Below are 57,671 nucleotides of genomic sequence, written 5' to 3'. Positions count from 1 at the left end.
GACATATCTCCTATAAATCCTGTAACTGCTGTATATAAAGCTCCGGAGAATAATCCTCCAATAATTCGGGAAATATATAGCATAGTCAATGATTTCATAAACAATGAGATCAATAAGAAGCTAGCACAGAATCCAAGTAACCCAATTAAGATCAATTTTTTTCTACCCATTTTATCACTTAACATACCCCAGAAAGGAGCAGTGAAAAAACTTGCCAAAGAGTAGATGGTCAATAAACCACCAACGTGCATTTTCGCAAAATCTTGTTGTACAATTACCTCAGGTAAAATAGGGATGATTAAGCCGAATCCTAAGTATACAAAAAATTGCACTGACATTAGCAAGATAATAGATTTTTTCATAATAACCCTGCTTTCTATATACAAATGTAATCTAATTCATTCTACCCTAATTCAAGACGGATTTTGCAAAAATATTCTTGAAAAGGTAAGCTTGCCAATACACTGTAAGTAAGTGCAAGCAGTATAGAACGTAAGATAGTTTAATGCTAAAACTTTATTTTTGGCAAATATTAAGTTTAAAGAAAGTATGTATACTGAAAAGTTTTATAGCTCATAATAGTTAAAATCATACTAGGTTAGAGTCTATGATTGGAATGCTTATTCAATTGGTATAGTAAAAAAGAGGCTCGATAATGCTATTGTTTTGCTATTTTGATATCACAATTTACTCAATATTGAGGCTTTTTAAAGTTTGTTTTTTGTAGTGCTATAATTAAGTTGATTCAAATAAAGGAGGATTTCATAACGATGGAAATCACAGCAATTGCTACTATTACAAATAGTGAAGGCACAAAATCCATTCTAGATTTAGACATTCCTATACTTATTGATTTATTGCCTGCGCGTAAATTCAAAGTAAAAACTGTATTACAATCACTTGGACATACAAATGTTGAAGTTGAATCTGTTAATATGGAAGTATTTAAAGCAAAAAGTACATTAAACGGTACAAAACAAGAAACAACTATTGAATTTAGCTACGCTTTACGCGGTGGAGATCGTTTATTTGAACTAAAAGAATTACACGGCATTATTAAATAGGTTAAGATTTTAACTATTAACCAAAACATATATGTAATTGATTAACAAAAAGGAACGCATTAAGCGTTCCTTTTTGTTATATTTTTATTTTCTGTAAGCGAAGAGCATTTAATACAACAGATACGGAGCTAAATGCCATTGCGGCACCAGCAAGCCATGGGGCAAGCAGGCCGGATGCAGCTATTGGAATCCCGACAGAGTTGTATGCAAGTGCCCAAAATAAGTTTTGTTTAATATTACGAACAGTTAGGTGACTAATCTTCACCGCATCAACTACTTTCAATAAATCGCCTTTCATAATCGTAATATCGGCTGCTTCAATGGCTACGTCTGTACCTGTACCCATAGCTATTCCAATATCAGCCTTTGCAAGTGCAGGAGCATCATTTAATCCATCTCCAACCATTGCAACATGGCGATTTTCTTTTAAAAGCCTTTCAATTTCTGCAGCTTTTTCTGTAGGTAAAACACCTGCTATAACTTGATTAATACCGACATCATTTGCGATGGTAGTAGCTGTCTTTACTTGGTCACCTGTAAGCATAATTGTCTCAATTCCCATTTCTTGCAATTTAGAAATTGCCTCTTTTGAAGTTTCCTTTACTGCATCTGCTACAGCAATTGTCGCGACATGTTGTTGGTCAATCGCTACATACATAACCGTTTTGCCCTCATCTTCAAAATGACTGTTACAGTTAATCTGAAAATCATGATGATTGAATAATTTACGAGTCCCTATTACAATTTGCTTATCTTCGACAGTTGCTTCAATACCTTGACCGGGAATTGCTTTAAATGATTGAACTATTGGTAATTCACTAAAAGCTTCAGCATATGTTGTTATGGCTGTTGCAATAGGATGCTCAGAATTTTTTTCAGCTGCTGCTATAAGAGGAATTATAGATTCCTTTTTAAACTGATTGAGTACTAAAAAATTTGTCACAACAGGTGTCCCTTTTGTGATGGTTCCGGTTTTATCAAAAACAATCGTGTCTATCGTATTTGTATGTTCAAGAGCTTCGGCAGTTTTAAAGAGTACTCCATTTTCAGCAGCACGACCAGAACCAGCCATAATGGATGTTGGTGTTGCAAGACCGAGAGCGCATGGACATGCTATTACTAGTACAGCTATCATTCGTTCAAGAGACTGTGTAAAATCGCCCTCTGTGAAAAAGAAATAGCTAGCGAAAAATGTGATTACAGCTATCGTAACAACAACTGGTACGAAGATTGCTGAAATTTGATCCGCTAATCGTTGAATAGGCGCTTTTGAACCTTGAGCTTCTTCCACTACTCGTATAATGTTTGAAAGAACTGTATCATGACCCACTTTAGTTGCTTGCACTCTTAATGTTCCGTTTTCATTTATAGTAGCTGCATACACTGTGTCACCGCTAGATTTATCAACAGGTAAACTTTCACCAGTCAACATTGATTCATTCACTGCAGAATCCCCAGAAACTACAATTGCATCAACTGGAATAGATGATCCTGGTTTGATGACTAGTATATCTCCTAATTTAACTTCTCGAATAGGTACTTCTAATGGTTTACCATTGCGTTCTACAAATGCAGTCTTCGGTTGTAATTGAATGAGTTTCTTTATTGCATCAGATGAATGGCCTTTTGCACGTGCCTCAAATAATTTACCCAGTAAGATTAATGTAATTAAAATTGCACTTGTTTCAAAATATAAATCTAAATTATGCATACCAATATGCTCTCGATTTTGAAGTACAATATAAACACTGTAGAAGTATGCAGCAGATGTACCTAATGCTACAAGTACATCCATATTGGCACTTTTATTTCGAAGTGCATAATAAGCACCTTTGTAAAATTGCCATCCGATTCCAAATTGAACGACTGAAGCAAGAGCCCATTGAACATAAGGGTTCATCAGAAATTCAGGAACATAAATGCCTTTTGTAAATGAAAAATGTGCGAACATGGTCCACAGAAGAGGAAGTGAAAATATTGCCGAGATGATAAAAACACGTGTTTTTCGTACAATCTCCACTTCACGATGGTCCTGTTCTTGATCGTCTTTATGAATAACAGCATCATAGCCGAGTTTTTGTATTTTGGCGATTAATGCTTCTTCATTTAATTGTTTACTGTCATAGGATATATGACCAGTTTCAAGTGCTAAGTTAACGGTTGCTAGTTCTACACCTTCTAACTTATTGAGTCCACGTTCAATACGAGCAGAACAAGCTGCGCAGGTCATCCCTTGTATATCAAGTGTCACTTCTTTGTTTGTAGTATTTGATGTTGCCATCGAAAACGCTCCTTTTATATACCTATATAGGGTATAGAAACATGTTAAAAATAACTGCAAAAAATGCAGTTATTCGAATCTTATTTAACAATATATCCTTCTTCTTCAATTGCTTCTTTAATATTTTCAGTTGTGACTTTTGAATTGTCATAATCTACATCTACTAGGCCTTTTTCTAAGTTTACGCTTACATTTTGTACGCCATTTAAACTTCCAACGCCATTCTCTACAGCTTTTACGCAATGTCCACAAGACATGCCTTCTACATTTAGTTGGATTTTTTCTGTCATGATAAAAACACTCCTTATTTTCTCATTAGTTTTTGGAAGGTTGTAACTAGTTCATCTAATACGGTTTCATCACCATCAGCTAAACGCTCTTTAACGCAACCTTTTAGATGTCCATCGAGTAATACTTTGGCAACACTATTTAAAGCAGATTGTGTAGCGGAAAGTTGAGTAATAATATCATCGCAATAGACGTCTTTTTCAACCATTCCTTTTATACCGCGAATCTGACCCTCAATTCGATTTAAACGAGTAGTTAAATCCTTTTTTACTGAATCTGGATGATGACTTTTACGACAAGAATGATTTGTGCATTCTTCTACCAAACGTATTCGCCTCCTATTTAGCTATACGATAGCATACCTAATAGGGGTATGTAAATGAATAGAAACTGAACTATTTGTAAAGAAGTGACAATCAGTCAAAAGGATGATTGCATGGACGTATTGAATATATTATGATAAGTATCTATGTTAATTATGTAACAATATTGAAATTATTTATTGAGATAAAAAATGTTATGATAGAAATGTATAGAAGGTAATTTAATTGGTTATTATAAATTAGTAGTAGCAACTTTTGCATAGGAGCTACGTCATATAAAATATAAGAAATAGAAGAGGTGGAAGGCATGTCAAGAAATGTAGATGTAACAAAAATAATTGCGAATTTATCAAAACTTGGCGTTAAGGCAACGACTACAAAGTCACGCTTAGAATTACTAAAAGCATTAGCACCACCAAAATCATCTCCACAAACTCAAAACTAACTCTAAAAATTAATTGACTTCGGTATTGCATAGCCGAAGTTTTTTATTTATGCAAAGCAAATAAAAAAACAGCTTAAGAGAGGTAAAATACATTCTCTTAGGCTGTTTTTTATAAAAGCAATATATAGAGGGATTTTAAACTTTAAAAATCATCATCGTCATGATTTCCGAACATATAAGTTTGATGATGGAATTTCATACTAAATACTAATCCTAATGCCAGTGCATTCCCCATCATTGAACTACCGCCATAACTTATAAATGGTAAAGGAATACCTGTGATTGGTAGAACTTGAGTTGTCATACCGATGTTTTCAAAAACATGGAAAGTTACCATCGCAATAATCCCTGCGCAAACATATGTGCAGAAGGGGTCTTTCATTTGTAAAGTAAGTTTTGTTAAATGGAAAATTAAGAAGAAGAACAAACAAATAACAATACTTGCTCCGATAAACCCGTATTCTTCACCGACTACACTAAAGATAAAGTCTGTGTGATTTTCAGGAACATATACTTCACGGTGTTTAAAACCTTTCCCAAATATTTCACCAGATCCTATAGCGTTTAAAGAAGAAATTAGATGATATCCATCTCCTGATGAATAAGAGTAAGGATCTAACCAAGAATAGATACGGGCAAATTGATATGCTTTAAAACCAAGTTTCTCAGTTAAAAAATCTTGCATATATAATGCCATCCATAGTAAAGAGCCGCCTAATGTTACGGCACTTATCACAACTGGTAAAATAATCTTCCAAGATATACCAGCAACGATTATAACAGCTGCTGTAATAGCAAGGAAAACTAATGATGTACCAAGGTCAGGTTGCTTCATAATGAATGCCAATGGAACCATTAATACTAAAAGGATCTTTCCCAAAAGCTTAAAATCTGTTTTTAAAGATTTGATTGGGTTACTTTCATGGTGTTTACTTACAGTTCGTGCAAGCGCAAGTATAAAGAATGTCTTCATAAACTCAGATGGTTGAATATCGGCAAACCCTAAGTGGAACCAACTCTTGGCACCATTTCTTGGTTCAGCAATTTGTCCAACACCACCTGGAGAAACCATTAAAATAATCAGGATGAATATCCCTAATCCATATAAATACCACGCCATTTTTTTATATTGGTCTGGTTCAAAATACATCATAACAGCAACGATACATGCACCTACAAAATACCAAAAGAGTTGTTTTGGTACAAAATTAATACCGTACTGTCCTGAAGTTTGTGCAGATGCAATAGCAAGTACACTGACGATGCAAAATAGCATCATTATAAAAGCGAGCGTCCAGTCGAAACGATCGGAAAAAGTTCTCTTTGAATTCATAGTAGTCACCTAATCTAGTAGATTTAACATAAGGTTGTCTAAGCCTCTCGGCCCCTTCAATTCCTAGGTCGGAAATCTTGTGTTTTTGATCCGGAATAAGGAGCCTCAACCTCTCAATTATTATAGCCTATATTATTGTACCATGCTCTTGTACAAAGTTGTGACGAAATCGAATCACAAATGTTTCAAATTTTGCATTTACATCTTATAATAAGAATGGAAATGAGGTGATCGACTTGGCAAAAAAAATGCGAGATGCTGACGACTTTTTACATCACTTATATGTACATATGAACGAATTAAACCAATTTGTTATTTTTAGTGGTTTAACTTTCCGTGAATTTGTCTCTGCAGTCGGTCCGCTTCAAAATATTTTGCTTCTAAAGAATGAATACGAAGACGGTTCATTTAACATGCATACACGGTTAGAGTTCGTAGAGGATAAGGGGATTGCAAAGTTCGCCAAAAAGGCTATGGATTCAAAGAAAGACTTATGTTGGATTGATTTTTCAGATGAACTGAAGTTAAATTTGTTAACACCACAAGAACAAGCTGAATTGCTCTATATTGGACATAAAAAAGAGCCGCTTCGCTCACCGTTCTATCATCAATTACAAAATAAGTATGTCTATTTATCGAGCGAAGAAGAAAAAGTTTCAAAAATATATTTTCGCGATTTAAAAGATGTCCTAAAATTAATAACACAAGTATTTAATGGGGTTATACAAGAGAAAGAACGCCCTACAACTTTTTGGAGAAGAAAGGTAAGCAATCTAGTTCCTTTCTTTACAGAAGAAATGATTCGGAATTTTCACGAGGATGTAAAAGATGGTGTATTATTTTCTATATATAAAATAGAAAAACCGAAGATTGCGTATGTTATGGAATTACGTAATATCTCAGATGATTATTTTCCAGATGAAATATGGGACGATTTGAATAGTATATTGAAGCAAAAACCTGATAAGATCTTAGAAATCCATAAATAACAGCTCTTATTTATATCTTCCTAATAATGGTTTTTATTTATAACATATTAAAGATTCCTACATATGATAAGTAGGAATCTTTTTATTTTTGATGCAATATTTTTTCAGAGTGCTATTATAGAAATGTTATTTTTTTAAGTATCTATTTATAACTCAGAGTTCTGTCAACAAGTAAGGATATTTAGAACGTGACTATGTTAATTGTCCTATCTATTATTAGAATATGGATTCTGCAAAAAAGGCGGTCTGTTGCAATATGCAGAGCGCTACTTTTTAAAAAAGAAAATTAAGTGCATTTACTCGATAATCATGTAAATAAGTGATCTATGTTTAGACAGTAATCACTTCATGAATCATTACGGTTCATGCTAAACTATGAATAGAAAAAATCTGGAGGAATTTAAACCCATGAAGAAAAAATTAGGCTTATTATACGGCGGTAAATCAGCAGAACACGATGTCTCTTTATCAACTGCAAAGGCCGTTATACAAGCATTACACTTTGATAAATATGATGTTTTCCCAATTTTCATCACACGTGAAGGTGAATGGAGAAGAGGAGAGCAACTTTCAGTACCCGTAGAAAGCATTGAAGAATTACAATTTGGCAAAGATGTTAAAGTATCAAAGCCAAATGATATATCAAGTTTCTTACTAGAAGAAAATGAAAAACCATTCGATGTCATTTTCCCTTTGTTACACGGTACTAACGGTGAAGATGGAACAGTTCAAGGATTACTTGAAGCATTGAACTTACCTTATGTAGGAAATGGCGTTTTAGCATCAGCTGCTGGTATGGATAAAGTTGTGATGAAACAATTATTTGAAATTGCAGGGTTAAACCAAGTTCCTTACGTATATTTCATCCGTAGTGAGTGGAAAAAAAATCAAGATGCTTTGATCGCTAAAATGGAAGAAAACTTAACTTGGCCAATGTTTGTTAAACCAGCAAACTTAGGATCAAGTGTTGGTATTAGTAAAGCAACAAATCATGAAGAACTTATAAAAGCAGTTGAACTTGCTTTAAAATATGACCGTAAAATTGTCGTTGAAACAGGTATTATTGCACGTGAAGTTGAAATGGGCGTTCTTGGTAATGATGAACCTAAAGTTTCTGTACCAGGGGAGATTAAACCTGTAACAGATTTCTACGATTATGATTCAAAATATAATGATGATAAAACAGATTTGTTGATTCCTGCGCCTGTAACAGAAAAAGTAATCGAAAAAATGTCTGATATGGCTATCCATGCGTTTAAAATTTTAGATTGTTCAGGTCTTGTACGTTCAGACTTCTTTGTAACAGCAGAAGATGAAGTATATATCAATGAAGTAAATACAATGCCAGGTTTTACTCCTGTAAGTATGTATCCAATCTTATGGCAAAATACAGGTTTAGCTTATGGTGATTTAATCGAAGAACTTATTACATTAGCGATTGAACGCCATGCAGAAAAACAACAACTTCAATACCAATAAGAGAGATTGAGTGTGATCTATTGTGAAAAAGACATTACAACAAATTGCCAAATGGTTAAAAAGTGATCAAGATATCCGAGAAGATATTATCGTGACAGGTGTTTCTATTAACACACGTACATTACAAAAGGGTGATTTATTTATCCCATTCCATGGTGAAAAAACAAATGGCCATAAGTATGTTAAACAGGCATTTGAAAATGGAGCAGCAGCTTCGCTTTGGCAAAAAGATGAGCCTAATCCACCTAAGGACGTACCGTTAATTTTTGTGGATGATTCTGAGAAGGCATTACAAGAAATGGCACATGCATATCGAGCAGAACATCAAGCGACATTTATCGGTGTTACTGGGTCAAATGGTAAAACATCAACCAAAGACTTAATCGCTGGAACACTTTCTCCATACTTTAAAGTTCAGAAAACAGAAGGTAATTATAATAACCAACTAGGCCTACCACTGACTATTTTATCTTTGGATGAAGATACTGAATTTGCCATTTTAGAAATGGGTATGGATGGTTTTGGTCAAATTGAATTTTTAACGAAAATGGCAAAACCAAAATATGCAGTTATTACTAATATTGGTGAGGCGCATATGTTAGCGCTTGGCTCACGTGAGGGAATTGCAAAAGCTAAATTTGAAATTATTCAAGGACTACAACCTGATGGCAAGTTTTTCTATGATGGGGATGAACCGTTATTAAGACCTCTAGTCAAAAATGCTTCAAATTTAAATGCGATATCATTTGGTTTAGAATCATCAGATGACTTAAAGGCATCGCATATTGAATCTACTGAAAGCGGTAGTTCTTTCAATGTTGAAGGTACCATTAATGGAGAGTTCTTTATCCCAGTACTTGGACGCCATCAAGTGAAAAATACATTAATCGCCATTTTAATCGCCCATGAAATTGGTTTAACAGATGAACAAATTCGTGAAGCTTTAAAAAATGTATCGCTTACTAATATGCGTATGCAATTAGTGAACGGTGATCAAGGCATTTTATTTGTAAATGATGCATATAATGCTGCGCCAACTTCTGTTAGAGCTGCTTTACAATTCATACAATCAACTAATTTGCGACCAGACAAATGGGTGGTTCTTGGTGATATGTTGGAATTGGGTGAATTAGAGCGACAATTCCATGAAGATTTAGCTGATGCGATTGATCCATCTAATATTCATCAAGTATGCTTATACGGTCCTCGTATGAAATGGTTATATGATCAACTACAAGGTAAAGTGGTGGATGAAAATTTACTTTGGACAGATGATAGTTATGATAGAATTATCGAAAAAATACGCCAAAATGCGGATGAAAATTCAATTATCTTATTAAAAGGTTCACGAGGTATGGAATTAGAACGTGTACTGCAAGCATTCACTCATTAATTTATAGATTAAAACAAGGGTACCTAGGGAAAACTACTTTTTCTAGGTACCCTATTTTTATAAATTGCAATGGATGATGGGAGGAAAATAAGTGAAAATAGGTGTATTGCTATTGCACGGATTTACAGGAGGATCCTATGAAATAAAGTCATTCTCAGATTATCTTGAACAAAATACTTCATGGACTATAGAGGTACCAATATTATCAGGCCATGGCGAAAAACTAAATTTAGATTTGTTCACGGCAGAGCATTGGTTAATGGATGCAGAGATTGCTTATAAACGTCTGTCTAAAAAGGTAGATGAAATTTTCATCGTTGGATTTTCTATGGGTGGAATTATCGCCATGTATTTAGCTTTAAGATATAAAGTAAAAGGACTCGTTCTGTTAAGTCCTGCTGCAAGGTATATTCGTACTAAACAATTAGTTGTTGATTTAAATGATTTATTTTTGGATTTTATGCATGGAGATTATAAAGAAAACGAATTCTTTAGGCTATATGAAAGAAAAGTAATAGATGTTCCCATATCAGCTGTTAAAGAGTTTACCCGTTTGGTACATAAAATGTCTCCGTATTACGAGAAAATAAAAGTGCCTGTATGCATTGTTCAAGGAGATAAAGATGAACTGGTACCCTACACAACAGCATCGTATCTATACCATAAAATAGCAAGTAGAAAAAAATTATTAATCATTTCACCAGAAGGGAAGCATTTAATTTGTTATTGTAAGGATGCGGAAAAATGGTTTAAAAAGGCATTAGCATTTCTTTATAGCTGCAAATAATAGTCTGAACATTTTGAATGATAGTAAATAATTGCGCGAATGAATTACCCGTGATAGAATATTGAAAGCAATGGATACATTTTGTGTAGACTCTCCGAGAAGATGGAGAGTACTTTTTTTTGAACATTACGGTTTATTCTAAATTTATGTGTGAATCACAAAGAATTGAACCGCTCGGCAAAGACCGGGCTTTCCCTTTTCATATAAAATTCCTCTGTCATAACAGAGATTTAATAAGTAACGGAAACGTTCCTAACATAAGGCTCGATTTGCCCTATTTTCATCTGAAAATGTAACCATTTGTCAAATGCATAAGCAAAGAAGGAGAATGAGAAGTTTGACAAATTTTTCAGAACTAAATATTAGTGCTTCTACTCAAAAATCCCTTAAACGTATGGGTTTTGAAGAAGCAACACCAATCCAAGAAGGTACTATTTCATATGCTCTAGAAGGCCGTGATATTATCGGTCAAGCACAAACTGGTACAGGTAAAACTGCCGCTTTCGGTATTCCACTAATCGAAAAAGTAGACCCAAAAAAGACTGTAGTACAAGCTCTTATTATTGCCCCTACTCGTGAACTAGCAATTCAAAGCTCAGAAGAACTTCATAAAATTGGTTATGATAAACGCGCACGTATTCTTTCAGTATATGGTGGTCAAGATATTAGCCGTCAAATCCGTGCACTTAAAAACAAACCACAAATAATTGTAGGTACTCCTGGTCGTATTCTTGACCATATTAAACGTCATACTTTAAAACTTGAAAATGTTGAAACACTTGTTCTTGATGAAGCAGATGAAATGCTAAATATGGGATTCATCGATGATATCAATGCAATTCTAGAAAATGTACCATCAGAACGCCAAACATTATTGTTCTCAGCAACAATGCCAGCTCCAATCCGCAAAATTGCTGAAACTTTCATGAAAGAACCAGAAATTGTAAAAATCAAATCAAAAGAAATGACAGTTGAAAATATCGATCAATATTTCGTAAAAGCTCAAGAACGCGAAAAATTCGATGTTCTATCACGACTTTTGAATGTTCACCAACCAGAACTAGCAATCATTTTTGGTCGTACTAAACGTCGTGTTGATGAATTATCACATGCACTTAATATTCGTGGCTATCTTGCAGAAGGTATCCATGGGGACTTAAGCCAAGCAAAACGTCTTTCTGTACTACGTCAATTTAAAGAAAATAAAATCGATATCTTAGTTGCGACAGATGTTGCAGCACGTGGATTAGATATTTCAGGCGTTACACATGTATATAACTTTGATATTCCACAAGATCCAGAGTCATATGTTCACCGTATTGGACGTACTGGCCGTGCCGGAAAATCAGGACTAGCAGTTACATTTGTAACACCACGTGAAATGGGTTATTTACGTATTGTAGAAGAAACTACTAAAAAACGTATGACTCCATTAAAACCACCTACTGCTGATGAAGCATTAGTTGGTCAACAAGCACTTGCAGTGGAACATTTGAAAGAACTTGTTGAAAAGAATCATTTAAGTGATTATCGCGCAATGGCTGAAGGATTATTAGCTAATCATGATGCAATTGATTTAGTAGCTGCAGCACTTAAATCACTAACTAAAGAACCAGATGATACACCAGTGAAAATTACAGAAGAACGTCCATTACCAATGCGTCGTTCAGGTGGAAATGGTCATGGTCGCAGTGGTAGTCGCGGTGGTTATCGTGGTAACCGCGGAGGTAATAGCCGTGGTGGAGATCGCGGAGGTCGTCGTGGTGAACGTAACAATCGTCGCGATGGCGGACGTCGTGACGGAGGACGTCGCGATGGTGGACGTCGTCAAACACGTCGTAGCGAAGACTAAAATACAAAACAAAATAAGTTTCACACAAAGACCTTCAAATCATGTAATTGATTTGAAGGCCTTTTTATTTTTTAAGGACGATGAAACTTATTTGAAAAGTTATTCGTAAATAAGATGATCATAAAATACTGATAATGAAACATTTAATTTATTGGACTATAATTATGTTTAATCTACTTACAGAGAGGATTTGAAAATGATTTCACAACCTAAATACAGAATCCCTAAAAAAGGTTTAACAGTATGGCGTATTCATGCTGCGCTTGAAGCAGTTATTTTACTCGTGTTTGTCATTGTAGCAATTGTTTTAGCTTATGTCTTTGATTGGCCGAAGTGGATTTATTTAATTAGTATAGTTGTAATGATTGCTGATTTGGTTTTTGGAATATATTTTTTTCCAAAGATTCGTTGGGAGCATTGGCGTTATGAAGTAAGGGAACAAGAAATTGAGATACAACAAGGGTTATTTATTGTGAAGCGTACGCTCGTTCCGATGGTACGTGTTCAGCATGTGGACACTTCACAAGGTCCTATTTTAAAACACTATCATTTAGCAAGCATGTCAATATCTACTGCTGCAACTACGCATACTATACCAGCATTAACAGAGCAAGAAGCTGATCAATTACGAGTACATATTTCAGAATTAGCAAGGGTGGCTGAAGATGATGTCTAGAAATGTGAATCGACTGCACCCTATCACCATTATGATTAGTTTTTTTGCTAGTTTAAAAAGCATTGTTATACCAGGGATTATTATTTTGCTAGGTAGGGGATTTCACTATTCACTTAATCCATCTAGTAAACAATTTATAGATACACTTATTGTTATCGTAATAATCCTGTTTGTTTTATGTATGATATTAATAATTTCTTATATCAATTGGAAACGATTTGTCTACTGGTTTGAGGATGAGGAGCTACGAATTGAATATGGCTTATTTGTAAAGAAAAAAAGATATATCCCATTTGAAAGAATTCAAAGCTTGAATTATAAAGAAGGTGTATTCCACCGCCCATTAAAACTAGTTAAAGTAAGTATTGAAACTGCAGCAGACAGTGGAGGAAAATCCGAAGCTGACTTAACTGCAATTACACGAGTTCAGGCTGATACAATTGAAAAAGAGATGAAAAAAGCAAAAAAAAAGCTTAGTGAAGTAGAGCAGAATGAGCGTGTGGATTTCTATAATTCGCCAAATCATCAAAGCGTTCGTACAATTATTCATCGAATGTCTAAGAAAGATTTAATATTATTAGCGACCACATCTAGTGGCATAGGGGTAGTCTTTTCAGGTTTAGCAGCTATTATGTCTCAATTTGATGATTGGATAAGATATGATGAGCTTTATGGTCAGCTTCAGTCTTTCGTAAAATTAGGGACCATAATAGTTATTATTGCAGTACTTATATTTTTACTTATTTCGTGGTTTGTATCTGTAGTTATAACTTTTTTAAGCTATTATGAGTTTGTTGTAGAAAAAGAAGAAGATAAGCTATTTATCTCGAAAGGGTTATTAGAAAAGAAAAGAATCACAATACCGATGAAACGAATTCAGGGGGTTCGTATTGTGGAAAACCCTTTCAGACAACTTTTTGGCTACTCAACTATTGTCATTGAAAGCGCTGGAAGTTCTGGTGAAAAAGGCGAAAGAAAAATTGTATTGTTACCACTTGTAAAGAAACAGTTAGCATTTAAAATATTAGAAAAGTTATTTCCGGAAACACAATGGGATTTACCGTTGGAGCATGCACCTAAAAGGGCAAAACGTAGATATTTATTAACGTATTTATATTGGCTAACACCTATAACTTTAAGCATTAGTTATTTCGCATTTCCGTATGGTTTATGGGTTCTTATTATTTTACCGCTAGCGCTAATATTAGGTGCTTGGCAATATAAAAGCGCAGGATATGCGGCCAACGAACAACAACTTACGGTTGTATATAGAGGTATTAGTAAAATAACATTTGTGACATTCAAACAACGTATACAAGCAATCTCACTTTCTCAAAGTTATTTAGCAAAAAGAAAAAGTTTGGGGTCTATGACTGTTCACATTATGTCAGGTTCTTCTGGTAGCGTAGCTTCTATTAAGCATTTTGACCAAGAGAATTTAGAAGGGATTTTTGAATGGTATCAACCAAACACTCATAGCCTTCAAAATAAAAAATAGCTGTTGAGATTATAAATCCTCAACAGCTATTCGCACTTTAATTTCTCTTAATCCATCTTAAAACTCTTTTGGGGTGAAAATCGAAAAGACCAATAATTAGTCCAGTAACGAGCCCTACAATATGTGCGGTACCATTCACGTCTGATTGCAGGAATGTCATAATAATCGAAATTACAATAATCGGCATAATGATTTGCTTCAATTGTGGCATTGTTTTTCGAGTATAGTAGACTAATGCAGCAAATGCACCAAAAATACCAAAGATAGCTCCGCTAGCACCTATGCTTGCATAATTTAATGGTTGTGTTAAATATGAAATAACATTTCCCATAAATCCAGATATAAAGTAAATAGTAAAGAATCGCAACTTACCTGCAATACGTTCTAACTCAGGACCAAATACATATAAAGAGAACATATTGAAAAGTAAGTGAAAGAAACCGCCATGGATGAACATAGATGTGATTAATCGCCAATATTCACCGTCAGCAATTAAATAATTTACCGATGCCCCCAGGTTTAGAATATTCAAGCCAAGTGAAGGAATCATCCCAAGAAGATACACAATAATATTGATCGCAATTAAAATTGAAATGACTGGATATAATTTTATGTATTGCGAAAGATTTTCTGTTCGATTAAACATGTATTCACCTCGATTTTAATAAGATTATTATACATTGTTTTATTAACTGAATAAAAGGAGAAGCAAAAATGATTAAAGGAATTGGACTAGATATCGTAGAAATAAATAGAATACAGAAAGCAAATGACCTAAGCCCAAGGTTTAAAGAAAAAATTTTAACAGCACGAGAACAAAAAATTTTTAATCAGTTAAAAACAAGACGTCAACTAGAATTTTTAGCAGGAAGGTTTTCAGCAAAAGAAGCATTTTCTAAAGCAAACGGGACAGGAATAGGGAAGGAGTGTGCATTACAAGATATAGAAATTTTGCCCAATGATCAGGGACAACCAATTTTGTATTTTAAGGAGAATTTAGTTCAGGGTTTTGTTAGTATTACACATTCAAAAGAATATGCGGCTGCACAAGTTATTCTGCTCGCATAAATGTTAAGGCTCGTTCATAGGATACGATAATGGAAAATGTAGAAAGGATGGGGATTTGCGAAAATTTCTCACAATAGGACTACTATGTCTTACAGCAGTATTATTACTAACAGCTTGTGGATCTAATTCAAAAGAGGATGTTGTAAAAAAGACAAGCAAGAAATGGACAGCCGCTAAAGGCTATGAAGTAAAAGCGGTAATGGAGATTAAGACAACAGGAGAGGCAAAAAAATACGACGTAGATGTATGGCATACGAAACCTGAATTTTATCGCGTTTCTGTATCAGAAGAAGGTCAAGATACTTCCCAAATGATTATACGAAACGAAGAAGGTGTTTTTGTAGTGACGCCTTCATTGAAAAAAACGTATAAATTCCAAAGTGATTGGCCAAAACAAAATAGTCAAGGGTATTTGTTGAATGCATTAGCTGACGATTTAGCTGCTGATAAAACAGCTGAAATGAAGGAAACGAAAAACGCTTATATTTTCAAAGCGAAAACGCGTAACAATCATTCGAAAATTCTTCCAACACAACAAGTCTATATTAATAAAAAGACATTATTACCATCAAAAGTTATTGTTTTAAATGAAGCAAATGAAGAACAAATTCGCATCACATTTAAAAAGATTTCTTTAGGTGTTGCTAAAAAAGCTTCTGACTATGCAGTAGAAGATTTTACAAAATCAAATGATAACAAGGCTGAAACAGAAGATGCTAAGACCGATGTGACGTCTACTGAAGAAACTGATAAAGAAGCGTCAAGTGGAGAAAATACAAACGGAAACACAACAGATGATAAAACAACAAGTGAAAATACTTCAGAAGAAAAGGCGACTGAAGAATCTTCTTCAGATGAACATTCACAATCTACAAATGGTACAACTTCTTCAGAAGAAAGTAATGCAAACACAAGTGAGGAGACAATTGCTACATCAGGAAATACAACTGAAGAAGCCGCTGACAGTTCTCAAAACTTAGAGGATACTGCTGATAATGGTGATTTTGAAACATATTATCCGGTATTAAAATGGGATAACGTCAAATTAAAAGATGAAGATTCTTTACAAATGGATAATGGTACACGTAAATTCTTATCTTTTGAAGGAGATAAGAGCTTCACAATTATTCAAGAAAAAGTAACTAAAGCAGAACAATTGTATATCCCTGTATTCTCGCCTGGAGATCCAGCAGATTTAGGATTTACAATTGGAGCCATTACAGATCATTCGATTACATGGGATACAAATGGCGTATCTTTCTTTATTGCCTCAAACGATTTAAGTAAAGAAGAATTAATAGAAGTAGCCTCTTCAATGGTAAATGGTGAAGTAAAATAGCATTATAATTGACCAAAATTCTTTCAGGGACGATAATAGAAAAAAACGAACAAGAAGGTTAGAACAATATGACTGAGCATCTACAATTCCGTCCCACAAAAGCGATTATTAATTTAACAGCAATACAAGATAATATAAAAAATTTACGTAAGCATTTGCATTCAAAGGTAGATATTATTGCAGTTGTAAAAGCAAATGCTTACGGTCATGGTGATATACAAGTTGCTAAAGCAGCTTTAGCGGCAGGAGCAACGATGTTAGCAGTTGCGACACCAGAGGAAGCATTACATGTTAGAGAGTCTATTAAAGACACACCAATATTAATATTAGGGGCTGTTCCTGTCAGCTTTGCATCTTACGCAGCGAACGCTAATATTACTCTTACTGTATTTTCACCACAATGGATTCATGAAGTATCATCATTTTCTAAAGAATTTAAAAAAACATTAAAAGTGCATATAAAAGTAGATAGTGGAATGGGACGTATAGGGGTCCGTTCAGAAAAAGAATTAAAAGCTGTATATGATGCAATTTTAATGGATAATAATATAGAAGTAGATGGTATTTTCACTCATTTTGCTACTGCAGATGAAGAAAATACATCACAATATGACCGCCAATTAGCGATTTTTAAAGAATTAGTAGCATCTTTACCTGCAAAACCTCGACTAGTACATGCAGCTAATACCGCAGCAACTTTGGTCAAACAAGATGTTCAATTTGATGCAGTGCGTTTTGGTATTTCAATGTATGGCTTATCACCATCACCATTTGTTGAAAAACATTTACCTTACCCACTAGAACCGGCATTAATGTTAGAGAGTGAATTAGTACATGTCAAAAAAGTAACTAAAGGAGATACTATTAGTTATGGTGGTACTTATGTAGCTCAACAAGATGAGTGGATTGGTACAGTGCCTGTAGGTTATGCTGATGGGGTTATTCGTGGTCTATCTGGTCAGGAAGTATTGATAGATGGTAAAAGAACGCCGATTATCGGAAGAATTTGCATGGATCAAATGATGATTAAATTACCTAGAGAAATGGCTGTTGGAGAGAAAGTAGTTTTAATCGGAAAACAACAACAAGAAGAGATTCGAATACAAGAATGGGCAGATCGCCTACATACAATCGTATATGAAATACCATGTATGCTTTCTTCTAGAATACCAAGAATTTATAAGTAAATTGTAACTTGTATGGTAATGTGCTATTAGCTTATGATACGACATTTTTACCATATAAATAGTGAATTGTTCTATAAGTCGACAAATTCAGAAAAAAATCAACGTATATGTCAAATGCTTACTCATTTTGTCTTTTCAATGTCTTTTATTAATGATAGGATAGATAGTAAGTTAGAGGTATTAATGTGATTGGTTTGTGGAGGTGTTGGCTTTGAGTCAAAGAAGAATAGAAGAGGTCTTGATTCGGTTACCTAAAATAAAGGTTTCTGAGAACATTGAACAAGCTTATAAAGAAATTACGAATACGAAAAATACAGATGAATTTGTTTATATTCCTACAAAACGGTTTATTCATACAACACAAAAAAATCATATGCGAGAAGCGATGGTTAAAGGATATGCAGAAATGTCACAGATTAACTTATCTATATGTAGTGAATGCTTACATGTTGAGTATGAAGCAGAACATATGGTGGAGCGACTCGTAAGCGGAGGATGAAAACTTGAACGTAAAACGTGGTGACGTTTTTTTTGCGGATTTATCACCAGTAGTCGGGTCTGAGCAAGGTGGTACTAGACCCGTACTGGTTATACAAAATGATATTGGGAATCGATTTAGTCCAACAGTAATTATTGCTGCAATAACTGCGCAAATTCAAAAAGCAAAACTACCTACACATGTTGAAATTGATGCAAAAAAATATGGCTTTGAAAGAGATTCTGTTATTTTATTGGAACAATTACGGACCATTGATAAATCGAGATTGACTGATAAAATTACACAACTAGACGGACCACTAATGGAAAAAGTAGAAGAAGCTTTGGAAATTAGTTTAGGGCTTTTGAAATTTTAAATAGCATACATATTGAAACACCAGAATTAGATGTTCTGGTGTTTTTGTTTTGATGTACATATAACTAAACATATTTATCTATATTTTTTCAAAAAAAATATTACTGAAATAGCAGTGTAAATTTAGTAAATATATTATACAATTAGAAAAAGAAGGTAGTTAAATAGATAATGTTTTATTTTTAGTATCTAAGTCATCATTTTTATACAGCCATTGTTTTAGTGATTTTTATGCTTGAAGATAACTTACTTGGTAAATGAAGTATAAGTGATTTGGGGGCGAGTTAGGAATGGAAGGGTCTTCTGTAGATATTTTGACAGAATGGGATATAGTTGCCGCACGCCAGCTTGGACGCAAGAAAGCTAAATCAATTGGTTTTGATTTAGTTGATCAAGCACGAATTACAACTGCTATCAGTGAATTGGCTAGGAATATATATTTGTATGCAGAGCAAGGAAAAATTGAAGTACATAGAATAGTAGAAAAGAATTGTATTGGGATCTCTATAATTGCATCAGACTCAGGACCAGGAATAGATAATGTAGAACAAGTTATGCAAACTGGTTATTCAACTTCACAAGGATTAGGCGCTGGATTGCCAGGTGTAAGACGCCTGATGGATGAGTTTGAGATTCGTACAAACTTAAATGAAGGAACAATAATTACGATTAAAAAGTGGCTAAGGTAGTGAGCGAATGACAAAAAAGATGCTTGCTGAGGGAGTTAAACAGAGTCCTATTTTTTTAAATAATTATTTTGAATCTGAAAAAGGGTCGTCGAAAGTACTTTAGACAATCCTTTTTTCTTTTGGATACAGTTCGTATTGATTATTATGTATGTTAGTGGAAAGAGAGCGAAAATGCTTTCTCTTTGAAGAAGTGTAAATTCACAATATGGTAAAATAGGAAACACTAAGGAGAGGTAGTGAACTTATGAACGATAAAAAAATGTTTCAATTAATCGCATCAGAATTAGGTATACGCACACATCAAGTAGAGCAAGTTATTCAATTGCTTGATGCTTCAAATACAGTTCCTTTTATTGCTCGTTATCGAAAAGAAGCAACCGGTTCTTTAGATGAAGTCCAAATTAAAGCAATCGAAGACAGATATCACTATATTCAACAATTAGAACAACGTAAACAAGAGGTTATTCGCCTAATTGATGAACAAGGAAAGTTAACTGAAGAATTAACGAAAAAAATTAATGAAGCAACAATATTAAAGCGTATTGAGGATTTATATCGCCCATATAAGCAAAAACGTCGTACTAAGGCAACAATTGCAAAAGACAAAGGTTTAGAACCATTAGCAGATTTATTAATGACTTTTGGAAAAACACCTTTACAAGAATTGTCTATTTCATTTATCAATGATAAGGTCGAAAATGCTGAGGAAGCTATTCAAGGTGCGAGTGATATTTTAGCGGAACGTTTTGCAGATGATGCAGCAATTCGTGAGAAAATCCGCAAAATTTCATGGCAAAAAGGTAAGATTCAAGCGACTGTTAAAAATGCAGAATTGGATGAAAAAGCAGTGTTTGAAATGTACTATGAATATGAAGAACCTATAAACAAAATCGTGCCTCATCGTGTCTTAGCTATTAATCGTGGTGAAAAAGAAGATGTGTTGAAAGTAAGTGTTCAAGTACCAGTAGAAAGTATTCATCAAGTTATGAGAAATGAGTGGATACCACAATCCTCTTCACCGGCTATTGTGCAAGTCGAATTAGCAATTGAAGATGCATATAAACGATTGATCCAACCATCCATAGAAAGAGAAATACGTAATGAATTGACTGAAAAAGCAGAGGCGCAAGCTATTCATATTTTCTCCGAAAACTTACGAAACTTATTGTTACAACCTCCTATGAAAGGACAATATGTACTTGGAGTAGATCCAGCATATCGGACGGGTTGTAAACTTGCTGTTGTAGATGACACTGGTAAAATGATAGAAATCTCAGTTATATATCCTCATACTGCAAAAGGTGATGTGGAAAAATCTAAAAAAACATTCAATGATCTATTAACACGTTATCCAATATCTATTATAGCGATAGGAAATGGCACAGCTTCACGTGAGACGGAGCAGTTTGTGTCTAATTGCTTAAAAGACTCTGATAGTAATGCAGCTTATGTAATTGTGAGTGAAGCAGGGGCAAGTGTTTACTCTGCGTCTGAAGTTGCGCGAGAGGAATTCCCTGATTTACATGTAGAACAACGGAGTGCGGTATCGATTGCAAGACGTTTACAAGATCCATTAGCTGAACTTGTGAAAATTGATCCGAAAGCAGTAGGGGTTGGACAATATCAACACGATGTATCTCAAAAAAAATTAGAAGAATCGTTAACTTTTATCGTAGAAACAGCTGTAAACCAAGTTGGAGTAGATGTTAATACGGCATCACCATCATTACTTCAATATGTTTCTGGTCTTTCTAAAACAGTTGCAGAAAATATTGTGAAAGTACGAAGCGAAAATGGAAAATTTACTGCTCGTACACAATTGAAGAAAATTCCACGCCTAGGGGCGAAAACATATGAACAAGCCATCGGTTTTTTGCGTATTCCTAGCGCAAAGAATCCACTAGATGCAACTGCCATTCATCCAGAAAGCTATGATTTAGCAAAGCGAATTTTAGAAGTAGCGCATATTGATAAGGCACAAATTGGTACTGCTGAAGCAGAACAAGCTATTGGTAACTTAGATATTGGACGATTGAGTCAAGAATGGGGAATTGGCGAAGTAACATTAAAGGACGTCATTAATTCATTAATGAAGCCATCAAGAGATCCAAGAGATGCTTTCCCTCAACCGCTCCTTAAAAAAGATGTTTTGAAAATGGAAGATTTACAACCAGGTATGGAGCTGCAAGGTACTGTTCGGAATGTAGTTGATTTTGGTGCATTTGTCGATATAGGCGTAAAACAAGATGGGCTTGTACACATATCAAAATTGAAAAAAGGATATGTTAAACATCCATTAGACGTAGTTTCGCTTGGTGATATTGTAACAGTCTGGGTAGAAAAAGTAGAGGTTGCAAAGGGTAGAATTTCGCTAACAATGCTTCCACCTGAGTTACAACAAATTAGTGAGGCGTAACTGTTTTAGAGTATCAAAATAAAATCATATTATTATTTATTCAATACTCCGCATTTGTGGAGTATTGATTTTTTGCTTGGAGGTATACTATGACAGATCAAGAGCTATATCAATTAGTTTGTAAGATTTCTGAAGATGTGTTTCATAAGCCTTTTTTACATCAGGCCTATTTTAATAAGAGACTACGTACGACCGGAGGAAGGTATTTGTTGAAGTCTCATAATATCGAAGTAAATCCTCAAGCTTATAAACAGTATGGTCTTAAAGAAATCGAGGGAATTATTCGTCATGAGCTATGTCATTATCATCTTCATATAGAAGGAAAGGGTTATCAACATAGAGATGCAGATTTTAGGATTCTTTTAAAACAAGCAAATGCTCCACGTTTTTGCTCTAATTTAAGAAAAGAAAATAATAGAAGTAGCAGTAAAAAATACACGTATATATGCTTAAAATGTGGTACTCAGTATGTAAGAAAGATTCGAATGAATACGGATAAATACTGTTGTAGCAAGTGTTTAGGAAGACTTAAGTTAAAAAAATAAAGTTTTTTTAAAAAAACTATTGACGAATAAGATAAAGCTTTATATAATATTAAATGTCGACAAGGTGATAACACATTGAAGCGACAAACAATAATGNTTGTGTCCCCACCCCAACTATTTACAAAGAGCCAGGTGTTCTAACACTATTGAAAATAAATAAAAAATATTTTTAAAAAAGTATTGCGCAATTTATAGATATATGATAATATAATTCTTGTCCTGTTAGAGACATTAAAAATATGGCCCCTTGGTCAAGCGGTTAAGACACCGCCCTTTCACGGCGGTAACACGAGTTCGAATCTCGTAGGGGTCACCATTTAAACTTTATACATATTGGAGGATTAGCTCAGCTGGGAGAGCATCTGCCTTACAAGCAGAGGGTCGGCGGTTCGATCCCGTCATCCTCCACCATTGTTTCGGAGGGGTAGCGAAGAGGCTAAACGCGGCGGACTGTAAATCCGCTCCTTCGGGTTCGGCAGTTCGAATCTGCCCCCCTCCACCATCTTTTGGGGTATAGCCAAGCGGTAAGGCAACGGATTTTGATTCCGTCATGCCCTGGTTNTTATTCCGAAGTAGCTCAGTTGGTAGTAGCATCTGACTGTTAATCAGAGGGTCGTAGGTTCGAGTCCTACCTTCGGAGCCATGGCCCCTTGGTCAAGTGGTTAAGACACCTCCCTTTCACGGAGGTAACATGGGTTCGAATCCCGTAGGGGTCATTATTTTTGGTTCGATAGTTCAGCTGGTTAGAATGCCTGCCTGTCACGCAGGAGGTCGCGGGTTCGAGTCCCGTTCGAACCGCCACTTATATTGGGGTATAGCCAAGCGGTAAGGCAACGGATTTTGATTCCGTCATGCCCTGGTTCGAATCCAGGTACCCCAGCCATTTTCTTTTTTGTTATTTCAGCTATGAGTCATTAGCTCAGTTGGTAGAGCATCTGACTTTTAATCAGAGGGTCGCTGGTTCGAATCCTGCATGACTCACCATTTTATTACTTGACAATTAGTAAAAAGTATATTATAATAGTTTTTACTTGATAAGTGATGAAGCGGTCGTGGCGGAATGGCAGACGCGCTAGGTTGAGGGCCTAGTCGGGGTAACTCGGTGGAGGTTCAAGTCCTCTCGATCGCACCAAGAAAATCACAAATATATAATATGCGCCCATAGCTCAACTGGATAGAGCGTCTGACTACGGATCAGAAGGTTGTGGATTCGACTTCTGCTGGGCGCACCATATTATTACTTATTTTAATATTACTACGCGGGTGTAGTTTAGTGGTAAAACCACAGCCTTCCAAGCTGTTGTCGGGAGTTCGATTCTCCTCACCCGCTCCAATATATGAACCTTGAAAACTGAACAAGCAAGATGTTAATCAATAAACTTTATTTTTTAACTTTTGTTAAAAATAAGGACAAACAATAGATATCATCATTNCAGAGGGTCGCTGGTTCGAATCCTGCATGACTCATTAAATATAAGATATAACCTTCTTCTTACTTAATAAGAGGAAGGTTTTTTTATGTCTTATTTTTAATTTTGAATTGTATAAAAATACAGGAAATTGTCTTGTTGAGCCATATGTGTTCCTACCCTTAAAATGAGGATAGAATATAAAGGGGGGGAATGATTTTATGGCACTATTAGATATTTCGATAATTGGAGTCCCTATGGATCTGGGACAGCTACGTAGAGGGGTAGATATGGGGCCGAGTGCAATTCGATATGCAGGTGCAATCGAGCGTTTACAATCAATTGGACATCGCGTAGTAGATGAGGGAGATATCTATATAGATCATTCAAAAAAGGGGAATTCTAATCATACAACTTTACGAAATCTAGATGCCGTTGCTAATGCGAATATCGAATTAGCACATAAAGTCCATAAAGTTGTAGCTGTTGGCCAATTTCCATTGGTTTTAGGGGGAGATCATAGTATTGCAATTGGTACATTAGCGGGAATATCAGATGCCTATAAAAATTTAGGTGTCATTTGGTATGATGCTCATGCAGATATGAATACGAGTGATACCTCACCAACAGGTAATATTCATGGAATGCCATTAGCAGTTAGTATGGGATTAGGGCATGAACGATTAGTGAACATAAGAGATTATTCACCTAAAGTTAAACCAGAGAATATTGTTATTATTGGAGCTCGTTCAATTGACGAAGGTGAGAAAAAGTTAATACATCAAAAGGGAATAAGAGTTTATACAATGCATGAAATTGATCGGTTAGGAATGACGGATGTAATACAAGATGCCATTATCTATTTACGAGGGCAGAATGTAGATGGGGTGCATCTATCATTAGACTTAGATGGGATTGATCCTATATATACTCCAGGGGTTGGAACTCCAGTGCCAGGAGGAATTACATATCGTGAAAGTCATTTAGCGATGGAAATGTTACAGGATTCAGGATTAATCACTTCTGCTGAGTTTGTTGAGGTAAATCCGATTCTTGATGAAAAAAATAAAACAGCTGATGTAGCTGTTGCCTTAATGGGTTCTCTATTTGGCGAAAAATTAGTCTAAGGTTAAAAATTTTTCACGTTTAAGTAAATCTAAAACTTTTTACAAAGATTAAAAAGAGTCGGTGACTTTCAATCGGCTCTTTTATTATATTTTTTAGAGTTATTTTTGTGTGGAGAAAATAATAAAAGTTGTAAGTAATTTACTGGAAGTATTGGTATAATAAAATATAAAGAATATTATTTAAAAATTTCAAACAAAAATGAAACCATAAAAGTAACTTGTTCGTATATAACGGGTAACCGCATAGCGGAGGGGAAATCACATGGATGCGTTAGTCAACAAAAGAATAAAGCAAGTGCTGAAAGGTGATCAACAAGCGTATTCAGATATTGTGAGCCTCTATCAGCAACAGGTATATCATGTATGTTATCGTATGTTGAACAATCGACACGAAGCAGAAGATATTGCGCAAGAAGCTTTTATTCGTGCATATACAAATTTGCACACTTTCGATTTAAAAAGAAAATTTTCAACATGGCTATTTCGTATAGCAACAAATCTATGTATTGATAGGATAAGGAAAAAGAAACCGGACTATTATTTAGATGCTGAAATTGCAGGTACTGATGGATTGGATATGTATTCTCAAATTGCTTCCACTAATCGACTCCCTGATGAAGAAGTTGAAAGAATGGAATTGCAAGAAAGAATCCAATATGAGATTAGTTGCTTGCCGGAAAAGTATCGTGTAGTTATTATCTTAAAGTATATGGAAGAATTGCCGTTGCAGGAAATTAGCGATATTTTAAATATGCCACTAGGAACAGTAAAAACACGTATTCATCGTGGTCGTGAAGCATTAAGAAAGCAATTAGGCAATTTGTAGGAGGGGTTTCACTATGAGTACATGCCCTGAACATATCGTGCAATACATGCATGAATATTTAGATGGGGACATTAGCCGCGAACATGAGCAAGAGCTAAAGGCATATATGCGAGATTGTAAGGATTGTCAACAGCATATGCAAGAGTTAACAAGTACCATAGCGTTCGTCAAAAGTGCAGCTGTTATAGAAGTGCCTCCAAATTTTGTAGAACAAGTTATGCAAAAACTTCCTAAAAGAAGAATGCGAACAGGTGTCCAAAGTTGGCTACGGCGACATCCCTTTTTTGTCGCCGCTGCATTGTTTTGTATTTTTATGAGTGCCTCTCTATTTTCAGGATATAAAAACGATCAAGAGTTTTCTTTCACCAAACAGCCAAACCTACAAGTGGAGGGGCAAACAGTTATAGTCCCTGAAGGTGAAACCGTAAAAGGTGATATTGTTGTGAAGAATGGTGATATTATTGTAAAAGGTGCTGTTGAAGGTGATATAACAGTTATTAACGGTAAATATATGGCCTCTACGGCAAATGTAACTGGTCAAATTGATGAAGTCGATGAAGTGTTTGAATGGCTATGGTATAAAATAAAAAGCAGTGCAAAAAACGCATGGTCTTTTATTGAGAAAAATGAATAAACTGGTATGGAAAGTCTACTTTTAAAATAGTGGGCTTTTCTGCTTCATACAGGTAGAAAGAAAGGTAAATGTGCTATACTTGATATATAGTACTCGCTAGAAAAGTGGGGGATCCACATGTCTTTTATTAATGAATTTACACAATTCACCAGCAACCAATGGGTGAAAATGGTATTAAATGTAATTGATATTTTATTAGTATGGTTAGTGATTTACAAGATATTAACATTGATTCGCGGTACTAAGGCGGTTCAGCTTTTAAAAGGTATTTTCGTTATTATAATTATTCGGATTATAACAGTTTATTTTGGACTAACGACGCTAGGATGGATGACAAAGCAGGTTATAAATTATGGTTTCTTAGCAATCATTATCATTTTCCAACCTGAATTGCGTAGGGCATTAGAGCAATTAGGTAGAGGGAAGTTGTTTGCTAGAAGCAATTTACAAGAGGAAGAAGAACAAGCAAGATTGGTATCTGCTATGTCTAAATCAGTAAGTTATATGGCTAAACGTCGTATTGGCGCGCTTATTTCAATTGAACGTGATACAGGGTTAAATGATTATATTGAAACTGGTATACCAATGTACTCCGAAATTTCTTCTGAGTTAATCATTAATATATTTATACCAAATACACCGCTTCATGATGGAGCAGTGGTTATACAAAAGAATAAGATAGCTGCAGCAGCATGTTATCTACCTTTGTCAGAAAGTCCATTCATCTCGAAAGAACTAGGTACTCGACATCGTGCAGCAATTGGAATAAGTGAAGTGACTGATGCAGTAACAGTTGTTGTCTCAGAGGAAACAGGTGCTATTAGTTTAACGATAAATGGAGATTTACATCGTGATTTATCGATTGAAGAATTTGAATCTCGTTTGCAACGCGCATGGTTCGGGGAGTCAACTTCAGCAATTAGTACCTCCAAATGGAACTGGAGGGGTGATAAAAAGTGATGGATAAACTAATTGATAGTCCATGGTTTGTACGTATTACAGCCCTTGCGTTAACATTACTAATTTTCTTTACCGTAAAGTCTGAAACAAGTACTGAAAATAATACAACGACAACATCTGACCGCCAATCTGAGATTATTCATGATGTCCCAGTAAAAGTACTATATGACAATGAAAACTTGATTGTCTCCGGTGTTCCTCAAACCGTAGATGTGTCTATTGAAGGTCCGTATGCACTGGTATTTCAAAAGAAGACGATTAAAGATTACCAAGTTTACTTAGATTTAAGCAAAGCAACTATAGGTAAACATAAAGTCAAATTTAAATATAAGGGCTTTTCAGATAAGTTAAAAGTTCGAGTTGAACCAGCCACTGTTAATGTTTCGATAGAAGAAAAGGTAACACGAACATTTAAGGTTGAACCCGATTTTAATGAAAGCCAACTAGCTTCTAATTATTTTGTTAAATCGATGTATGCAAATCCTAATGAAGTAACAGTAACTGGGGCAAAAAGTGTTGTTGACCGTATTGTTTATATTAAAGCGATGTTATCGGGTCAATTTTCAGCTACAGAGTCCTTTACAAAAGAAGCAGAGGTTAAAGTCCTGGACAGAGATATGAACAAACTCGACGTGATAGTCGAACCAGCAACTGTACCAGTGAAAGTTGACATTGGGGAGTATAATAAGGAAGTGCCAATTTCCTTAAATGTGAAAGGCAGTCCTAAAAGTGGTTCGAAAGTAAAATCATTAAATACTGACACAAACTACATTACATTGTTTGGTTCAAAGAAGGATTTAGAAAAAATAACCACATTTCCTGTTGATGTAGATGTTACGAAATTAAAAAAATCTGGTGATGTAATTGTTAATTTGCCAAAACCAACAGGTGTGACAAAACTTTCTGTAAACCAATTGAAAGTTCATGTATCATTAGATGAATCCATTACTACCGATCAACAAAAAGGTGAAAATACAATTGAACAAGATGAAACATCAAATACATCTATAAAAACATTAGAAAATGTTAAGGTGCAAATAAGAAATTTAGATACAAAACAATACACCATTGATGAAAATGCAGATCATTATGTATCAGTTGTAATTACTGGTGATCAACAAAAACTATCAAATGTCAAAAAATCAGACATACAGCTTTATGTTGATGCAGATAATGTGACTGAAGGAGTTAATACTTTAAAAATAGTAGGAAGCAGCCCATCAGGTACTACATGGAAAGCTACACCAAGTACTATAAAACTAAAGGTAAAACAACTGTCTTAAACAGATTTGTAAAAATGGATATAGTTTTGAAGGAGAGAATACAAAATGGGTAAATATTTCGGAACAGACGGCGTCCGCGGTGTCGCCAATAGTGAGCTAACACCTGAGTTAGCATTTAAATTGGGACGCTTTGGTGGATACGTTTTAACGAAAGAGACCACAGAACGTCCAAAAGTATTAATTGGACGAGATACACGTATTTCAGGCGAAATGTTAGAAGGAGCGCTTGTTGCTGGATTACTATCAGTAGGAGCAGAAGTTATGCGTTTAGGCGTGATTAGTACTCCAGGAGTTGCTTACTTAACACGTGTAATGAGCGCTCAAGCTGGTGTTATGATTTCAGCATCACATAATCCTGTTGCAGATAATGGTATTAAGTTTTTTGGCCCAGACGGTTTTAAATTATCAGATGCACAAGAGGAAGAAATTGAAGCTCTACTAGATCAAGAACAAGACCAACTACCTCGTCCAACAGGTGGTGACCTTGGTTCTGTAACTGATTACTTTGAAGGTGGACAAAAATACATTCAGTATTTGAAACAAACCGTATATGAAGACTTTACAGGTATTCATATTGCATTAGATTGTGCAAATGGTGCAACATCAGCTTTAGCAACACATCTATTCGCTGATTTGGAAGCTGATTTATCTACTATGGGTTCTTCTCCAAATGGTTTAAATATTAATGATGGTGTCGGCTCAACACATCCTGAAAAACTTGCGCAATTTGTTCAAGAAAAAGGTGCTGATGTAGGTTTAGCATTTGATGGTGATGGAGACCGTTTAATCGCTGTTGATGAAAATGGTCAAATTGTCGATGGAGACCAAATCATGTATATTTGTGCAAAACATTTACATGCAGAAGGAAAACTACAAAAAGATACAGTTGTTTCAACTGTTATGAGCAACATGGGCTTCTACAAAGCTTTAGAAGAAAATGGTATGCATAGTATCCAAACTAAAGTAGGAGATCGTTACGTAGTAGAAGCTATGCGTGAAGGTAACTATAATGTTGGTGGCGAACAATCAGGTCATATCGTATTCTTAGATCATAATACAACAGGTGATGGTTTACTTACTGGCTTACAATTAGTTAATACAATGAAAGTAACCGGCAAGAAATTATCAGAGCTTGCTTCTGAAATGACGATCTTCCCTCAAAAACTTATCAATGTTCGTGTAACAGATAAACACGCTGTGAAAGAAAATGAAAAAGTAGCAGCAATCATTGACCAAGTTGAACATGAGATGAACGGAGATGGACGTGTCTTAGTTAGACCTTCAGGGACAGAACCATTAGTTCGTGTCATGGTAGAAGCACCATCAAGTGAACTATGCGAATCTTATTGCAAACGAATTGCAGATGTCGTTCGTGAAGAAATGGGATTAAAAGATTAATCATTAAAAGAAATTTGATAAATTGACAAAGAAGAAATCTCTTAGACGGGATTTCTTCTTTTTTGTGCAAAAAATTTATGATGTTGTTAAATCATAATTCATATAGTGAATACTAAGTTTGTAAAATCTGTAATAGTAATGACAAACTTTTTTAATAAAAACATGCAACAAAATGGTAGCCAATTGCGTATAATAAGGTAATTGATTTTATTTTTGTATTGTAAACCTTTTCAATGCATGTTTGTAATTGACTATGAAAAGTGTTTTCAGTATGATGAGAATGCTAAGAATTTTTAAAGGTCTAACCTCTTAAAAAAGATTAGTATATTGCTAAGGAGGGTCGTATCGAAGCAAAAAATCGGAAAACAGTTATAGCGCCAGTACTGAAGAAATCGAGCGTAGAAGCTTCAGTAGACGAGGTGGAGGAGTATCGAAGTTTTCGGCGGATGCCTCCCGGTCGCAAGTGCCCGATCGTATGCTTACTTTTAAATGGCTCAAGTAATTGAGCAGACAGAGAGAGTAAGAAGGCAAAATAGCAGCTGTACTTTTGTGTACTTCACCTATTTAGGGGAAGGCTACTTTTATACGGCTAATTTTGCGAAAGTTCGGAGGAAAATTAAATGTGTGGTATTGTTGGATATAATGGCTTACTAGATGCCAAAGAAATATTATTAAAAGGTTTAGAAAAATTAGAGTACCGTGGGTATGATTCTGCGGGTATCGCTCTTATCAATAATGAAGGTGTAACAGTTTTTAAAGAAAAAGGTCGTATTGCAGATTTACGTGAAGAAGTGGATCCAACAGTTGAAGCTACTGTTGGAATTGGACATACACGTTGGGCAACTCACGGTGTGCCAAACCGTCGTAATGCACACCCTCATCAAAGTGCATCAGGTCGTTTCACATTAGTGCACAATGGTGTATTAGAAAACTATCATCTATTACAAGATGAATTTTTACAAGGTGTTGAAATGCAATCTGATACAGATACAGAAGTTATTGTTCAACTTGTTGAGAAATTCGTCAATGATGGGATGACAACTGAAGATGCTTTCCGTCATACATTAACACTTGTCAACGGATCTTATGCACTTGCCTTACTAGATGCAGAAGATACTGAAACAATTTTTGTAGCAAAAAACAAAAGTCCATTATTAGTTGGTGTAGGTGATGGCTTCAATGTTGTTGCATCTGATGCAATGGCGATGCTTCAAGTCACAAACCAATATATTGAATTGCATGATAAAGAAATCGTTATCGTGGGTAAAGATTCTATGACGATTAAAAAACTAGATGGAACTGTTGTAGAACGTGCTCCTTATACAGCTGAGTTAGATATGAGCGACATCGAAAAAGGCACATATCCTCACTACATGCTTAAGGAAATCGATGAACAACCAGGTGTTGTACGTAAAATTATTCAAGCTTATCAAAATGAAGAAGGAAACTTAACGATTCCATCTGAAATTGCAGAAGCACTTCATGAAGCAGATCGTTTATATATTATCGCTGCAGGCACAAGTTACCATGCTGGTCTTGTAGGAAAACAATATTTTGAAAAGATTGCAGGTATTCCTGTAGAAGTTCATATTTCAAGTGAATTTGGCTACAACATGCCATTGCTATCGAAAAAACCATTCTTTATCTTCATCTCTCAATCAGGTGAAACAGCTGACAGCCGTCAAGTATTAGTGAAGATTAAAGAACTTGGTCACCCTTCTTTAACTATCACAAACGTACCAGGATCAACATTATCTCGTGAAGCAGATTACACATTGCTATTACATGCTGGTCCCGAAATAGCAGTAGCATCAACGAAAGCATATGTCGCACAAGTAGCAGTACTTGCGATTGTTGCCTATGTAGAAGCACAATCACAAGGTAAACAATTAGATTTTGATCTTAAAGCTGAACTTGCTATTGCAGCTAACGGAATCCAATCAATTGTTGATGACAAAGATGGTCTAAAAGAAATTTCAGATTCATTCTTAGCGACAACACGAAATGCATTCTTCATAGGTCGTATTGTAGATTACTATGTAAGTCTTGAAGGCGCATTAAAACTAAAAGAAATCTCATATATTCAAGCAGAAGGATTTGCAGGTGGCGAACTAAAACACGGTACCATCGCTTTAATCGAGGACGGCACTCCGGTATTCGCATTAATCACTCAAAAAAATGTGAGCCTAAATCTTCGCGGAAATGTAAAAGAAGTTGTTGCACGTGGTGCCAACCCATGCATTATCTCAATGGAAGGCATGGAAGAAGCGGGAGACACAATTGTTCTACCACATGTGCACCAACTGCTAACACCACTTGTATCTGTAGTAGCCCTACAACTAATCAGTTACTATGCAGCACTATACCGTGGTTGTGATGTTGATAAACCACGCAACTTAGCTAAATCAGTGACTGTTGAGTAGTTGGTTCAACGGAGAAACAGTTATTGTTGAAAGACAACAAAGTCGGGAACTGACACATTCGACCAAAATTTAATAATTATGAGCACGATTCAATTTTTGTTGGATCGTGCTTTTTGTTTATCGAAATAAACAAGGAATCTGGCGTTTTATATTTACATAAAGGATTTTTTTAATAGACCGAGAACTAGAGTAATATTATCTATTTTAATCTTATGATCTAACAGGTAGTTTAGGTTATTAATCTGTTGATTTGGTGAATTAACGTTTGAATTTTAAATGAGTTGAAATGTATATCAAGTCTATTCATATGATTTATAGATGGAGGGATGTATTAAAAATATGAAAAGGAATGTCTTCATTTTAATAGCGATAGTGGCGTTAACTGTTGGGAGTTATTTTGTTATTGAGTTATTAAATTCAAACCCACCCAAACCGATCCTTACTGTTGAAGGGAAAAAAGTAGAAGTGGCACAAGGATCATATTGTTGGGAGGGACTTATTGATGCAAAGTGTGTTGATACCGTTTCACCACATGAAATTATCAATGTTAAAAATCTTAAACCTATAACGGTATCAGCACAATCTGAATTGAAAATAAAATATAAAAAAGAGCCAATAGAAAATACATTAGGGGTTAATAGATGGATTAATAATAAAGATTCAGAGAGTATTCCAATAAAAAGAAATGTAATACGATTGCCAAAAGAAAAAGGAAAACATGTATACAATGTTTTTGCAAATTGGGATAATGGCAGTTCAAATTATATCTTTGTTGTTGAAGTTAGGTAATCATAAAGCAATTAATGATAGGAGGAAATGACTTTGGAAGAAAAAGATAAACATCATATTTCAATAGGTACAGAAGGCATAACAAATCAAGAAGTAGAAGTCTTTAATCCTATAAAGTCGGATAACGAAGCAATGGGGCTTCAATCTAATGAGAAAAGGTGGGAATTGCATAATAAACCAAAAGGAATAAAGTATATTGGCTATGGAGTTGTTATATTTTTTATTATTATTTTCATATGTACGATTGTTTTTCAGTTTGTGTAACACTATTAGTACCGAATATATAGTTAGAAAAAAATACATGCAGTTTCGAAATATTTAAATGATTATCAGGAGGACTCATCTAATGCAAAATAGCAATAAAGAATGGATTGGTGCAGCTGCAATTATTATTTTACGGGGTAAATTGTTGATGGTTCGTGGCAAGGGCAGAAATAGTTGGAGTGTACCCTCAGGTGGCATTGAGCATAGTGAGTCTTCCGAGCAAGCTTGTATTCGTGAGGTGTGGGAAGAAACAGGATATAAAGTAAAAATAATTCGAGATTTGCATACAAAGGAAGCAGTGATTGATGCGTTCCATGTCACAACAGATTATTTCTTATGTGAAATCATCGCTGGAGTTATTACTTATCACGATCCAGATAAAATTATAGTAGAAATTGCTTGGAAATCGGTTGTTGAACTGGAAAAACTCCCTCTTGATTATCCTGAAGACAAAGATATTTTACTAACACTATTAAAAACTTCAATGCATAATTGAAATGGCTATGTAAAAAATGAAATTATAATCCTAAAAAGAAATAGATAAAAACGTCGCTGTAATTCAGTGGCGTTTTTATTAAGCTTCGAGAGAAAGAGAGGCAGGCAAAAGTTTTTCTTGTATTAATACGATTATTAAAGCAACTACATTTATATGAACCAATTCATAATGGGGCAACGCAAGTGGATGAAAGTTGCAATTTCAGTAGAAAAGAAGAAAAAAGTTTTACAGACATATTTTAAAAATGGGCTAGATAAAGGAATTGAAATAATTCCAAGAAAGGAAATGAAGAAAATTATTATTTTGCAACATATACTAAAGCGTTTTAACAAAGGAAGAAAATATCCTGAGAAAGAAGTGAACAATATACTAAAAACTGTTCATGTGGACTATGTATCACTTCGTCGCTATTTAATCGAATATGGTTTTATGGAGAGAACGGATGATTGTTCGATATATTGGGTGAAAGAATGAACTAAGGGGCTGATTTTTTGAAATCTAACTATTATTCAATTGGGCAAATGGCGAAGATGACTAATTTATCTGGTCAAACCCTACGTTATTATGATCGAATTGACTTATTTAAACCAATTTATACAGATGCTTTGACAAATTATCGCTATTATACAGAATCGCAGCTTTATACGTTGGACCTCATTAAAAGTTTGAAATACGTCGGAACTCCTCTTGATAAGATTAAAGAGGTACAACATTATGCTGTGGAGGATATGATTCCTTTTTTAGAAGAACAGGAAAAGAGAATAGAAAATCAGTTAGCCCAATTAAAAGAGGCTCAATATATATTACGTAAGACTAGAAAACAAATGCTTGAACAACTTTCAATCCCTAGCTTTGGCGAAGTATACGAAAAGCGAGAAGATGCTTCACGTATACTCTGTTTAGAGGTAACAAACGTTACAGCTGAATCTACTTCAGCAGAAGATACTATAAAACTAATGAAAGCAATTGAAAATGAGGGCAGCGTACAAACAACTCGATACGGAAGTATATATCCTTTGAAAAACTATCATTCTATAAGTGATATTATCTATCAATTTATTTTCATACCCATATTGACGGAAAAGTCTATTGAATTAGCCGAGGATAACATCACAGTAAGATTAATGCCTTCTGGTCGTTATGCTAGTATTGCTTTTGTTTATTCTCCAAAGGCATATATTGAACATTATAAAAAGTTATATGCATATATCGAGAAAAAGCAGATTCAAACAGAAATGGACGTCTTTGAAATTGTTATGCCAATGCACTATTCACCAAACAAGGAAGAACAGGTCATCGTTGAGTTAAAGTTGAAAATAGAAGATTAAACTCTTGACCTTATAGTTGCTATAAGGTTTATCTTTGAAGGAGCGGTTTACATTGCTATAAAAAATGATTGGAGCATCCTCATGGGTAACAACAAGAATAATATGGTTTTAACGATATTATTAGGGAACTTATTTATTGCTTTCTTAGGAATCGGACTTGTCATTCCTATATTGCCAACGATTATGAATGAATTTAAGATAAGCGGATCTGTAGTGGGGTATTTAACAGCTACTTTTGCGTTGACACAACTAATTGTTTCACCATTTGCTGGGAAAGCAGCCGATCGTTTTGGTAGAAAAATTATGATTGTACTTGGACTATTTATATTTGCACTTTCAGAATTATTGTTTGCTGTTGGTCAAAGTGTTGAGGTTTTATTTTTATCCCGTATTTTAGGTGGTGTTAGCGGAGCTTTCATCATGCCAGCGGTGACAGCGTTTATCGCAGATATTACAACATTTGAAACTCGTTCAAAGGCACTTGGCTATATGTCAGCTGCCATCAGTACAGGTTTTATTGTTGGACCAGGAATAGGTGGTTTTTTAGCTGAATTCGGTACACGAATCCCATTCTTTGCAGCATCAATTCTAGGATGTGTCGCAGGCTTCTTATCTTTAGTCGCTTTAAAGGAACCGATACGGCAACAAAATGTTGAAGAGACTACGGAAATAGTAAAAACAAATAGTTTACGTAAACTATTTATGCCGATATTCTTAATTCCGTTTAGTTTAATTTTTATCTCGTCTTTTGGGTTAGCGTCCTTTGAATCTTTCTTTAGTTTATTTGTAGATAAAAAGTTTAACTTTACACCATTTGATATTGCAATTGCCATTACAGGTGGAGGCATTATGGGAGCACTTGTACAAGTAATGCTATTTGACCGATTAACGAGAAAGATTGGTGAGATTAACGTCACTCGGTATAGTCTCATTTTTTCCGTCATTCTCGTATTTCTCGTTACCGTAGTTAACGATTACTTATCAATTATGCTAGTATCATTCTTTGCATTTGTTGGTTTTGATTTAATTCGTCCTGCCCTCACAACGTATTTATCCAAAATTGCTGGGGATGACCAAGGTTTTGTCGGTGGCTTGAATTCAATGTTTACTTCTTTAGCAAATGTTATTGGACCGATTATTGGAGGGCTGCTGTATGATGTGAATATCAATTACCCGTATTATTTTGCAACGGTCTTATTAATAATTGGTTCAATTACTGCATTCGTATGGAGAGACTCGAAGAAGATGATGAATAAGAATTCGATTAAAGAAATAGCAGAGGAATAAGAATTCGAATTTTTTCTCTAAAAAGTAAAAGGCTCCGTATTCTATCATTAGAAACGGGGCTTGTTTTATATATGAAAGGGCATATCTGTGCAAATTAAACAGAATTTTCTGATACAATAAATAAAATAATTATTTAGTGGAGGAAAAGTGAGATGAAAAGAATATATGTCGTTCGACACTGTAGGGCAGATGGGCAAGAAGTTGAAGCATTATTAACAAAAGAAGGAAAAGAACAAGCGGAAAACCTAGCATTATTTTTTAAAGATAAAAATATTCAAAGAGTAATTTCTAGCCCTATGACGAGAGCTATTCAAACAATTGAACCTTTTACGAATAAAACAAATTTAAACATACAAGTAGATGAGAGATTATCGGAACGTATTTTAAGTATCGAAAATTATCCTGATTGGATGGAAAAGTTAAAGCAGACGTTTGATAATATAGATTTAAAATTTAAAGGTGGAGAATCAAGTAGGGAAGCGAGTGAACGTATTTTTAATGTAATCAATGAAGTAAAAGATTCTGATACCGAAAATACGATCATCGTTAGTCATGGAAATATTATTACATTGCTGTTAAAAAAGTTGAATCAGGAAGTATCATTTGAAGATTGGAAAAAAGTCACCAATCCAGATGTCTTTTTATTAGAATATAGCGAAGGTGAATGGTGCTATAAGAGAGTATGGAATTTGGATGAAATAGTTAAGTAACTTATTGAAATGATTGTTCCTTCTAACAAACTGTTCAGATCTTCTGTTATGAAGTTAAATTTATTGATACAATAATAGTAGAAAGAAGGAATAGTTTAATGAAAAATGGAGGAATAACCGCTAAGCGCTTGCTTATTTATATAGCAGGTCTTTTTATTTTGGCGCTAGGGATTAGTTTTTCAATTGTAGCAAATTTAGGGGTTTCACCAGTTTCATCGCTTGCTTATGCAATTACGCTTGCAACGGGAATTTCTGTTGGAATGACAACTATCTTTGCAAATATCATTTTTATCATAATTCAAGTCTTATTAAACCGCCGCATAGATTTAAAAGATTTTGGTATCCAATTGATTGTAGCCTTTTTATTTGGTTTCTTTAATGATGCAGCACTTTGGATAACAAAACATTTTTTACCCACTCCAAATTCAACATTTGATAGTTGGATTTATATGATCATCAGTCTATTTATAGTAGGTTTTGGTCTCGTATTTTACTTGAATTCCAAATTACCTTTAATGCCTTATGATTCATTGACCTACGTTATTAGTGATCATTTTAAATGGAAATTTAGCAAAGCTAAGATAATTAGTGATGTAGCAAATGTTATCTTGGCAACTATTGTATGTTTAGTTACAATCCATAGACTTGGTTCAATCGGTATTGGGACGATTATTGCGGCATATATGGTTGGTAAAATTATTGCCTTTTATATGAAACTGATGAAGGATCCCCTTAATCATTGGCTTTATAAGTCAAATCCAGAAAAAGAACAACAGATACATTCTTAATTTACCAGTAAGGATTGTCTGCAAAATAATAAAACTTCCGGAAACGGAGGTTTTTTTCTTTTAAAAATGAAATTTCAAAGACCATTTAAAACTGCATTATGTGAAAAGTTTCTTTTTATCGTCTTAAAGGGTTATTGTATAGCGGAAAAATTGATAATATACTGAAATTACTATATAAAATATAAAATTTAAGTAATAAGGAGTTTTAGATCATGCAGTCAAAAATATCTTTTTCAACATATGCAGTAATTGGGACCATGTTATTTGGAATGTTTTTTGGAGCAGGTAATCTAATCTTCCCAATCCAGCTTGGTCAGCTATCAGGTACACATTTTTGGCCAGCACTGATCGGTTTTTTAGTAACTGCAATTGGCCTACCTTTTATGGGGATTCTGGCAATTGGTTTATCAGGGAGTAATGGTTTACGTGATTTAGGTAGTCGTGTTCATCCATTGTTTGGAATTGTTTTTTCATTAGCACTTTATTTAACAATTGGCCCATTCTTTGCGATTCCTCGAACAGCAACGGTACCATTTGCAGTAGGGATTGAACCTTATGTCTCATCCAACCATATCACTTTAATGTTGGCGTTGTTTAGCTTGGTATTCTTTGCTATTGTTTATTATCTATCGTTAAATCCAGCCAAAATTATGGATTATATCGGAAAATACTTAACACCTGCATTTTTAGTATTCTTATTTATTTTGATCATTACAAGTATTATTTCTCCAATGGGGAGCTTTAAAAATCCTGTAGGTGAATATGTGGATCAAGCGTTTATGAAAGGTTTTAAAGAAGGATACAATACAATGGATGCGTTGGCATCGTTAGCCTTTGGTATTGTTGTGATTAATGCGATAAAGAGTCAAGGTATTACAAGTACAAAAGAAATTGCAAAGGCAACTTGGAAGTCAGGAATTTTCGCAATGGCATTGATGATGCTTATTTATGGTTTTATCACATACATGGGTGCGACAAGTATTGAAGCTGTTGGTTCATTTGAAAATGGTGGGTTAATATTTGCGGCTGTTGCAAAGCATTACTTTGGCTCATTCGGTGGAATACTTTTAGCGATTATTATTGTTTTAGCTTGTTTAAAAACAAGTATTGGGTTAATCACTTCATGCAGTGAATTTTTCCACGAAGTATTCCCAAAAGTTAGTTATAAATGGTTTGTATTTATCTTATGTTTTGTTTCATTTGTTATCGCAAACTTTGGTTTAAACAACATTATTCAATTTGCTGTACCAGTTTTAATGTTCTTATATCCGTTGGCAATTGTCCTTATTTTACTGACATTAGTGGCACCAGTATTTAAATCACGTCGTAGTGTCTATGCTTTGTCTATGTTTTTAACATTCTTTGTGAGTCTAATTGACGGGTATAAATCATTAGTTGCAAGCTTACCAGAAGCAAAAGTTAGCTTTTTAGATTCAATTGAAACGTTTTATGCAAGTGTGTTACCTTTTTATGAAATTGGTTTAGGATGGATAATTCCTGCAATTGCTGGGGCGTTGATTGGTTATGTTTATGCAATTATGAAAAAAGATTAGGTCAGAGAACTTACTTAAAAAAGTCAAAAGAAGAACAAAGAGTAAATCTTTGTTCTTCTTTTAGTTTTATTTTCTTATATTGCAGCATGTTTTATCATTTTCTTTAACTTCATTTCTACAAGTCCAAGTAAGACAAATCCAATGATACAACAAGCAATCATTATTCCGACAACACCATTCCAACCGTCTGCATCGTAGAAATGACCTCCAACTGTACCGACCACACTGGAGCCTACATAATAAAACAATAGATATATGGATGATGCATAAGCTTTTGCTGTAGGAATAGCAGAGCTACTAACCCAGCCACTGACTAAGTTATGCCATGCAAAAAATCCACAAGATAAAACAAATAATCCAAGGAGTACTATTGGTAAATGATGTACTGCGGTTAAGCTAATACCAATTAGAGCAACGACTAGGCTAGCAAAAAGCATTTGTCCGCGAGTATAGCGATCGCTTAATTTGCCGACAGTCATAGAACCAACAGAACCCATCAATTGGAAGATAAAGATGAAGCCGACTATTGTTTGGCTTAGCCCAAAGCTTTTTATCAAGGGAAAGCCTATATAGTTGAACATAGCTACATAAACGCCAAGTGCAAGGAAACCAAGTCCATAGAAAAACCATAGTTTTGTATCCTTACATGCAGCTAAAATACCACCAATCCAGTTCTTTATCGAAAATTCCTGTGCGATAAAATTCTTTGAAGGTTCTACAAGAAAGATAAAAATGATTGAAAGAATAAGTGTTAATGTACCCAAAACAAATACGGCAGTATGCCAGTTTGATAAATCCAATATAGAGCTAGAAACGATACGACCAAAGAAACCACCAAAACCACTACCAGTTATATAGACAGCAAGAGCCTTAGGAAATTGGTTTCCTGATAATTCTTCTGCTAGATAAGTAACTGCGATTGCAGGGAAACCTGCCAATGCAAATCCTTCAATCGCCCGAATCATTAGTAATACTTCAAAGTTAGGTGCGAAACCGACAAGTAAATATAAAATAGATGAGCTCACAAGTGAGAAAACCATTATGTTTTTGCGACCCCATGTATTTGAAATAGCCGCCATCACTAACATACCGAATGCAAGCGTAAAAGTTGAGATAGATAATGCCAAACTAGATTCAGATGCACTCATATGAAAGTCATGAGTAAAATGTTGGATGAATGTTTGAGGGCCATAAAGATTTGCGAAAGTGACAAGACTTCCTATTAACATTCCCAATGTAATTTTATGATTTGTATTTTTTGTTGAAACGTCCATTGAATTTTCCCTCCTACAGATTTCAATGGTACGCTCATATAACCATAACGTCTAATAGTGAGTTATTATTGATTTAATAACCAATGTTTATAGAAGGAGGTTGGATCTTTTGGAGATGCATCAGCTGCGTTATTTTCAAGCGATTGCCAAAACGAAGAATTACAATCATGCAGCAAACCTACTACATGTATCACAGCCTGCTCTTACAAAAGCAATTCATAAATTAGAAGCTGAATTGGGCGTTCCGCTATTTAATCGAATAGGGCGATCAATAGAAATCAGTGTTTATGGTGAGAAATTTTTGAGGTTTGTTGAGGAAAGCTTACTGCTACTTGATCGAGGGGTAAAGGAGTTACAAAGTTTAAAAGATCCACTACAAGGAACGATTCGTCTTGCTTTTTTACAAACAATTGGTACAACCATTTTGCCAGGGATTCTTAGAAGATTTAAAGAAAATTATCCGGATATTCAATTTGATCTTCAACAGTGTAATTCCCAAAGAGCATTAGAACTTCTTGAAAATAACGAAGTCGATTTATGTCTTGTCACCAATTTTAGTCGTTCTTTTGGTGAATCTAACTGGCTGCCTATTAAAAAAGAACAACTTTATGGATACTGTTCGATTAATCATCCATTAAGTCATGAAACGTCTATTTCGATTCAAGCATTACGAGATGAGCCTTTTATAGGTTACAAGGATCATTTATTGATGCAAAAACAGGTGTTGAAATGGTGTAGAGATGCTGGATTCACGCCAAATGTCGTATTCCAAGGAACAGAAGTACCGACACTTGCAGGGCTTATTTCTGCTAACTTGGGTGTTGGCATTTTACCTTATTACTCAGGACTTGAAGCACTTCCCATCCATCGCTTTGAAATTGCGGATACTAATTGTCAACGTGAAGTAGGGCTAGCTTGGAAAGAGGATGCTGCATTAAGCGCCTCTGCAAAATTGTTTGTTGAATTTACTAGTTCCAATTATGAATAAAGATACCTAACTTAGCCAAATGTCATTTAAACTTTATCCCGAACACATACTCCATAGATATTGCAGTTGTTCCAAGGATAAACTTGTGACGATTTGATAGCCATTACCTTTACCAAGTGGCTTTACTACAACAGTGCCCATATATGGAATGGTGCCTAAACCTACATCTTTTGGAAAACTATGAGCAACCATTACTTTGTTTTTACCCATACTTGGGAGTAATTCTAATTCTGATTGAAGGTTATTTAAAATTCTCTGCTGTTCCAATGGATTTAAGTTCGTGTCTAATTTAAAAATGTCAAAGCCAATAGGATCCACTTGAACGTTCATACCGCCAAAGGCTAGAGCAGCTGTTTCTATCGTTCTACAAAACGGACTTGCGAGTATAGGATATTCAATTGGAATGTGTAAGTTTCGAATGATGTTGCCATATAAAGTGGCTTGCATTCTTCCATTATCGCTAAGATTTCTTTGGGTATTGCAGTTATTAAGATCCAGATATGGTTGGTCTGTTCCAATGTTAGCTTCTCCGTGTCGGGTATATAAAATATATCCGCCTTGTTGGAGAGAATTCAGTAACGAAGGTTCTCCGCATTCTTTTTGAAGATAGGTCATTCAATTATTCCCCCTCGTATATCGCATAGTTTACTATATGCATTTGCTTGGATTTTCTTGGGATATTGCCTATCTAAAAGTGAATTCTCTTTTATAGAGGAGAAAAGTTATAATGACTTATATAGAAATAGTTGTTGTAAGGATGTGATGATAATGATTAATGCCATTATTTTATTTATACTAGCAGGACTAGCAGAAATCGGTGGCGGATATTTAATATGGCTGTGTTTGAGGGATGGTAAGCCCTTATATTGGGGAGTATTTGGCGGGATTATATTAGTTATCTATGGGGTTATTGCAACATTCCAAAGTTTTCCTTATTTCGGTAGAGTATACGCAGCGTATGGCGGTGTATTTATCGTACTTTCAATATTATGGGGGTGGGGAGTTGATAGAGAAACACCAGATTTATATGATTGGATGGGAGCGGCTGTCTGTATAATAGGTGCTTCAATCATACTATTTGCACCGAGACATTAGCTGTTATTAAGGAATAGGGAGGATAGATATGGAATTTTTCTATGCAACAAGGATTCATTATCTACGAAGGAATCGCTTTTATAAGATATATGTGAAAGAGGAAGAACTATGGCTTGGACAAATAGGTAGACAATTTTATGGAGAAAAAGATTATTACGGAAATTCCATAATTCTTGGGATCTTATATTGGCTATTACGTAAAATATGGGTTGTTCCTAGAGGAAAAAAGAAAGAAGCAAAATTGGATAATATAACTTCGCGTGACCAATTTTTAAAACAAAGAGGGAATGTAATTATTCGATTTGAAGACATTATAAAGGTGAAAATTAATGAGCTAGAATCTATGCTAACATCACAATCTAATAATGGAACATTAACATTAACTTTAGAGGGTCCAAATGAGCTAGAGCTTATTTTAGAGGAAAAGACAAATCTGTTACAGTTAGAAGATGTTTTTCATTCTATTCCGGTAAAACGAGTGGATTACTTGTGGTAAATGACCAAGATTATAGAAAGTAGGACGGTTATAGATGGATGATATCAAAAAGCAGAAGGAGAAAAAGGATAAGAAAACGAATAATATAAGAGATTTATTTGAGGGGATTCGAGATGATATTTTAGGTAATGTAATCATGAATATATTATTATTTATTCCAAAAATGATTTGGGGATTGGTAAAAAGGATTTTCTCAAACTAAGTATCAAAATACATAGATTAAAAAAATGAAGACGACACCGAAATTAGTGGCGTCTTTTCATATAAACGATTGTTTTTTATCTTTGCTGAAATGGATCAATTCTTTCCAAAGAAGAATGTTTTAATAGCCTGAATAGCGAATAATTCCGATGGCAAATAAAAGAAACAGCATAAATGCATGATGTGATAGATGCATCTGACCAAACAATACTTTGCCATTTAACATTCTTGAGCTAATAACAAGGATACTTAATAAGATAAAAAGCTGAATGGAAATAGTCATAAAGACAATCATCATAAAAAATAAGAAATGCACAACTACATAATAGATAACTGTTATTAGTTTAATAGTATTTGTATTTTCCTTTTTTTGCTGATAGCTCCATAAAATAATTGCTATTAAACTTAAACAAACATAAATAGTGATCAATACAGTACTAACCATATGAAATCCTCCTCGTTCCAGTTTTCAATAGAGTAAAGTATGGGGTTAACCCCACGTCAAGCTGAAAGGAGAATAAAATGAAAATCAGTAAATTTATAGAGGCAGTGTGTACGACAAAAGATACTGTACGTCATTATGAGGAATTAGGAATATTAAACCCTATAAGGAAGGAGAAAAATGCTAGGGACTATTCAGAAAAAGATATCGAGGATTTTAATGTAATTAAGGAACTACAAAATCTTGGATTTACACTGAAAGATATACAAATCATTTTTCAAATTAAACGTGAAACAAAATGTAACTCCTATGAACTAATATCTACAGTTTTATCAATATTAATAGCAAGGAAAAAATCATTAGAAGAGGAATTGATTGAGCTTCAAGAAAAGATGCAAAACCTAGAAGAACTAATTACTCAAATATCAAAAATCAAAAGGGGTAGGAGGTGATACTATGCTCAATTATCATTTGGTGAGCGATTACCGAAACAATAAAATATACAGGGAAAGTTTTTTTGAGTTGGCTAAATCAGTTTTTGATATTGATTTTACTAAGTGGTATGAAAAAGGATGTTGGAATGACAATTACATTTGCTATTCATATGTTGATAATGATCGAATCATTGCAAATGCCTCGATTAGTAAAATGACGATTGTTTTAAAAGGTAAAGAATATAAAGCTATACAAATTGGCACTGTCATGACACATCCAGATTATCGAAACCAAGGTCTTTCAAAGAAATTAATGAATTATATTATCGAACAATATGAAAAAGAGTATGATTTTATCTACTTATTTGCGAATGATACAGTCCTAGATTTCTACCCTAAATTTGGATTCCAAAGGGTGAAAGAAAGTCATTTTATATTAAATATGTCAGCATTGCGAAAGCAAAAAGTAAAAATGAGTACTTTACGTCAATTAGATATTAATAATCAATATGATTTTAATTTGCTAGAAAGTTTTGCTGCGGAAAGAATACCTGTATCTTCGGTTTTAGGCGTAAAAAATAACGAACATCTGTTAATGTTCTATTTTATCTTAGTCTTTAGCGATGCTATTTTTTATAACGAAGAGGAAGATACGGTTGTTATATGCAAGCAAGAGGGTACGCATCTACATGTCTTTGATTTGATCAGTAAAAAAAGAGTAAATATCGAAATGATATTAAGTGGGATTGTCTCAAGAAACACAGAAACAGTTTATCTTTATTTCACGCCTGAGGATGATACAAATGTTCAGACAGAGTTTATAAAAGATGGCGATGATACACTGTTCATAAGGCCTACGTTAAAGGACTCTACAAAGCACTTTCTATTTCCTATTACTTCACATGCATAAATTTGAAGAATGAAAGTCTGATTTTTTTACTGAAAAATCTAAATTATTAATTTATTAAAAATTATATATGATACAATAAACTATAAAATTTCATAGCTGAAGAAGGAGGAACTTAGTTTGGAACAAGCCTTACTCGTTATAGACGCACAGCAAGAATTAATGGATGGTGGGGTAGAACAGCAAGGAGTTTTTGCGAAAGATCAAGTGATTCAAAATATTAATAGAGTTATTGCTAAAGCAGTAGATGAAAATGTTCATATTATCTTTATACGTGATACGGATGTGGCAAATGGAGAGGGTAGTGGGTTTCAAATTCACAAAGGGATAAACGTACCATCTAAGGCTGTTATCTTTGATAAAGCTGCTACCAATTCCTTTTACAGAACGCCCTTACTCGACTACTTAAATGTACATGAAATAGAACACCTCGTCATTATGGGATGTAAGACTGAGCATTGTGTTGACACAGCAGTGAGGACTGCAACGATTAACCATTTTGATGTAACACTAGTAGGAGACGGACATTCCACTGTAGATTCAGATGTATTATCTGCAGAGCAAATCATTCATCATCATAATGCGACATTACATGGGCATTACAATGTGGACAATTTTTCAATTGTTCGAAGTGCGGATGAAAATGTATTTAAACCTACTCATGATTCTTATCGATAAAGATAGGGCTCTTTGACGATCGACTTTATAGGATAATCGATACATAGGGAAAATCTATGATAAATAGGTAAGAATGGCAGGTGTTAAAATAAATGCCCATACTACAGTCATCAAAGCACCTACAATAGTAGATAGAGTAGCACTTGAGCCAGCTAAGTCACCACTTTCAAATGCTTTAGTAGCTCCGAGTACGTTTGCACCCATGCCGTACATCATTCCAATCACTAATGGATGCTTAAAAGAAAAAAGTTTAATCAGTTTTGGACCAAGATATACTCCAGCAAAACTCGTTAGCATTACAAAAACAGCAGTTAGTGTTGGTATCCCGCCAAATGACTCTGATAAGTTCACTGCGATTGGCATCGTAATAGAGCGAGGTATAATACTAATCTCTGAGTGGAGTCCCATTCCTAAGAAGTAGGAAGTTAATACACCTGCGACAATAGCAACCAATGAGCCAATCATTAAACTAAAAAGAATGATACGCCAGTTCGAAGCAAGTACATTCCAATTGCGATAAAGAGGGATAGCAAAAGCAACCGTCACTACATTTAACATCATATTGAATAAAGAAGTAGCATTCACGTACTCTTCATATGGTAAACGAGCCATCAAGAGGAAAATAATCATTACAATAGGTGTGATAATGATAGGTGAGAATAATAGGCCGGGCAATTTCTTATTAACCTTTTTAGCCATGAGATAAACAAAAATTGTCATAACAACACTGAATAGTTTTAAAAACATATTAATGTTTCACCGCCTTTAGTTTTAAAAGGGTTTTGGAAACAATACCTGTTGATGCCATTGCCAGTGTAGTCCCAACAATGACTGCTAATAGCACAAGAATTCCCTTTGTTCCAATAAGCCATGGGTAATTCATGATTCCTACCATTGCAGGAATAAAGAATAGTAGCATCTCAGAAAAGAGAAGTGCAGAGCCTGCCTCAACCCAATCTAACTTAATCCATCCCATATGAAGACATGCGAGTAATAACACTAGACCTATTATGCTTCCCGGGATATGCAAATTGAAAGAGGAAACGATCAATTGTCCGAGTACAGTAAAGCAAATAATGATGATGATTTGAAGTAAATTCAATAACCACTTTTTCAATAAAGTCACCCCCGCATTCGATTTACTCATAATTTTAGGGGCTATTTTTCAATTCGTAAAATATATAAATCCTATAATCTCTATGCAAAAAAGTTATACGCTAACCGTGCAAAGGATTATTGGCTTCAATGTATCGAATAAATTCTCGAGCTGCATATGATAGATATTTATCCTTTTTATAAATGAGAGCCAATTCCCAATCGATATGTGGTCGAGAGATTGGAATAGCATGAATAAGAGGGTTATTAAAGCGATGAATCATGGATTTGGGTACCAAGGAAATGCCCAATTTCGATGCTACCATTTCGCCAACTAAATCCCATAAAGAACTTGTATAAGCTACTTTTGGGTTAAATCCTACCTGTATGCATGCATATTTAACGCGATCATGAAGGATGAAATCTTCTGTAAAGAGGATGAAAGATTCGTTTTTCAATTCTTTTAAGCGAACATCCTTTTTGCAAGCAAGCCGATGATGAGAATCTACAATCAGCACTAGTTCTTCAGATAACAACGGTACTGTTTCAAAATGAGAACTTACTGGTAGTACTGTGACCCCTAAATCAATCTCGCCATTTTCCACATGATGCTCCAATAATTTTGCACTATATTCAACCATTTGAATATCAATTTGTGGGTATTGCTTTTTAAACCCGCCGATTAACATAGGGAAAAGTAATACGCCTACAGTGGGCATTAAACCTAATTTTACAGTTCCTTTTTTTATATCGACTAACTCATTTACAGAAGAAGAAATACCATCCACTATTCGCAATGCATCTAAGGCCTGTTCAAAAACAATTTTCCCTACATCCGTAAGCTCAATTTCCTTTTCGGAGCGGTCTAGTAAAGTCACTTTTAATTCTGCCTCGAGTCCTTTAACCATTTTGCTGATAGATGGTTGGGAGACAAACAAATTTTCAGATGCTTTGGTAAAACTTTTCTGTCGGGCTACTTCTACAAAATATCTAAGTTGACGAATATCCATATATTCTCCTCCTGAATAATGATTGAAGCATTCTTTTAAGAACGTTGTTGTTTCTAGTAGTATAGCATTTTTAAGTAGCATTTCGCCGAATGTTTAGAATAAACAAACATTATGTATTTGTCCGTTATTGAGAAAAAATACACTTTACAAATTCTCTTGTTCAATGTATATTCGTATAACAGTATATTCAAATAATCAGATATTCAGTTATTTAAAAGTAAAGAAAGAAGGAGATAATAATGCTGAAAAAACCAATTTTTTCAGGAAGATATACAGACTACTCCTTTAAGAGTTTCCAAAAAGATTTACTATCAGGGCTAATAGTTGCAGTGATTGCAATTCCATTAGGTATGGGGTTTGCAATTGCTTCAGGAGTAAAACCAGAGTATGGAATATATACAACTATTGTTGCTGGGATTTTAATATCACTTTTGGGTGGTTCGAAATATCAAATTGGTGGTCCTACAGGAGCGTTTATACCAATCTTATTTGGTATCGTCATAACATATGGTTATAACGATTTATTAATAGCGGGTTTTTTAGCCGGAATCTTACTTATTTTGATGGGCGTTTTTAAGCTTGGATCTCTCATAAGATTTATACCGAGACCAGTGACTATTGGGTTTACGGCAGGAATAGCTGTAACTATTTTTGTTGGGCAAATTGCAAATTTTTTAGGGCTTCAAAATGTTAAAAGCAAAGAATTTTTTATAGAGAATTTGAAAGAAATTGCAGTTCACTTATATACAGTGAATATATATAGTATTTTAACTGCCTGTATATGTTTGTTTTTTATTTTATTTATACCAAAGTGGTTTCCAAAAGTACCTGGGCCTTTAATAGGGATTGTTGTTTCTACGATTATTGCAACCATCTTCTTCCCGACAGAAGTTGCAACAATTGGCTCTAAGTATGGGGAAATTCCAAACTCTTTGCCGCAGTTTCAATTCCCTGATTTGACTTGGGAAAGAATTGTTCATCTTATAAAGCCAGCATTCGTAATTGCAATTCTTGGTAGTATCGAATCATTATTGTCTGCAGTTGTGGCTGACGGTATGACAAGTAGTAAACACAACAGTAATCGAGAGCTCATAGGACAAGGAGTTGCCAATATGGTAACGCCACTCTTTGGCGGTATTCCAGCAACAGGTGCTATTGCAAGAACAGCTACAAATATTAAAACAGGTGCTGTATCACCTATGTCTGGTATTATACACGGTTTGGTTGTATTTCTAATATTAGTCCTTTTTGCTCCATATGCGACTAATATTCCACTCGCAAGTATGGCACCTGTTTTAATGGTAGTTGCATGGAATATGAGTGAAAAGAAGGTATTTTACCATGTGTTAAAAACGAAAACGAGTGATTCACTAGTCATTGTCGTAACGTTTATATTAACTGTTTTCATTAATTTAACTGTGGCAGTAGAGTTTGGTCTATTACTGGCAGTGATTTTATTCATAAAGAATATGAGTTACCATATGGTTACGAAAAAAGCTTTGCCAAATCATTCTAGAAAAAATGCAAAAGTAGAGGAGCAAGATTCACATTCACAACATGGTTGCCCACAAATTAGTATGTTCAATATTGAAGGACCACTGTTCTTTGGTGCAGCTCAATCTTTTGCGGAAGATATTATGAATACTATTAACTACCAACCAAAAGTCTTACTTTTAAGAATGAACAAAGTGCCTTTTATTGATACTACGGGAAATTATTATTTATCAAGTATTGTAAAAGATTTCTCAAAACATGGAATGATCTTGATATCTGGGTTAAAAGAAGAGCCTAAAGCGTTTCTTAAAAGAACGGGGTTGTATAATCTAATAGGTGAAGAACATTTCTTTGATCATACAGGAGAAGCAATCGATTATGCACTACTACAATTAGAGAAAAATAAATGTATTGGGTGTAAGAGATTTATTTTTAATGAATGTAAATCATTATCCGGTATAAAAGATTAAGACTACGCATGGAAGTCCGTTATAATTAAAAGTAACAAGACTTGATTTGTTTTGGAGAAAAAGCATGTAAAAATACGTTATACGTTTTATATGTAGGAAGTGGGGAATTACGTTGAATAAAGGACTACATGAGTTTAAAGCGGATTTTTTTAAAGCACTTGCCCATCCATTAAGAATCCAAATTCTCGAAGTTTTATCTGAAGGTGATCGGAGTGTCAATGAAATTCAAACCCAGCTAGGCAGTGAAGGATCTGCTGTTTCTCAACAGTTAACAGTACTAAGGGCAAAAAATATTGTTTATGGTACAAAGGATGGGAATCGTGTAATTTATTCATTAAGAGATCCTATGATAATTGAATTGTTGGAAGTTGCTAAACAAATTTTCAATAATCATCTTGTAGATGCAATCACGTTACTTGATCAAATGAAAGAAGAATAGTGTAAATCGCAAAAACTCGGACAGAAATTTATCTTCTATCCGAGTTTTTGTTTGATTATATTAAATTGATCATGCCATGTTGTTCAATTTGATTAAAATGCCCAATCACCATTACGGAAAATAGGTACAACTGTGCCATCTTGTTTGATGCCATCAATATCCATCTTGTTAGAACCAATCATGAAATCGACGTGAACTGTGGATGTGTTCATTCCGTGTTCTAGTAACTCTTCTTGGCTCATTTTTGTCCCACCTTGAATGGTAGTTGGATATGCAGCACCAATTGCTAAGTGGTTAGATGCGTTTTCGTCGTAAAGAGTTGTATAGAAAGTAATACCTGATTGGGAAATAGGTGATGGGTCTGGGACAAGTGCAACCTCTCCTAAACCTGTTGCTCCTTCATTGTCATGTACGAGTTTTTTAATTGTTTCATCGCCTTTTTCAGCAGATATATCAACAATTTGCCCACCTTTAAAGTGTACTTCGATGCCCTCGATTAATGTACCTGCATAGCTTAATGGTTTTGTACTACGTACGACACCTTCCATGCGATGGGTATCTGGAGCAGTGAAGACTTCTTCTGTTGGCATATTTGCGATAAATTCTTCACCTTTTGGATTGAAACTACCTGCACTAGCCCAGATGTGGTTCTTTGGTAAGCCTAATGTTAAATCTGTACCAGGAGCAGTATAATGCAAAGCATCAAATTGGATTTCGTTTAGTTTTGCTGCCTTTTTGTTTAACGTATCTTTATGTTCATCCCAAGCAACGATCGGATCATCTGCATAGACACGACAAGTTTTAAAAATTTGATCCCATAAAGCATCTACTTGTTCTTCAGAAGTAGCTAATTCAGGGAATACATGTGCAGCCCAACCAGCTCCAGCTGCTGCTGCAACAGTCCATTTTAAGTCATCATTTTGAGTTGCTTTACGTTGAGCGATGAATGCTTTGCTAAAAACGTTTTGATAAGCGGCAACTTTTGCGGGATCTACTTCATTTAGTAAGCCAGGATCACTTGAAATGATTGATAGGCGACAGACATGATGATTTAATACATGATCTTCAGATTCTTGAATTTCATATTCAGGAATATCCGTTAATACTTCAACAGGTTGATGTAGATAATGAAGCTTGCTAATTTCATCGTCAGCCCATTTAACAATGACTTTTTCAGCACCTAAGGCATAAGCTTCTTTTGTGACCAGACGGGCTAAAGGCGCTTGATCGACTGAAATTGTCATCTTTACCCAATCTCCAGGTTGAACATTGATACCTTTTGCTACCAAAAGTTTTGCATATTTCAGTAAATTTTCTTCAAAGTTAGCTAACATTTATCCTTGCCCCCAAATTATTATTTTCATTGATTATATTATCATAATAAAATGTAAATTCCGAAATATTAGCCTATCTTATTATTCGGAAAATGAAATAATTTAAGATGAATAGTTTGGAGAACAATCCATCAAATGATTATATTCTTGCTCGATTAAATTAGTATCTATCCTTTCAAATAGTGGTCTCACATCGTATACCTGACGTGGAATATCAGTTTGCTCTTGCCATTCCACTTTTTTTATACGAAACATTTCTTTAATTTTATCTGTTGAGAAAGGCAGGAAAGGGTGCAACAGTTGAGCTAGATTTAAAATAATGTAGGTGCATGTATATAATGTGTTTTCTCCTTCATTCTTGTTTTGCTTTACTTGAATCCACGGTTGTTGAATATCAAAGTATTTGTTAGCATGACGAATGTATTTGAAAATTTCCTCTAGAGCTTGTTTAAAATGTCCATCCTCGATTAGTCTTCCGACGCTGCTATAGAGTTGGAACGTCTCATTTTGAATATCCTTATTGATCATGCCCACTGGTATTTTTCCTTCAAATGATTTTTCGATAAACTTGAATGTTCTATTAACGAAGTTTCCGTAAGCTCCGAGTAATTCACCATTATGGCTTAAAATAAATTCTCGCCATGAGAAATCAGTATCTCGATTTTCAGGAGCATTAATCGTGAGAAAATAACGTATAGAGTCTGGATCATATTTTCGTGTTATATAAGGTATCCAAACTGCCCAGTTTTGACTTGTAGATAGTTTGCGTTTTTCTAAAGTTAGATATTCATTGGAAATAATATGAGTTGGTAAAGCTTGATTGCCAATTGCCATTAATATAGATGGCCAAATAATTGTATGAAATGGAATATTATCTTTTCCATGAATATAGTAAGAAGTTGTATGGTCATTCCACCAATCTTCTATATTTTCATTGTGTTGCTTGGCCCATTCAATGCTGGCTGTTAAATAACCTGAAACAGCTTCAATCCATACGTAGATTTTCTTGTCTTCGAAGCCTTCAATAGGGACTGAGATACCATTTGGTAAATCACGTGTTACCGCACGATCAGGAACACCTTCAGCTAAATAACGCTTTGTAAGTTGTATGGCATTGTCACGCCATCGATGGTCATTTTCAGCTTGTTGGATAAAGTTTTCTAAAGCCTGTTGAAAATGACTAAATTCAAAATAAAAATGTTCGGTTTCTTTAATGACGGGTTCATGTCCACAGATTTTACAACGTTTGTCGATTAAATCAAGTGGATCAAGTATAGAAGAACAGTGATCACATTGATCTCCTCTAGCTTTAGCTCCGCAAATTGGACATATACCTTCTACAAAACGATCCGGTAGAAACTGGTTATCGTATTCACAATAAGTTTGCTCGATCGCCTTTTTATATAAATAACCATTATCTAATAATAGTTTGAAAATATTTTGCACAGACTGATGATGATGTCCCTCATCTGTTCGCGTATAGAAATCATAAGTAAAACCAAGTTGTTTGAAGTTATTTTGAAACTCCCTATGATATCGATTCGCGATAGCTTCAGTTGTTGTATGTTCCTGATTGGCTCTAATAGAAATTGGTGTACCGTTGCAGTCACTCCCTGAAATGTATAATACTTTTTCGCCTTTCTGTCTATAATATCTTGCCAAGATATCTCCTGGTAATAGTGCAGCAATATGCCCTAAATGGAGTGAACCATTTGCATATGGCCATGCACCGCCGATAACAATTGTCATTTTTCATCCCTCCAAATTAAAATAAAAAAACGTCCTAATCTATAAAAGATTAGGACGAGTATACTCGTGGTACCACCTAGGTTTACAAATAGCTCACACTATTTGTCTTTATCAGTACGTCTTGAAAAGAGATACTGCTTCCGTTGTAACGAGTGTCTTCTCGTCGTATTCTACTCGAAGTTTCTTTCGATACGAAGCTCAAAGGCCATTTTCAATTAGGTTCAAGATGCTTCATTTCCACCATCAGAAGCTCTCTATAATCATTCCCTTATCTACTTTCCCTCATCATAGCTATTTTCTATAAATTTACAATAGTATAACGGATAATATTGTAAATTACAAGAAGATTATTCGCACACGTAGTATGCCCTCAAAACGGTTTTTTATCGCCTTCTTTAGATATTTCAAAAGACATTTTAAAAGCATAAATTATTGAGTTCGGCAGATATTAAAGTCACAATGTATTTTGAAAATTTTCTTTGGGGGTGAAATATTGAAACGAAACATTTTAATACTCATAACTGTTTGCGTTTTACTCATCTCCATTTCTTATGCAAGCTTTAGTTATGCATCGGATAAGGGTAGGCAATATTATGAGAAAACAGGGCAAGTGTTGTGGGATGTTAAAACAGATGAAAAAGTGATTGCTTTAACATTTGATGATGGACCGGATCCTAGGTATACATCACAAATTTTAGAACTATTAGCGAAATATGATGCGAAAGGGACTTTTTTTGTGTTGGGAAAAAGTGCTGAAAAATATCCAGAAGTGATTAAACGACAATTCAATGAAGGGCATGAAATAGCTAATCATACTTATTCACATGTATTTAAAGCTTCGGGAAGGCGATTACAAGAAGAACTAAAGAAAACAAATGATATTATTTATAGTATTACGGGGTATGCCCCAACTCTGTTTCGTCCAGTAGGTGGAATTTATACAGATGATATTATAAATACCGCTTATGATAGTGGTTATAAAGTTGTTATTTGGTCATGGCATCTAGATACATTGGATTGGAAAAATCCAGGCGTTAGAAGAATTGCAAATAAAGTTTTAAATGGTGCTTCCCCGGGTAATGTAGTGCTTTTCCATGATGGAGGGGGCAATCGTACTCAAACAGTTAAAGCATTAGAAATTATTTTACCCCAACTTGAAAAAGAAGGATATAAATTTGTTACAATTTCCGAATTAATGGGAGAAAAAAACCCTCGTATAAGTAAATGAACATAGGGTAAGGATATTTCGAAAGAATAATCCTTACTCTAATTATGTTTGAGTAAATAAAGGACAATAAAATTGAAATTATCTTGAATTAATAATAATCTTGAATTGAAATATGAATAGGAGGAATTAACATGAAAGTAGTTGCGATTGTTGGTAGTATCCGTAAAGAATCTTATAATATGATGTTAGCAAAGTTTATTCAAAAACATTATGCAGATCAATTTGATTTGGAAATATTAAAATTAAATGATATTCCAATGTACAATCAAGATATTGAAAATGAAGCGCCTCAAGTTGTACTTGATTTTAAAGCAAAAGTAAAAGAAGCAGATGCAGTACTTTGGGTAACACCGGAATATAATGGTTCTATTCCAGGTGTTCTTGGAAATGCAATTGACTGGTTATCACGTGTAGATAAAGTGATGATTGGCAAACCGTCTATAATCATGGGTGCATCAATGGGGAACCTTGGTACTGTAAAAGCACAAATGCATTTACGTGACATCCTATTTGCACAAGGTCTTGGGTCACCTGTGTTACAAGGAAACGAAGTCTATGTAGGTGCAGCACATACAAAATTTGACGCTGAAGGCAATTTAATAGACGAAGGAACAGTTAAATTTTTAGATTCAGTAATAGCTAACTTTATGGAATGGATGAAATCATATCTTTCATAATGAATACGAAAATTATGGCTCCTATTAAGAGGGCACTGAAAAAGTCCTTTCTGATTTTTATTGCGAGTATGAGAACAATCAATTCGTTCTCATACTCGCTTTTTTCATTTGAAGCCGTGGATTTCCGTTCCAGGCAGACGCTTTCCGCGGGCACGGCTTCAGCCTTCTCCCTCGCTACGCTCAGTCCGGGTGCTTCAGCTCGTGCTGTTCCCGCTGGAGTCGCTGCCTTCCACTCCAATCCACTATTTTTTCTTCTCTAAAAGATTATTACTCTCAAAAAAGCAACTTCTTTCCTGTATAATTAAATGAAGTAAATGTAGGTGGTGTACCCAATGATTTCAAACCAAGAATCTCTCAATCTTAGCCCATTCATGGCAATATACGATATGGTGGTACCTAAGGAAAATATGCTTCGAAAAATCAATGAACTTGTAGATTTTACTTTTATCCTCGAGGAACTAAAAACAAAATATTGTCTTGATAATGGTCGCAATGCAGTGTCCCCCATTCGGATGTTCAAATATTTAATGCTTAAATCCATTTTTGATTTATCAGATGTAGATGTAGTAGAACGTTCTAAATATGATATGTCGTTTAAATATTTCCTCGATATGGCTCCAGAAGATTCTGTGATTGACCCAAGTTCTCTAACAAAATTCCGTAAACTCCGTCTTCCAGACGAGGGTTTATTAGATATGCTAATTGGGAAAACAGTCGAGATTGCATTGGAAAAAGAAATCATTAAAAGTAAATCAATCATCGTGGATGCCACACATACGAAAGCACGTTATAATCAAAAATCACCGAAAGAATTTTTACAGGAAAAATCCAAAACTGTTCGAAAAGCTGTCTATCAAATCGATGAATCGATGAAAACAAAATTCCCACCGAAAACTACTTCTAACGAAGTGAAGGATGAGTTAGATTATTGCCGTCAAGTTATTACTGTGATTGAAACAGAACCACACATTGCTGAGATTCCTGCCGTTAAGGAAAAATTAAATGTGCTAAAGGAAGTAGTAGAAGATTACACAGAACAACTTAGCTATTCCAATGATCCAGATGCACGTGTTGGGCACAAAACTTCTGACTCTTCTTTCTTTGGCTACAAGACACATATCGCGATGAGTGATGAACGAATTATTACAGCTGCCATTGTGACGACAGGAGAAAAAAGTGATGGAAAATACCTACAAAAGTTAATTGAAAAAAGCCAAGAAACAGGGATGAAAGTCGAGACAGTCATTGGAGACACAGCTTATTCTGAAAAAGATAATATCCGCTATGCAAAAGAACATCATCTTGAATTAGTATCAAAATTAAACCCGCTAATTACACAAGGTATGCGAACGAAAGAAGAAGAATTTGAGTTTAACAAAGATGCAGGAATGTATGTTTGTAAAGCTGGTCATATGGCAATTAGGAAAGCACGAACAAATAAGAAAAACGTAGGAAAAAATCAAAAACAAACTTATTATTTTGATATTGAAAAATGCAAAGTCTGTCCTACCCGTGAAGGTTGTTATAAAGAAGGAGCGAAAAGTAAGACTTATTCTACGACAATCAAATCTACAGAACACAAAGACCAGGAAGCATTCCAAGAAACCGATGAATTTAAAAGAAAAGCAAAATCCCGGTATAAAATTGAAGCGAAGAATAGTGAACTCAAACATAGACATGGGTATGATACAGCATCATCATCAGGTCTGTTTGGCATGGAGATTCAAGGAGCTACAGCGATATTTGTAGTTAACCTCAAGCGAATATTAAAGTTTCTGAGCGAAAAAGAGTAAAAAAGAGACGAAGAAAAAGCCAATTGCCGTCCAAATAAGACGGCAATTGGCTTTTTTTGTATTGAATTTCATTTACACAACTAAAAA

The 57,671-nt window shown here is 34.8% G+C and carries 58 protein-coding genes, 11 tRNA genes, 1 pseudogene and 1 other annotated feature (1 of these 71 running past the window's edge); of the genes and pseudogenes, 56 read left to right on the top strand and 14 right to left on the bottom strand.

Annotation, left to right across the window (positions count from 1 at the left end):
• A protein-coding gene (locus CW357_RS04535) for an MFS transporter (protein ID WP_124217459.1) crosses the window boundary here: on the bottom strand, positions 1-362 show its 5' end (the start). Its footprint begins 808 nt before the window's first position; the window shows 362 of its 1,170 coding nt (coding positions 1-362); the start codon lies at positions 360-362; its stop codon lies off the left edge, out of view.
• 408 nt (positions 363-770) lie between these two features.
• On the opposite strand from CW357_RS04535, the gene CW357_RS04530 reads away from it, so the two are divergent.
• The gene (locus tag CW357_RS04530) at positions 771-1,064 is read left to right on the top strand and encodes a hypothetical protein (protein WP_124217458.1); all 294 of its coding nucleotides are present in this window, start codon (positions 771-773) and stop codon (positions 1,062-1,064) included.
• Positions 1,065-1,140: 76 nt separating this feature from the next.
• Here the strand turns inward: CW357_RS04530 and CW357_RS04525 are convergent.
• The 3 genes and pseudogenes from CW357_RS04525 to CW357_RS04515 all read right to left on the bottom strand — a co-directional run.
• Positions 1,141-3,303: pseudogene (locus CW357_RS04525) on the bottom strand (heavy metal translocating P-type ATPase); the annotation flags it as partial.
• Positions 3,304-3,425: 122 nt separating this feature from the next.
• A complete protein-coding gene (gene copZ, locus CW357_RS04520) occupies positions 3,426-3,635 on the bottom strand; it encodes a copper chaperone CopZ (protein ID WP_119415983.1) in 210 nt (69 codons plus the stop codon).
• A gap of 14 nt (positions 3,636-3,649) precedes the next feature.
• On the bottom strand, positions 3,650-3,958 hold the full coding sequence (locus tag CW357_RS04515) for a metal-sensitive transcriptional regulator (RefSeq protein WP_233548077.1): 309 nt from the start codon (positions 3,956-3,958) through the stop codon (positions 3,650-3,652).
• A gap of 305 nt (positions 3,959-4,263) precedes the next feature.
• Here CW357_RS04515 and CW357_RS18165 point away from each other — a divergent pair, with 305 nt between their 5' ends.
• On the top strand, positions 4,264-4,401 hold the full coding sequence (locus CW357_RS18165) for an Lmo0850 family protein (protein ID WP_164489537.1): 138 nt from the start codon (positions 4,264-4,266) through the stop codon (positions 4,399-4,401).
• A 142-nt stretch (positions 4,402-4,543) separates the two neighbouring features.
• On the opposite strand, the gene rodA is transcribed toward CW357_RS18165, so the two are convergent.
• Positions 4,544-5,734 (bottom strand): rod shape-determining protein RodA, encoded by a 1,191-nt coding sequence (gene rodA / locus CW357_RS04510; protein WP_119415981.1) that lies wholly within the window; start codon positions 5,732-5,734, stop codon positions 4,544-4,546.
• Between the two features lie 227 nt (positions 5,735-5,961).
• On the opposite strand from rodA, the gene CW357_RS04505 reads away from it, so the two are divergent.
• The 7 genes from CW357_RS04505 (at position 5,962) to CW357_RS04475 (ending at position 14,408) form a co-directional block, all read left to right on the top strand.
• Complete coding sequence (locus CW357_RS04505; protein WP_371683738.1) at positions 5,962-6,723, top strand: hypothetical protein; 762 nt, start codon at positions 5,962-5,964, stop codon at positions 6,721-6,723.
• A gap of 408 nt (positions 6,724-7,131) precedes the next feature.
• Positions 7,132-8,202 carry a D-alanine--D-alanine ligase gene (locus tag CW357_RS04500; RefSeq protein ID WP_124217455.1) on the top strand — a complete coding sequence of 357 codons (1,071 nt, stop codon included), beginning with the start codon at positions 7,132-7,134 and terminating at the stop codon, positions 8,200-8,202.
• Positions 8,203-8,224: 22 nt separating this feature from the next.
• A complete protein-coding gene (gene murF, locus CW357_RS04495) occupies positions 8,225-9,595 on the top strand; it encodes a UDP-N-acetylmuramoyl-tripeptide--D-alanyl-D-alanine ligase (protein WP_124217454.1) in 1,371 nt (456 codons plus the stop codon).
• A gap of 91 nt (positions 9,596-9,686) precedes the next feature.
• Complete coding sequence (locus tag CW357_RS04490) at positions 9,687-10,382, top strand: alpha/beta hydrolase (RefSeq protein WP_119415977.1); 696 nt, start codon at positions 9,687-9,689, stop codon at positions 10,380-10,382.
• 337 nt (positions 10,383-10,719) lie between these two features.
• Positions 10,720-12,234, top strand: a complete 1,515-nt coding sequence (locus CW357_RS04485) for a degradosome RNA helicase CshA (protein WP_119415976.1) — start codon at positions 10,720-10,722, stop codon at positions 12,232-12,234.
• Positions 12,235-12,430: 196 nt separating this feature from the next.
• Positions 12,431-12,910 carry a PH domain-containing protein gene (locus CW357_RS04480; protein WP_124217453.1) on the top strand — a complete coding sequence of 160 codons (480 nt, stop codon included), beginning with the start codon at positions 12,431-12,433 and terminating at the stop codon, positions 12,908-12,910.
• On the top strand, positions 12,903-14,408 hold the full coding sequence (locus tag CW357_RS04475) for a PH domain-containing protein (protein WP_164489536.1): 1,506 nt from the start codon (positions 12,903-12,905) through the stop codon (positions 14,406-14,408). The genes CW357_RS04480 and CW357_RS04475 overlap by 8 nt, the downstream gene beginning before the upstream one ends.
• Before the next feature lie 37 nt (positions 14,409-14,445).
• On the opposite strand, the gene CW357_RS04470 is transcribed toward CW357_RS04475, so the two are convergent.
• Positions 14,446-15,054 (bottom strand): rhomboid family intramembrane serine protease, encoded by a 609-nt coding sequence (locus CW357_RS04470; protein WP_119415973.1) that lies wholly within the window; start codon positions 15,052-15,054, stop codon positions 14,446-14,448.
• Positions 15,055-15,122: 68 nt separating this feature from the next.
• Between CW357_RS04470 and acpS the strand changes: the two genes are divergently transcribed.
• From acpS to brnQ, 35 genes are all read left to right on the top strand, one after another.
• Entirely contained in the window at positions 15,123-15,476 is a 354-nt protein-coding gene (gene acpS / locus CW357_RS04465) for a holo-ACP synthase (RefSeq protein ID WP_119415972.1), read from the top strand.
• A 55-nt stretch (positions 15,477-15,531) separates the two neighbouring features.
• Entirely contained in the window at positions 15,532-16,815 is a 1,284-nt protein-coding gene (locus tag CW357_RS04460) for a LolA family protein (RefSeq protein WP_124217451.1), read from the top strand.
• Positions 16,816-16,883: 68 nt separating this feature from the next.
• Entirely contained in the window at positions 16,884-18,002 is a 1,119-nt protein-coding gene (gene alr / locus CW357_RS04455) for an alanine racemase (protein WP_119415970.1), read from the top strand.
• A 211-nt stretch (positions 18,003-18,213) separates the two neighbouring features.
• Positions 18,214-18,501 (top strand): transcriptional regulator, encoded by a 288-nt coding sequence (locus CW357_RS04450; protein WP_233548075.1) that lies wholly within the window; start codon positions 18,214-18,216, stop codon positions 18,499-18,501.
• 4 nt (positions 18,502-18,505) lie between these two features.
• Positions 18,506-18,856 (top strand): type II toxin-antitoxin system PemK/MazF family toxin, encoded by a 351-nt coding sequence (locus tag CW357_RS04445; RefSeq protein WP_119415968.1) that lies wholly within the window; start codon positions 18,506-18,508, stop codon positions 18,854-18,856.
• Positions 18,857-19,145: 289 nt separating this feature from the next.
• Complete coding sequence (locus CW357_RS04440; RefSeq protein WP_124217450.1) at positions 19,146-19,544, top strand: anti-sigma regulatory factor; 399 nt, start codon at positions 19,146-19,148, stop codon at positions 19,542-19,544.
• A gap of 244 nt (positions 19,545-19,788) precedes the next feature.
• Positions 19,789-21,960 (top strand): Tex family protein, encoded by a 2,172-nt coding sequence (locus CW357_RS04435; RefSeq protein ID WP_124217449.1) that lies wholly within the window; start codon positions 19,789-19,791, stop codon positions 21,958-21,960.
• Between the two features lie 89 nt (positions 21,961-22,049).
• Complete coding sequence (locus CW357_RS04430) at positions 22,050-22,505, top strand: SprT family protein (protein ID WP_119415965.1); 456 nt, start codon at positions 22,050-22,052, stop codon at positions 22,503-22,505.
• Positions 22,506-22,746: 241 nt separating this feature from the next.
• Positions 22,747-22,821 (top strand) — tRNA-Glu (locus CW357_RS04425).
• Between the two features lie 19 nt (positions 22,822-22,840).
• Positions 22,841-22,916 (top strand) — tRNA-Val (locus CW357_RS04420).
• 7 nt (positions 22,917-22,923) lie between these two features.
• Positions 22,924-23,007: transfer RNA gene (locus CW357_RS04415), tRNA-Tyr, on the top strand.
• Positions 23,008-23,071: 64 nt separating this feature from the next.
• Positions 23,072-23,148: transfer RNA gene (locus CW357_RS04410), tRNA-Asn, on the top strand.
• A gap of 1 nt (position 23,149) precedes the next feature.
• Positions 23,150-23,221: transfer RNA gene (locus CW357_RS04405), tRNA-Glu, on the top strand.
• 8 nt (positions 23,222-23,229) lie between these two features.
• Positions 23,230-23,306 (top strand) — tRNA-Asp (locus tag CW357_RS04400).
• Positions 23,307-23,313: 7 nt separating this feature from the next.
• A tRNA-Gln gene (locus CW357_RS04395) sits at positions 23,314-23,388 on the top strand.
• A gap of 25 nt (positions 23,389-23,413) precedes the next feature.
• Positions 23,414-23,489 (top strand) — tRNA-Lys (locus CW357_RS04390).
• A gap of 62 nt (positions 23,490-23,551) precedes the next feature.
• Positions 23,552-23,637, top strand: a tRNA-Leu gene (locus CW357_RS04385).
• A gap of 23 nt (positions 23,638-23,660) precedes the next feature.
• Positions 23,661-23,737: transfer RNA gene (locus CW357_RS04380), tRNA-Arg, on the top strand.
• 27 nt (positions 23,738-23,764) lie between these two features.
• Positions 23,765-23,838 (top strand) — tRNA-Gly (locus CW357_RS04375).
• A gap of 297 nt (positions 23,839-24,135) precedes the next feature.
• The gene (rocF, locus tag CW357_RS04370; RefSeq protein WP_119416549.1) at positions 24,136-25,041 is read left to right on the top strand and encodes an arginase; all 906 of its coding nucleotides are present in this window, start codon (positions 24,136-24,138) and stop codon (positions 25,039-25,041) included.
• A gap of 262 nt (positions 25,042-25,303) precedes the next feature.
• Positions 25,304-25,867, top strand: coding sequence for an RNA polymerase sigma factor SigW (gene sigW, locus CW357_RS04365; protein ID WP_119416550.1), 564 nt, complete (start codon positions 25,304-25,306; stop codon positions 25,865-25,867).
• Between the two features lie 13 nt (positions 25,868-25,880).
• Positions 25,881-26,501 (top strand): anti-sigma factor family protein, encoded by a 621-nt coding sequence (locus CW357_RS04360; RefSeq protein WP_119416551.1) that lies wholly within the window; start codon positions 25,881-25,883, stop codon positions 26,499-26,501.
• 117 nt (positions 26,502-26,618) lie between these two features.
• A complete protein-coding gene (gene cdaA, locus CW357_RS04355) occupies positions 26,619-27,461 on the top strand; it encodes a diadenylate cyclase CdaA (protein ID WP_119416552.1) in 843 nt (280 codons plus the stop codon).
• Positions 27,461-28,744 carry a CdaR family protein gene (locus CW357_RS04350; protein WP_119416553.1) on the top strand — a complete coding sequence of 428 codons (1,284 nt, stop codon included), beginning with the start codon at positions 27,461-27,463 and terminating at the stop codon, positions 28,742-28,744. Before cdaA ends, CW357_RS04350 begins: the two co-directional genes overlap by 1 nt.
• Before the next feature lie 45 nt (positions 28,745-28,789).
• Positions 28,790-30,142 carry a phosphoglucosamine mutase gene (gene glmM, locus CW357_RS04345; protein WP_119416554.1) on the top strand — a complete coding sequence of 451 codons (1,353 nt, stop codon included), beginning with the start codon at positions 28,790-28,792 and terminating at the stop codon, positions 30,140-30,142.
• 620 nt (positions 30,143-30,762) lie between these two features.
• Positions 30,763-32,565 (top strand): glutamine--fructose-6-phosphate transaminase (isomerizing), encoded by a 1,803-nt coding sequence (gene glmS / locus CW357_RS04340; RefSeq protein WP_124217448.1) that lies wholly within the window; start codon positions 30,763-30,765, stop codon positions 32,563-32,565.
• A 339-nt stretch (positions 32,566-32,904) separates the two neighbouring features.
• Positions 32,905-33,354 carry a hypothetical protein gene (locus tag CW357_RS04335; protein ID WP_119416556.1) on the top strand — a complete coding sequence of 150 codons (450 nt, stop codon included), beginning with the start codon at positions 32,905-32,907 and terminating at the stop codon, positions 33,352-33,354.
• A 33-nt stretch (positions 33,355-33,387) separates the two neighbouring features.
• Positions 33,388-33,618 (top strand): hypothetical protein, encoded by a 231-nt coding sequence (locus tag CW357_RS04330; RefSeq protein ID WP_119416557.1) that lies wholly within the window; start codon positions 33,388-33,390, stop codon positions 33,616-33,618.
• Positions 33,619-33,700: 82 nt separating this feature from the next.
• Positions 33,701-34,114 carry an NUDIX hydrolase gene (locus tag CW357_RS04325; RefSeq protein ID WP_119416558.1) on the top strand — a complete coding sequence of 138 codons (414 nt, stop codon included), beginning with the start codon at positions 33,701-33,703 and terminating at the stop codon, positions 34,112-34,114.
• A gap of 186 nt (positions 34,115-34,300) precedes the next feature.
• Entirely contained in the window at positions 34,301-34,588 is a 288-nt protein-coding gene (locus tag CW357_RS04320) for a DUF2087 domain-containing protein (protein ID WP_241155045.1), read from the top strand.
• A gap of 17 nt (positions 34,589-34,605) precedes the next feature.
• Complete coding sequence (locus tag CW357_RS04315) at positions 34,606-35,442, top strand: MerR family transcriptional regulator (protein ID WP_119416560.1); 837 nt, start codon at positions 34,606-34,608, stop codon at positions 35,440-35,442.
• Positions 35,443-35,523: 81 nt separating this feature from the next.
• On the top strand, positions 35,524-36,729 hold the full coding sequence (gene norA / locus CW357_RS04310; RefSeq protein ID WP_124217447.1) for a multidrug efflux MFS transporter NorA: 1,206 nt from the start codon (positions 35,524-35,526) through the stop codon (positions 36,727-36,729).
• Between the two features lie 152 nt (positions 36,730-36,881).
• Positions 36,882-37,439 carry a histidine phosphatase family protein gene (locus CW357_RS04305; protein WP_124217446.1) on the top strand — a complete coding sequence of 186 codons (558 nt, stop codon included), beginning with the start codon at positions 36,882-36,884 and terminating at the stop codon, positions 37,437-37,439.
• A 98-nt stretch (positions 37,440-37,537) separates the two neighbouring features.
• Positions 37,538-38,227 (top strand): YczE/YyaS/YitT family protein, encoded by a 690-nt coding sequence (locus CW357_RS04300; protein WP_124217445.1) that lies wholly within the window; start codon positions 37,538-37,540, stop codon positions 38,225-38,227.
• Between the two features lie 212 nt (positions 38,228-38,439).
• Positions 38,440-39,780 (top strand): branched-chain amino acid transport system II carrier protein, encoded by a 1,341-nt coding sequence (gene brnQ / locus CW357_RS04295; RefSeq protein WP_124217444.1) that lies wholly within the window; start codon positions 38,440-38,442, stop codon positions 39,778-39,780.
• 74 nt (positions 39,781-39,854) lie between these two features.
• Here the strand turns inward: brnQ and CW357_RS04290 are convergent, their stop codons facing one another.
• Positions 39,855-41,054, bottom strand: coding sequence for an MFS transporter (locus CW357_RS04290; RefSeq protein ID WP_124217443.1), 1,200 nt, complete (start codon positions 41,052-41,054; stop codon positions 39,855-39,857).
• A gap of 115 nt (positions 41,055-41,169) precedes the next feature.
• Between CW357_RS04290 and CW357_RS04285 the strand changes: the two genes are divergently transcribed.
• Entirely contained in the window at positions 41,170-42,042 is an 873-nt protein-coding gene (locus tag CW357_RS04285) for a LysR substrate-binding domain-containing protein (protein WP_241155046.1), read from the top strand.
• A gap of 33 nt (positions 42,043-42,075) precedes the next feature.
• Here CW357_RS04285 and CW357_RS04280 read toward each other — a convergent pair whose 3' ends face one another.
• A complete protein-coding gene (locus CW357_RS04280; RefSeq protein WP_124217441.1) occupies positions 42,076-42,657 on the bottom strand; it encodes a histidine phosphatase family protein in 582 nt (193 codons plus the stop codon).
• 153 nt (positions 42,658-42,810) lie between these two features.
• On the opposite strand from CW357_RS04280, the gene CW357_RS04275 reads away from it, so the two are divergent.
• The 3 genes from CW357_RS04275 to CW357_RS18160 are packed head-to-tail and all read left to right on the top strand — an operon-like array spanning position 42,811 to position 43,835.
• Positions 42,811-43,137 (top strand): YnfA family protein, encoded by a 327-nt coding sequence (locus CW357_RS04275; protein ID WP_119416569.1) that lies wholly within the window; start codon positions 42,811-42,813, stop codon positions 43,135-43,137.
• A gap of 28 nt (positions 43,138-43,165) precedes the next feature.
• Complete coding sequence (locus tag CW357_RS04270; protein ID WP_119416570.1) at positions 43,166-43,633, top strand: hypothetical protein; 468 nt, start codon at positions 43,166-43,168, stop codon at positions 43,631-43,633.
• 34 nt (positions 43,634-43,667) lie between these two features.
• A complete protein-coding gene (locus tag CW357_RS18160; RefSeq protein ID WP_158582385.1) occupies positions 43,668-43,835 on the top strand; it encodes a hypothetical protein in 168 nt (55 codons plus the stop codon).
• Positions 43,836-43,955: 120 nt separating this feature from the next.
• On the opposite strand, the gene CW357_RS04265 is transcribed toward CW357_RS18160, so the two are convergent.
• Entirely contained in the window at positions 43,956-44,279 is a 324-nt protein-coding gene (locus CW357_RS04265) for a hypothetical protein (protein ID WP_124217440.1), read from the bottom strand.
• 77 nt (positions 44,280-44,356) lie between these two features.
• Here CW357_RS04265 and CW357_RS04260 point away from each other — a divergent pair, with 77 nt between their 5' ends.
• From CW357_RS04260 to CW357_RS04250, 3 genes are all read left to right on the top strand, one after another.
• A complete protein-coding gene (locus CW357_RS04260; RefSeq protein WP_124217439.1) occupies positions 44,357-44,728 on the top strand; it encodes a MerR family transcriptional regulator in 372 nt (123 codons plus the stop codon).
• 4 nt (positions 44,729-44,732) lie between these two features.
• Positions 44,733-45,620, top strand: a complete 888-nt coding sequence (locus tag CW357_RS04255; protein ID WP_124217438.1) for a GNAT family N-acetyltransferase — start codon at positions 44,733-44,735, stop codon at positions 45,618-45,620.
• A gap of 117 nt (positions 45,621-45,737) precedes the next feature.
• Positions 45,738-46,295, top strand: a complete 558-nt coding sequence (locus tag CW357_RS04250) for an isochorismatase family protein (protein ID WP_124217437.1) — start codon at positions 45,738-45,740, stop codon at positions 46,293-46,295.
• A 54-nt stretch (positions 46,296-46,349) separates the two neighbouring features.
• Here the strand turns inward: CW357_RS04250 and CW357_RS04245 are convergent, their stop codons facing one another.
• The 3 genes from CW357_RS04245 to CW357_RS04235 form a co-directional block, all read right to left on the bottom strand.
• The gene (locus tag CW357_RS04245; protein ID WP_124217436.1) at positions 46,350-47,042 is read right to left on the bottom strand and encodes an LrgB family protein; all 693 of its coding nucleotides are present in this window, start codon (positions 47,040-47,042) and stop codon (positions 46,350-46,352) included.
• 1 nt (position 47,043) lies between these two features.
• Entirely contained in the window at positions 47,044-47,412 is a 369-nt protein-coding gene (locus CW357_RS04240; protein ID WP_119416575.1) for a CidA/LrgA family protein, read from the bottom strand.
• A 100-nt stretch (positions 47,413-47,512) separates the two neighbouring features.
• A complete protein-coding gene (locus CW357_RS04235) occupies positions 47,513-48,400 on the bottom strand; it encodes a LysR family transcriptional regulator (RefSeq protein WP_124217435.1) in 888 nt (295 codons plus the stop codon).
• A 239-nt stretch (positions 48,401-48,639) separates the two neighbouring features.
• On the opposite strand from CW357_RS04235, the gene CW357_RS04230 reads away from it, so the two are divergent.
• Both CW357_RS04230 and CW357_RS04225 read left to right on the top strand, forming a co-directional pair.
• Positions 48,640-50,364: a SulP family inorganic anion transporter gene (locus tag CW357_RS04230; protein WP_119416577.1), complete on the top strand. Its 1,725-nt coding sequence runs from the start codon at positions 48,640-48,642 to the stop codon at positions 50,362-50,364.
• Between the two features lie 112 nt (positions 50,365-50,476).
• Positions 50,477-50,803: an ArsR/SmtB family transcription factor gene (locus CW357_RS04225; RefSeq protein ID WP_119416578.1), complete on the top strand. Its 327-nt coding sequence runs from the start codon at positions 50,477-50,479 to the stop codon at positions 50,801-50,803.
• 92 nt (positions 50,804-50,895) lie between these two features.
• On the opposite strand, the gene CW357_RS04220 is transcribed toward CW357_RS04225, so the two are convergent.
• Both CW357_RS04220 and metG read right to left on the bottom strand, forming a co-directional pair.
• On the bottom strand, positions 50,896-52,137 hold the full coding sequence (locus CW357_RS04220) for an aminopeptidase (RefSeq protein WP_119416579.1): 1,242 nt from the start codon (positions 52,135-52,137) through the stop codon (positions 50,896-50,898).
• Positions 52,138-52,239: 102 nt separating this feature from the next.
• Positions 52,240-53,886 carry a methionine--tRNA ligase gene (metG, locus tag CW357_RS04215; protein WP_119416580.1) on the bottom strand — a complete coding sequence of 549 codons (1,647 nt, stop codon included), beginning with the start codon at positions 53,884-53,886 and terminating at the stop codon, positions 52,240-52,242.
• Positions 53,887-53,933: 47 nt separating this feature from the next.
• Positions 53,934-54,184, bottom strand: a binding site (T-box leader).
• A gap of 195 nt (positions 54,185-54,379) precedes the next feature.
• Between metG and CW357_RS04210 the strand changes: the two genes are divergently transcribed.
• From CW357_RS04210 to CW357_RS04195, 3 genes are all read left to right on the top strand, one after another.
• Positions 54,380-55,114, top strand: a complete 735-nt coding sequence (locus CW357_RS04210; protein ID WP_119416581.1) for a polysaccharide deacetylase family protein — start codon at positions 54,380-54,382, stop codon at positions 55,112-55,114.
• 131 nt (positions 55,115-55,245) lie between these two features.
• Positions 55,246-55,791 carry an NADPH-dependent FMN reductase gene (locus CW357_RS04205; protein ID WP_124217434.1) on the top strand — a complete coding sequence of 182 codons (546 nt, stop codon included), beginning with the start codon at positions 55,246-55,248 and terminating at the stop codon, positions 55,789-55,791.
• Positions 55,792-56,123: 332 nt separating this feature from the next.
• Positions 56,124-57,584, top strand: coding sequence for an IS1182 family transposase (locus tag CW357_RS04195; RefSeq protein WP_119417436.1), 1,461 nt, complete (start codon positions 56,124-56,126; stop codon positions 57,582-57,584).
• Positions 57,585-57,671 lie beyond the last annotated feature (87 nt).

Origin of the sequence: Rummeliibacillus sp. TYF005 (assembly GCF_003844195.1) — a bacterium.
GTDB lineage: Bacteria > Bacillota > Bacilli > Bacillales_A > Planococcaceae > Rummeliibacillus.
Note: the sequence above shows the minus strand (reverse complement) of the source record. Positions and strands in the feature narration are given on the sequence as shown.

Bases quoted from the DNA above. Each gene is read 5' to 3' on its own strand.
- CW357_RS04220 (WP_119416579.1), bottom strand. From the start codon at position 52,137: ATGTTAGCTAACTTTGAAGAAAATTTACTGAAATATGCAAAACTTTTG.
- rocF (WP_119416549.1), top strand. From the start codon at position 24,136: ATGGCACTATTAGATATTTCGATAATTGGAGTCCCTATGGATCTGGGA.
- CW357_RS18165 (WP_164489537.1), top strand. From the start codon at position 4,264: ATGTCAAGAAATGTAGATGTAACAAAAATAATTGCGAATTTATCAAAA.
- CW357_RS04280 (WP_124217441.1), bottom strand. From the start codon at position 42,657: ATGACCTATCTTCAAAAAGAATGCGGAGAACCTTCGTTACTGAATTCT.
- CW357_RS04435 (WP_124217449.1), top strand. From the start codon at position 19,789: ATGAACGATAAAAAAATGTTTCAATTAATCGCATCAGAATTAGGTATA.
- CW357_RS04480 (WP_124217453.1), top strand. From the start codon at position 12,431: ATGATTTCACAACCTAAATACAGAATCCCTAAAAAAGGTTTAACAGTA.
- CW357_RS04195 (WP_119417436.1), top strand. From the start codon at position 56,124: ATGATTTCAAACCAAGAATCTCTCAATCTTAGCCCATTCATGGCAATA.
- CW357_RS04230 (WP_119416577.1), top strand. From the start codon at position 48,640: ATGCTGAAAAAACCAATTTTTTCAGGAAGATATACAGACTACTCCTTT.
- CW357_RS04275 (WP_119416569.1), top strand. From the start codon at position 42,811: ATGATTAATGCCATTATTTTATTTATACTAGCAGGACTAGCAGAAATC.
- cdaA (WP_119416552.1), top strand. From the start codon at position 26,619: ATGTCTTTTATTAATGAATTTACACAATTCACCAGCAACCAATGGGTG.
- CW357_RS04290 (WP_124217443.1), bottom strand. From the start codon at position 41,054: ATGGACGTTTCAACAAAAAATACAAATCATAAAATTACATTGGGAATG.
- CW357_RS04285 (WP_241155046.1), top strand. From the start codon at position 41,170: ATGCATCAGCTGCGTTATTTTCAAGCGATTGCCAAAACGAAGAATTAC.
- glmS (WP_124217448.1), top strand. From the start codon at position 30,763: ATGTGTGGTATTGTTGGATATAATGGCTTACTAGATGCCAAAGAAATA.
- acpS (WP_119415972.1), top strand. From the start codon at position 15,123: ATGATTAAAGGAATTGGACTAGATATCGTAGAAATAAATAGAATACAG.
- CW357_RS18160 (WP_158582385.1), top strand. From the start codon at position 43,668: ATGGATGATATCAAAAAGCAGAAGGAGAAAAAGGATAAGAAAACGAAT.
- CW357_RS04440 (WP_124217450.1), top strand. From the start codon at position 19,146: ATGGAAGGGTCTTCTGTAGATATTTTGACAGAATGGGATATAGTTGCC.
- CW357_RS04430 (WP_119415965.1), top strand. From the start codon at position 22,050: ATGACAGATCAAGAGCTATATCAATTAGTTTGTAAGATTTCTGAAGAT.
- sigW (WP_119416550.1), top strand. From the start codon at position 25,304: ATGGATGCGTTAGTCAACAAAAGAATAAAGCAAGTGCTGAAAGGTGAT.
- norA (WP_124217447.1), top strand. From the start codon at position 35,524: ATGGGTAACAACAAGAATAATATGGTTTTAACGATATTATTAGGGAAC.
- brnQ (WP_124217444.1), top strand. From the start codon at position 38,440: ATGCAGTCAAAAATATCTTTTTCAACATATGCAGTAATTGGGACCATG.
- alr (WP_119415970.1), top strand. From the start codon at position 16,884: ATGACTGAGCATCTACAATTCCGTCCCACAAAAGCGATTATTAATTTA.
- glmM (WP_119416554.1), top strand. From the start codon at position 28,790: ATGGGTAAATATTTCGGAACAGACGGCGTCCGCGGTGTCGCCAATAGT.
- CW357_RS04475 (WP_164489536.1), top strand. From the start codon at position 12,903: ATGTCTAGAAATGTGAATCGACTGCACCCTATCACCATTATGATTAGT.
- CW357_RS04470 (WP_119415973.1), bottom strand. From the start codon at position 15,054: ATGTTTAATCGAACAGAAAATCTTTCGCAATACATAAAATTATATCCA.
- rodA (WP_119415981.1), bottom strand. From the start codon at position 5,734: ATGAATTCAAAGAGAACTTTTTCCGATCGTTTCGACTGGACGCTCGCT.
- CW357_RS04350 (WP_119416553.1), top strand. From the start codon at position 27,461: ATGGATAAACTAATTGATAGTCCATGGTTTGTACGTATTACAGCCCTT.
- CW357_RS04305 (WP_124217446.1), top strand. From the start codon at position 36,882: ATGAAAAGAATATATGTCGTTCGACACTGTAGGGCAGATGGGCAAGAA.
- CW357_RS04335 (WP_119416556.1), top strand. From the start codon at position 32,905: ATGAAAAGGAATGTCTTCATTTTAATAGCGATAGTGGCGTTAACTGTT.
- CW357_RS04245 (WP_124217436.1), bottom strand. From the start codon at position 47,042: ATGTTTTTAAAACTATTCAGTGTTGTTATGACAATTTTTGTTTATCTC.
- CW357_RS04260 (WP_124217439.1), top strand. From the start codon at position 44,357: ATGAAAATCAGTAAATTTATAGAGGCAGTGTGTACGACAAAAGATACT.
- CW357_RS04235 (WP_124217435.1), bottom strand. From the start codon at position 48,400: ATGGATATTCGTCAACTTAGATATTTTGTAGAAGTAGCCCGACAGAAA.
- CW357_RS04270 (WP_119416570.1), top strand. From the start codon at position 43,166: ATGGAATTTTTCTATGCAACAAGGATTCATTATCTACGAAGGAATCGC.
- CW357_RS04325 (WP_119416558.1), top strand. From the start codon at position 33,701: ATGCAAAATAGCAATAAAGAATGGATTGGTGCAGCTGCAATTATTATT.
- CW357_RS04530 (WP_124217458.1), top strand. From the start codon at position 771: ATGGAAATCACAGCAATTGCTACTATTACAAATAGTGAAGGCACAAAA.
- CW357_RS04360 (WP_119416551.1), top strand. From the start codon at position 25,881: ATGAGTACATGCCCTGAACATATCGTGCAATACATGCATGAATATTTA.
- CW357_RS04320 (WP_241155045.1), top strand. From the start codon at position 34,301: ATGAAAGTTGCAATTTCAGTAGAAAAGAAGAAAAAAGTTTTACAGACA.
- CW357_RS04300 (WP_124217445.1), top strand. From the start codon at position 37,538: ATGAAAAATGGAGGAATAACCGCTAAGCGCTTGCTTATTTATATAGCA.
- CW357_RS04205 (WP_124217434.1), top strand. From the start codon at position 55,246: ATGAAAGTAGTTGCGATTGTTGGTAGTATCCGTAAAGAATCTTATAAT.
- CW357_RS04255 (WP_124217438.1), top strand. From the start codon at position 44,733: ATGCTCAATTATCATTTGGTGAGCGATTACCGAAACAATAAAATATAC.
- CW357_RS04500 (WP_124217455.1), top strand. From the start codon at position 7,132: ATGAAGAAAAAATTAGGCTTATTATACGGCGGTAAATCAGCAGAACAC.
- metG (WP_119416580.1), bottom strand. From the start codon at position 53,886: ATGACAATTGTTATCGGCGGTGCATGGCCATATGCAAATGGTTCACTC.
- copZ (WP_119415983.1), bottom strand. From the start codon at position 3,635: ATGACAGAAAAAATCCAACTAAATGTAGAAGGCATGTCTTGTGGACAT.
- CW357_RS04265 (WP_124217440.1), bottom strand. From the start codon at position 44,279: ATGGTTAGTACTGTATTGATCACTATTTATGTTTGTTTAAGTTTAATA.